The organism is Neisseria meningitidis (genome assembly GCF_022869645.1).
GTDB lineage: Bacteria > Pseudomonadota > Gammaproteobacteria > Burkholderiales > Neisseriaceae > Neisseria > Neisseria meningitidis.
On record NZ_CP064367.1, the window covers coordinates 1,316,933 to 1,372,042 of the forward strand.

At 49.6% G+C, this 55,110-nt stretch carries 63 protein-coding genes, 4 tRNA genes and 3 pseudogenes (2 of these 70 only partly in view); 61 read left to right on the forward strand and 9 right to left on the reverse strand.

The window, feature by feature from the left end; translation table 11 throughout:
- Together IUJ45_RS06695 and pyk are read right to left on the reverse strand one after the other, a co-directional pair.
- Positions 1–656: the 5' portion of an OmpP1/FadL family transporter gene (locus IUJ45_RS06695; protein ID WP_002236588.1), read on the reverse strand. It extends 739 nt beyond the left edge of the window; the window shows 656 of its 1,395 coding nt (coding positions 1–656); its start codon is at positions 654–656; the stop codon falls past the left edge of the window.
- Between the two features lie 309 nt (positions 657–965).
- Entirely contained in the window at positions 966–2,438 is a 1,473-nt protein-coding gene (gene pyk / locus IUJ45_RS06700) for a pyruvate kinase (protein WP_002215324.1), read from the reverse strand.
- Between the two features lie 259 nt (positions 2,439–2,697).
- Between pyk and IUJ45_RS06705 the strand changes: the two are divergent.
- Both IUJ45_RS06705 and IUJ45_RS06710 read left to right on the forward strand, forming a co-directional pair.
- Positions 2,698–3,369 (forward strand): annotated as a pseudogene (locus IUJ45_RS06705) (IS1595 family transposase).
- A gap of 53 nt (positions 3,370–3,422) precedes the next feature.
- On the forward strand, positions 3,423–3,974 hold the full coding sequence (locus tag IUJ45_RS06710; protein ID WP_002215327.1) for a hypothetical protein: 552 nt from the start codon (positions 3,423–3,425) through the stop codon (positions 3,972–3,974).
- A gap of 275 nt (positions 3,975–4,249) precedes the next feature.
- Here the strand turns inward: IUJ45_RS06710 and IUJ45_RS06715 are convergent.
- The 4 genes and pseudogenes from IUJ45_RS06715 to IUJ45_RS06730 form a co-directional block, all read right to left on the reverse strand.
- Positions 4,250–4,941 (reverse strand): annotated as a pseudogene (locus tag IUJ45_RS06715) (C39 family peptidase).
- A gap of 258 nt (positions 4,942–5,199) precedes the next feature.
- Entirely contained in the window at positions 5,200–6,015 is an 816-nt protein-coding gene (locus tag IUJ45_RS06720) for a hypothetical protein (protein ID WP_228372550.1), read from the reverse strand.
- 30 nt (positions 6,016–6,045) lie between these two features.
- Positions 6,046–6,204, reverse strand: coding sequence for a hypothetical protein (locus IUJ45_RS06725; RefSeq protein WP_002215333.1), 159 nt, complete (start codon positions 6,202–6,204; stop codon positions 6,046–6,048).
- Positions 6,201–7,043: a GNAT family N-acetyltransferase gene (locus IUJ45_RS06730; protein WP_002239426.1), complete on the reverse strand. Its 843-nt coding sequence runs from the start codon at positions 7,041–7,043 to the stop codon at positions 6,201–6,203. Before IUJ45_RS06730 ends, IUJ45_RS06725 begins: the two co-directional genes overlap by 4 nt.
- A 65-nt stretch (positions 7,044–7,108) precedes the next feature.
- Between IUJ45_RS06730 and IUJ45_RS06735 the strand changes: the two genes are divergently transcribed.
- From IUJ45_RS06735 to IUJ45_RS06750, 4 genes are all read left to right on the forward strand, one after another.
- A complete protein-coding gene (locus IUJ45_RS06735; protein WP_153309789.1) occupies positions 7,109–7,249 on the forward strand; it encodes a hypothetical protein in 141 nt (46 codons plus the stop codon).
- 29 nt (positions 7,250–7,278) lie between these two features.
- Positions 7,279–8,199, forward strand: a complete 921-nt coding sequence (pyrB, locus tag IUJ45_RS06740; RefSeq protein ID WP_002215336.1) for an aspartate carbamoyltransferase — start codon at positions 7,279–7,281, stop codon at positions 8,197–8,199.
- Positions 8,200–8,208: 9 nt separating this feature from the next.
- Positions 8,209–8,667 carry an aspartate carbamoyltransferase regulatory subunit gene (gene pyrI, locus IUJ45_RS06745; protein WP_002245782.1) on the forward strand — a complete coding sequence of 153 codons (459 nt, stop codon included), beginning with the start codon at positions 8,209–8,211 and terminating at the stop codon, positions 8,665–8,667.
- Positions 8,668–8,731: 64 nt separating this feature from the next.
- Positions 8,732–9,397, forward strand: a complete 666-nt coding sequence (locus IUJ45_RS06750; protein ID WP_002218543.1) for a hypothetical protein — start codon at positions 8,732–8,734, stop codon at positions 9,395–9,397.
- 62 nt (positions 9,398–9,459) lie between these two features.
- On the opposite strand, the gene IUJ45_RS06755 is transcribed toward IUJ45_RS06750, so the two are convergent.
- The gene (locus tag IUJ45_RS06755) at positions 9,460–10,677 is read right to left on the reverse strand and encodes a LysM peptidoglycan-binding domain-containing protein (protein WP_002221827.1); all 1,218 of its coding nucleotides are present in this window, start codon (positions 10,675–10,677) and stop codon (positions 9,460–9,462) included.
- Between the two features lie 183 nt (positions 10,678–10,860).
- Here IUJ45_RS06755 and def point away from each other — a divergent pair, with 183 nt between their 5' ends.
- From def to topA, 9 genes are all read left to right on the forward strand, one after another.
- A complete protein-coding gene (gene def / locus IUJ45_RS06760) occupies positions 10,861–11,364 on the forward strand; it encodes a peptide deformylase (RefSeq protein ID WP_002216218.1) in 504 nt (167 codons plus the stop codon).
- An 86-nt stretch (positions 11,365–11,450) separates the two neighbouring features.
- Positions 11,451–12,377: a methionyl-tRNA formyltransferase gene (fmt, locus tag IUJ45_RS06765; RefSeq protein WP_002245783.1), complete on the forward strand. Its 927-nt coding sequence runs from the start codon at positions 11,451–11,453 to the stop codon at positions 12,375–12,377.
- A 78-nt stretch (positions 12,378–12,455) separates the two neighbouring features.
- The gene (rsmB, locus tag IUJ45_RS06770; RefSeq protein ID WP_002245784.1) at positions 12,456–13,715 is read left to right on the forward strand and encodes a 16S rRNA (cytosine(967)-C(5))-methyltransferase RsmB; all 1,260 of its coding nucleotides are present in this window, start codon (positions 12,456–12,458) and stop codon (positions 13,713–13,715) included.
- A complete protein-coding gene (locus IUJ45_RS06775) occupies positions 13,681–14,280 on the forward strand; it encodes a DUF4390 domain-containing protein (protein WP_002216221.1) in 600 nt (199 codons plus the stop codon). The genes rsmB and IUJ45_RS06775 overlap by 35 nt, the downstream gene beginning before the upstream one ends.
- A complete protein-coding gene (locus IUJ45_RS06780) occupies positions 14,280–16,400 on the forward strand; it encodes a sensor histidine kinase (RefSeq protein ID WP_002245785.1) in 2,121 nt (706 codons plus the stop codon). Before IUJ45_RS06775 ends, IUJ45_RS06780 begins: the two co-directional genes overlap by 1 nt.
- Positions 16,393–17,670, forward strand: a complete 1,278-nt coding sequence (locus IUJ45_RS06785; RefSeq protein WP_002245786.1) for a sigma-54-dependent transcriptional regulator — start codon at positions 16,393–16,395, stop codon at positions 17,668–17,670. Before IUJ45_RS06780 ends, IUJ45_RS06785 begins: the two co-directional genes overlap by 8 nt.
- A gap of 90 nt (positions 17,671–17,760) precedes the next feature.
- On the forward strand, positions 17,761–18,948 hold the full coding sequence (gene dprA, locus IUJ45_RS06790; protein ID WP_002245787.1) for a DNA-processing protein DprA: 1,188 nt from the start codon (positions 17,761–17,763) through the stop codon (positions 18,946–18,948).
- Positions 18,949–18,973: 25 nt separating this feature from the next.
- Positions 18,974–19,435: a Smg family protein gene (locus tag IUJ45_RS06795; protein WP_002215351.1), complete on the forward strand. Its 462-nt coding sequence runs from the start codon at positions 18,974–18,976 to the stop codon at positions 19,433–19,435.
- Between the two features lie 71 nt (positions 19,436–19,506).
- Positions 19,507–21,813 (forward strand): type I DNA topoisomerase, encoded by a 2,307-nt coding sequence (gene topA / locus IUJ45_RS06800; RefSeq protein ID WP_002245788.1) that lies wholly within the window; start codon positions 19,507–19,509, stop codon positions 21,811–21,813.
- Positions 21,814–21,885: 72 nt separating this feature from the next.
- Here topA and IUJ45_RS06805 read toward each other — a convergent pair whose 3' ends face one another.
- Both IUJ45_RS06805 and IUJ45_RS06810 read right to left on the reverse strand, forming a co-directional pair.
- Positions 21,886–22,581: a hypothetical protein gene (locus tag IUJ45_RS06805; protein WP_002245789.1), complete on the reverse strand. Its 696-nt coding sequence runs from the start codon at positions 22,579–22,581 to the stop codon at positions 21,886–21,888.
- Between the two features lie 19 nt (positions 22,582–22,600).
- On the reverse strand, positions 22,601–23,152 hold the full coding sequence (locus IUJ45_RS06810) for a hypothetical protein (RefSeq protein ID WP_002230190.1): 552 nt from the start codon (positions 23,150–23,152) through the stop codon (positions 22,601–22,603).
- Between the two features lie 118 nt (positions 23,153–23,270).
- Here IUJ45_RS06810 and IUJ45_RS06815 point away from each other — a divergent pair, with 118 nt between their 5' ends.
- The 46 genes and pseudogenes from IUJ45_RS06815 to secY form a co-directional block, all read left to right on the forward strand.
- A complete protein-coding gene (locus IUJ45_RS06815) occupies positions 23,271–23,651 on the forward strand; it encodes a helix-turn-helix domain-containing protein (protein WP_002239423.1) in 381 nt (126 codons plus the stop codon).
- Positions 23,652–23,739: 88 nt separating this feature from the next.
- Positions 23,740–24,309, forward strand: a complete 570-nt coding sequence (gene rsmD, locus IUJ45_RS06820) for a 16S rRNA (guanine(966)-N(2))-methyltransferase RsmD (protein ID WP_002245790.1) — start codon at positions 23,740–23,742, stop codon at positions 24,307–24,309.
- A 122-nt stretch (positions 24,310–24,431) separates the two neighbouring features.
- Positions 24,432–24,683 (forward strand): YfhL family 4Fe-4S dicluster ferredoxin, encoded by a 252-nt coding sequence (locus tag IUJ45_RS06825; protein WP_002216231.1) that lies wholly within the window; start codon positions 24,432–24,434, stop codon positions 24,681–24,683.
- A gap of 96 nt (positions 24,684–24,779) precedes the next feature.
- Positions 24,780–24,863: transfer RNA gene (locus tag IUJ45_RS06830), tRNA-Tyr, on the forward strand.
- Positions 24,864–24,893: 30 nt separating this feature from the next.
- Positions 24,894–24,967 (forward strand) — tRNA-Gly (locus tag IUJ45_RS06835).
- 9 nt (positions 24,968–24,976) lie between these two features.
- A tRNA-Thr gene (locus IUJ45_RS06840) sits at positions 24,977–25,051 on the forward strand.
- A 48-nt stretch (positions 25,052–25,099) separates the two neighbouring features.
- A complete protein-coding gene (tuf, locus tag IUJ45_RS06845; RefSeq protein WP_002215366.1) occupies positions 25,100–26,284 on the forward strand; it encodes an elongation factor Tu in 1,185 nt (394 codons plus the stop codon).
- Positions 26,285–26,290: 6 nt separating this feature from the next.
- Positions 26,291–26,366 (forward strand) — tRNA-Trp (locus IUJ45_RS06850).
- Positions 26,367–26,480: 114 nt separating this feature from the next.
- Complete coding sequence (gene secE, locus IUJ45_RS06855) at positions 26,481–26,759, forward strand: preprotein translocase subunit SecE (RefSeq protein WP_002236599.1); 279 nt, start codon at positions 26,481–26,483, stop codon at positions 26,757–26,759.
- 1 nt (position 26,760) lies between these two features.
- Positions 26,761–27,297: a transcription termination/antitermination protein NusG gene (gene nusG / locus IUJ45_RS06860; RefSeq protein ID WP_002215369.1), complete on the forward strand. Its 537-nt coding sequence runs from the start codon at positions 26,761–26,763 to the stop codon at positions 27,295–27,297.
- A 100-nt stretch (positions 27,298–27,397) separates the two neighbouring features.
- Positions 27,398–27,832, forward strand: coding sequence for a 50S ribosomal protein L11 (gene rplK, locus IUJ45_RS06865; protein WP_002220151.1), 435 nt, complete (start codon positions 27,398–27,400; stop codon positions 27,830–27,832).
- Complete coding sequence (gene rplA / locus IUJ45_RS06870; protein WP_002218415.1) at positions 27,832–28,527, forward strand: 50S ribosomal protein L1; 696 nt, start codon at positions 27,832–27,834, stop codon at positions 28,525–28,527. Before rplK ends, rplA begins: the two co-directional genes overlap by 1 nt.
- Before the next feature lie 229 nt (positions 28,528–28,756).
- The gene (rplJ, locus tag IUJ45_RS06875) at positions 28,757–29,257 is read left to right on the forward strand and encodes a 50S ribosomal protein L10 (protein ID WP_002215373.1); all 501 of its coding nucleotides are present in this window, start codon (positions 28,757–28,759) and stop codon (positions 29,255–29,257) included.
- 57 nt (positions 29,258–29,314) lie between these two features.
- Positions 29,315–29,686 (forward strand): 50S ribosomal protein L7/L12, encoded by a 372-nt coding sequence (gene rplL / locus IUJ45_RS06880; RefSeq protein ID WP_002215374.1) that lies wholly within the window; start codon positions 29,315–29,317, stop codon positions 29,684–29,686.
- Between the two features lie 190 nt (positions 29,687–29,876).
- Positions 29,877–34,055, forward strand: a complete 4,179-nt coding sequence (rpoB, locus tag IUJ45_RS06885) for a DNA-directed RNA polymerase subunit beta (RefSeq protein ID WP_105182946.1) — start codon at positions 29,877–29,879, stop codon at positions 34,053–34,055.
- Positions 34,056–34,206: 151 nt separating this feature from the next.
- Positions 34,207–38,382 carry a DNA-directed RNA polymerase subunit beta' gene (gene rpoC / locus IUJ45_RS06890; RefSeq protein WP_010981051.1) on the forward strand — a complete coding sequence of 1,392 codons (4,176 nt, stop codon included), beginning with the start codon at positions 34,207–34,209 and terminating at the stop codon, positions 38,380–38,382.
- Positions 38,383–38,672: 290 nt separating this feature from the next.
- Positions 38,673–38,930: a hypothetical protein gene (locus tag IUJ45_RS06895; protein ID WP_002221845.1), complete on the forward strand. Its 258-nt coding sequence runs from the start codon at positions 38,673–38,675 to the stop codon at positions 38,928–38,930.
- Between the two features lie 5 nt (positions 38,931–38,935).
- Positions 38,936–39,076 (forward strand): annotated as a pseudogene (locus IUJ45_RS11225) (surface lipoprotein assembly modifier); the annotation flags it as partial.
- A 178-nt stretch (positions 39,077–39,254) separates the two neighbouring features.
- Positions 39,255–39,626, forward strand: coding sequence for a 30S ribosomal protein S12 (rpsL, locus tag IUJ45_RS06900; protein WP_002218431.1), 372 nt, complete (start codon positions 39,255–39,257; stop codon positions 39,624–39,626).
- 117 nt (positions 39,627–39,743) lie between these two features.
- Entirely contained in the window at positions 39,744–40,214 is a 471-nt protein-coding gene (gene rpsG, locus IUJ45_RS06905; protein WP_002215391.1) for a 30S ribosomal protein S7, read from the forward strand.
- An 18-nt stretch (positions 40,215–40,232) separates the two neighbouring features.
- Positions 40,233–42,338, forward strand: a complete 2,106-nt coding sequence (fusA, locus tag IUJ45_RS06910; protein ID WP_002215392.1) for an elongation factor G — start codon at positions 40,233–40,235, stop codon at positions 42,336–42,338.
- 87 nt (positions 42,339–42,425) lie between these two features.
- Positions 42,426–43,610, forward strand: a complete 1,185-nt coding sequence (gene tuf, locus IUJ45_RS06915; RefSeq protein WP_002215366.1) for an elongation factor Tu — start codon at positions 42,426–42,428, stop codon at positions 43,608–43,610.
- A gap of 17 nt (positions 43,611–43,627) precedes the next feature.
- Entirely contained in the window at positions 43,628–43,939 is a 312-nt protein-coding gene (rpsJ, locus tag IUJ45_RS06920; RefSeq protein ID WP_002215394.1) for a 30S ribosomal protein S10, read from the forward strand.
- Between the two features lie 290 nt (positions 43,940–44,229).
- Entirely contained in the window at positions 44,230–45,282 is a 1,053-nt protein-coding gene (locus tag IUJ45_RS06925; RefSeq protein ID WP_002236603.1) for a GTPase family protein, read from the forward strand.
- An 8-nt stretch (positions 45,283–45,290) separates the two neighbouring features.
- Entirely contained in the window at positions 45,291–45,974 is a 684-nt protein-coding gene (locus IUJ45_RS06930) for a GTPase family protein (protein WP_002236604.1), read from the forward strand.
- Between the two features lie 218 nt (positions 45,975–46,192).
- Complete coding sequence (gene rplC / locus IUJ45_RS06935) at positions 46,193–46,837, forward strand: 50S ribosomal protein L3 (protein WP_002215400.1); 645 nt, start codon at positions 46,193–46,195, stop codon at positions 46,835–46,837.
- On the forward strand, positions 46,837–47,457 hold the full coding sequence (gene rplD / locus IUJ45_RS06940) for a 50S ribosomal protein L4 (RefSeq protein ID WP_002215402.1): 621 nt from the start codon (positions 46,837–46,839) through the stop codon (positions 47,455–47,457). The genes rplC and rplD overlap by 1 nt, the downstream gene beginning before the upstream one ends.
- Positions 47,454–47,768 (forward strand): 50S ribosomal protein L23, encoded by a 315-nt coding sequence (gene rplW / locus IUJ45_RS06945; protein WP_002231529.1) that lies wholly within the window; start codon positions 47,454–47,456, stop codon positions 47,766–47,768. The genes rplD and rplW overlap by 4 nt, the downstream gene beginning before the upstream one ends.
- Before the next feature lie 5 nt (positions 47,769–47,773).
- Positions 47,774–48,607 carry a 50S ribosomal protein L2 gene (gene rplB, locus IUJ45_RS06950; protein ID WP_082308667.1) on the forward strand — a complete coding sequence of 278 codons (834 nt, stop codon included), beginning with the start codon at positions 47,774–47,776 and terminating at the stop codon, positions 48,605–48,607.
- A gap of 6 nt (positions 48,608–48,613) precedes the next feature.
- Positions 48,614–48,892, forward strand: coding sequence for a 30S ribosomal protein S19 (gene rpsS / locus IUJ45_RS06955; RefSeq protein WP_002215422.1), 279 nt, complete (start codon positions 48,614–48,616; stop codon positions 48,890–48,892).
- An 8-nt stretch (positions 48,893–48,900) separates the two neighbouring features.
- Complete coding sequence (rplV, locus tag IUJ45_RS06960; protein ID WP_002215424.1) at positions 48,901–49,230, forward strand: 50S ribosomal protein L22; 330 nt, start codon at positions 48,901–48,903, stop codon at positions 49,228–49,230.
- Between the two features lie 9 nt (positions 49,231–49,239).
- Positions 49,240–49,932, forward strand: a complete 693-nt coding sequence (gene rpsC / locus IUJ45_RS06965) for a 30S ribosomal protein S3 (protein WP_002215427.1) — start codon at positions 49,240–49,242, stop codon at positions 49,930–49,932.
- A complete protein-coding gene (rplP, locus tag IUJ45_RS06970; RefSeq protein ID WP_002215430.1) occupies positions 49,916–50,332 on the forward strand; it encodes a 50S ribosomal protein L16 in 417 nt (138 codons plus the stop codon). The genes rpsC and rplP overlap by 17 nt, the downstream gene beginning before the upstream one ends.
- Positions 50,332–50,523, forward strand: coding sequence for a 50S ribosomal protein L29 (gene rpmC / locus IUJ45_RS06975; protein WP_002215432.1), 192 nt, complete (start codon positions 50,332–50,334; stop codon positions 50,521–50,523). Before rplP ends, rpmC begins: the two co-directional genes overlap by 1 nt.
- Positions 50,523–50,786 (forward strand): 30S ribosomal protein S17, encoded by a 264-nt coding sequence (rpsQ, locus tag IUJ45_RS06980; RefSeq protein ID WP_002215433.1) that lies wholly within the window; start codon positions 50,523–50,525, stop codon positions 50,784–50,786. Before rpmC ends, rpsQ begins: the two co-directional genes overlap by 1 nt.
- A 221-nt stretch (positions 50,787–51,007) precedes the next feature.
- Entirely contained in the window at positions 51,008–51,376 is a 369-nt protein-coding gene (rplN, locus tag IUJ45_RS06985) for a 50S ribosomal protein L14 (RefSeq protein ID WP_002215434.1), read from the forward strand.
- A gap of 11 nt (positions 51,377–51,387) precedes the next feature.
- On the forward strand, positions 51,388–51,711 hold the full coding sequence (rplX, locus tag IUJ45_RS06990; protein WP_002215435.1) for a 50S ribosomal protein L24: 324 nt from the start codon (positions 51,388–51,390) through the stop codon (positions 51,709–51,711).
- A 9-nt stretch (positions 51,712–51,720) separates the two neighbouring features.
- Entirely contained in the window at positions 51,721–52,260 is a 540-nt protein-coding gene (rplE, locus tag IUJ45_RS06995) for a 50S ribosomal protein L5 (RefSeq protein WP_002235371.1), read from the forward strand.
- A gap of 2 nt (positions 52,261–52,262) precedes the next feature.
- Positions 52,263–52,568 carry a 30S ribosomal protein S14 gene (gene rpsN / locus IUJ45_RS07000; protein ID WP_002216244.1) on the forward strand — a complete coding sequence of 102 codons (306 nt, stop codon included), beginning with the start codon at positions 52,263–52,265 and terminating at the stop codon, positions 52,566–52,568.
- Between the two features lie 15 nt (positions 52,569–52,583).
- Positions 52,584–52,976, forward strand: a complete 393-nt coding sequence (gene rpsH, locus IUJ45_RS07005; RefSeq protein ID WP_002215438.1) for a 30S ribosomal protein S8 — start codon at positions 52,584–52,586, stop codon at positions 52,974–52,976.
- Between the two features lie 13 nt (positions 52,977–52,989).
- Complete coding sequence (gene rplF, locus IUJ45_RS07010; RefSeq protein WP_002215440.1) at positions 52,990–53,523, forward strand: 50S ribosomal protein L6; 534 nt, start codon at positions 52,990–52,992, stop codon at positions 53,521–53,523.
- A 13-nt stretch (positions 53,524–53,536) separates the two neighbouring features.
- Positions 53,537–53,890 carry a 50S ribosomal protein L18 gene (rplR, locus tag IUJ45_RS07015; RefSeq protein WP_002215441.1) on the forward strand — a complete coding sequence of 118 codons (354 nt, stop codon included), beginning with the start codon at positions 53,537–53,539 and terminating at the stop codon, positions 53,888–53,890.
- Between the two features lie 18 nt (positions 53,891–53,908).
- Complete coding sequence (gene rpsE, locus IUJ45_RS07020; protein ID WP_002215445.1) at positions 53,909–54,427, forward strand: 30S ribosomal protein S5; 519 nt, start codon at positions 53,909–53,911, stop codon at positions 54,425–54,427.
- The gene (rpmD, locus tag IUJ45_RS07025; RefSeq protein ID WP_002215447.1) at positions 54,420–54,605 is read left to right on the forward strand and encodes a 50S ribosomal protein L30; all 186 of its coding nucleotides are present in this window, start codon (positions 54,420–54,422) and stop codon (positions 54,603–54,605) included. Before rpsE ends, rpmD begins: the two co-directional genes overlap by 8 nt.
- A gap of 1 nt (position 54,606) precedes the next feature.
- Positions 54,607–55,041 carry a 50S ribosomal protein L15 gene (gene rplO, locus IUJ45_RS07030; protein WP_002215449.1) on the forward strand — a complete coding sequence of 145 codons (435 nt, stop codon included), beginning with the start codon at positions 54,607–54,609 and terminating at the stop codon, positions 55,039–55,041.
- A gap of 11 nt (positions 55,042–55,052) precedes the next feature.
- Positions 55,053–55,110 carry the 5' portion of a preprotein translocase subunit SecY gene (secY, locus tag IUJ45_RS07035; RefSeq protein ID WP_002215450.1) on the forward strand. The gene runs 1,253 nt beyond the window's last position, so only the first 58 of its 1,311 coding nucleotides appear in the window; its start codon is at positions 55,053–55,055; the stop codon falls past the right edge of the window.

Sequence of the window (55,110 nt, forward strand, 5' to 3'; positions counted from 1 at the left end):
TCGGCGTGTCCGTCGGCTTTGATTTGGGCGGCTTTAGTTGGATTGGGGGGTGTTTCTTTTAGTGCTTTCGCTTTTTCCATAATCCCCCAGTCGGCATATTTGCGCAGCTCGGCGGAAGTATGTTGGGCGATGATGCCTGCGCCGAAGGAATGGCGTTCGTTGAGTTTCCACGCGGCGACAGGTTCGACGGCGATGCTGGTCAGACCGAGTTTGTTGATGTTGTGGCGCAACACGGAATCTTTTTCGTATTCGGTGGCAGAACCGAAGGGGACGTACACGCCCAAGCCTACGGTCAGATTGTCGTTGACTTTGTATGCGCCGTAGATGTGGGGCGCGACCGTGGTTTTGGTGATTTTGCCGCTTTTCGAACCTTGGACGGGAAGCCCGGTAAAGTCGGTGGCGGAATCCGCCTCATAATGAATGCTGGGCAGCACGATGTTGGCGTTGACGGAAATCTGGCTGCTGTCGAGTTTGGTCAGGCCGGCAGGGTTGTAGAAGATGGTCGATGCGTCGGCGGCTTCTGCGGCGGCGGCATTTGCCGTGCTTTGCGCGTTGACCGACTGTGTGCCGAAGTGGTAGCCGGAGGCTTGTGCGGATGCGGCGGCAAAGGCAGTGCCGAGCAGTAGGACGGTTTTTTTCAGTGCGGAAGGGGTCATTTCGGTTTCCGTAAAAAGGCGGACGGTGGATAAATATAGTGGATTAACAAAAATCAGGACAAGGCGACGAAGCCGCAGACAGTACAGATAGTACGGCAAGGCAACGCCGTACTGGTTTAAATTTAATCCACTATAAAAAAGGCAGTCGGAAATGCCTTGTTTCGCTTTAGTATAGGTACTCGATTTTATCCGATGTTGCCGGATTTGCACAATTTTTTCAGAGTTTGCCCGAACCGCCGCGCCGCCGCAAAAAATGCCGTCTGAAGCCTCGGGCATCGACTTCAGACGGCATTTTCCACTCAGGGCGGATTATTTGACGCGCAGCACTTCCAGCGTATTGGTCGAACCGGATTCGCGCATTTGCGAGCCGCTGGTAATGATGTATTGGTCGCCGGAATGCAGGATGTTGTGTTCCACCAGCATGGTTTCGACTTCGTTTAACGCCGTGTCGTGGTCGGTGCTGGTTGCCAAAATCAGCGGGCGCACGCCCCGGTACATCGCCATACGGCGTTGGGCGGAAACGCTCGGGGTCAGCGCGAAAATCGGCAGGGTGATGTTGTGGCGGCTGATTTCAAAGGCGGTCGAACCGCTTTCGGTCAGGGCGACGATGGCTTTGGCGTGAACCGCGCGCGCCACGCTGACCGCACCGCCGGCAACCGCCAGGTTGGTGCTGACCGCTTCGGGATACTCGACCTGTTCGGCAACGCCGTTGAGCGAATCCTGCTCTTTTTCCGCAGCCGCGCAGATAATCGCCATTTGGCTGACGGTTTCAAACGGATACGCGCCGACGGCGGTTTCGGCGGAACACATCACCGCATCGGTGCCGTCCAATACCGCGTTTGCCACATCGCTGACTTCCGCGCGGGTCGGCACGGGGTTGGTAATCATCGATTCCATCATTTGCGTCGCCGTAATGCTGAAGCGGCGCAACTCGCGGGCGCGGCGGATCATCCGTTTTTGCAGGGCGGGGACGGCGGCGTGTCCGACTTCGACCGCCAAGTCGCCGCGTGCAACCATAATGCCGTCGCCGGCGAGGATGATTTCATCAAGGTTTTCAATCGCTTCTACGCGTTCGATTTTGGAAACCAAACCGGGGCGCACGGCCGTACTGCCTTTCATTTCTTCTTCGACTTTGGCGCGCGCGATGTGCAAATCTTCGGCGGATTTCACAAAGCTGATGGCGAGATAGTCGCAACCGATGGCAATCGCGGTTTTCAGGTCGCGGAAGTCTTTTTCGGTCAACGCGCCTGCGGACAGACCGCCGCCGCGTTTGTTGATGCCCTTGTTGCTTTTCAGGACGTGGCTGTTTTCCACCCTTGTGATAATCCTGCTGCCTTCGACGGATTCCACGGTCAGGGTCAGCAGGCCGTCGTCCAGCCACAAGACATCGCCTGCGGCAACGTCGTCGGGCAGGTCGCGGTAGTCCAAACCGACCGCCTCGCGCGTGCCTTCGCCTTCGAGCGCGGCATCCAGTACCAGCGTTTCGCCTTTGTTCAATTCGATGCCGCCGCCGGCGATTTTGCCCACGCGGATTTTCGGGCCCTGCAGGTCGGCAATGATGGCGATTTCCTGTCCGGTGCGTTTTGCCGCCTCGCGCACGATGCGGGCGTTTTCCTGATGGAATTCGGGCGTGCCGTGGCTGAAGTTGAAGCGGACGACGTTCAGACCGCCGACGCGGATCATGTCTTCCAACAGTTCGACGTTGTTGCTGCCCGGCCCAAGGGTGGCGACGATTTTAGTGTTGTGGCTGATGCGGGTCAGATCGCGGCTTGTCTGGTTCATATGAAAGTCCTTTTGGTCTCAATCGGGTGTTTTGCGGTATTTTGTTACAAAATTACAGAAATTTGGAACCGGTTTGATGTCCATTTGATGAACGCGGCGGAATATTCTGTAAAAATATGATTTAAATTAATAGTTTGATATTTTACCTGCAAACCGCCTTTTTTGGCGCAAAATTACACGGTTTTATGACTTAGGCTAAATTTATTTTGGGGCTGTCCTAGATAACTAGGGAAATTCAAATTAAGTTAGAATTATCCCTATGAGAAAAAGTCGTCTAAGCCGGTATAAACAAAATAAACTCATTGAGCTATTTGTCGCAGGTGTAACTGCAAGAACAGCAGCAGAGTTAGTAGGCATTAATAAAAATACCGCAGCCTATTATTTTCATCGTTTACGATTACTTATTTATCAAAACAGTCCGCATTTGGAAATGTTTGATGGCGAAGTAGAAGCAGATGAAAGTTATTTTGGCGGACAACGCAAAGGCAAACGCGGTCGCGGTGCTGCCGGTAAAGTCGCCGTATTCGGTCTTTTGAAGCGAAATGGTAAGGTTTATACGGTTACAGTACCGAATACTCAAACCGCTACTTTATTTCCTATTATCCGTGAACAAGTGAAACCTGACAGCATTGTTTATACGGATTGTTATCGTAGCTATGATGTATTAGATGTGAGCGAATTTAGCCATTTTAGCTTCGCTGAAACTTCGTTTTCGTATCAATCACAGCACACATTTTGCCGAACGACAAAACCATATTAATGGAATTGAGAACTTTTGGAACCAGGCAAAACGTCATTTACGCAAGTTTAACGGCATTCCCAAAGCGCATTTTGAGCTGTATTTAAAGGAGTGCGAATGGCGTTTTAACAACAGTGAGATAAAAGTTCTTGTTCCATTTTAAAACAATTAGTAAAACCGAGTTTATCCTAGTTATCTAGGACAGCCCCTTATTTTTTGTTCGGCGGCTTGCGTGGTCGGGTAAAATGAAAGTTTTGAACGGTTGGTCGGACAGGAAGATGTGGCGGGTTTTGAGTGCTTTGCCGATAGGCGTGGTGTTTTTTGATTTGATCTACGGTTTTGTGTTGAATGTGTTGCAGGGTTTGGATTTGCAGCGTGCCGTGCCGGATTCGGAAGGCGTGTTGGCGGTTACGCCCGATATTGCATTCAACAGTTTGCAGATTGTCGCCAACGGCGGTATGGCGGCGGTGGTCTGTTTCGGGTTGGCGGTTGTGTTTTTGCTCAACCGTTCGGTGCGGCGGCGGCAGGTGTTGGAAATCGGGGTGTTCCGGATGTTGGGGCTGGTGGCGGTATTGGCGTTCAGCGCGCCGTCGGTGTGGGAGTGGGCGAACGCGCTGCCGCTGCTGCTGAAGGGCGCGGACGTGGTCAATACGGGGAATGCGCGTTATGTGCTGACGGCTTTGTGTATGCCCTTTCCTGCGGTGTCGTGCGTCATCGGGCTGGTGGGGCGGTTCAGGCTTCAGACGGCATCGGGCAGGGCGGCAAAGTCAGGGGGTGCGGGCAAGGCGGACGGATAGGACGCATTTTTCAGCGGGTGCGTCGAGAAGCAGCCGATGTGTTTGGCAGCCGCAGCTTGGGGGGTGTAGTGCTAATGGCGGTTTCTTTGCTTTTATAGTGGATTAACAAAAACCAGTACGGCGTTGCCTCGCCTTAGCTCAAAGAGAACGATTCTCTAAGGTGCTGAAGCACCAAGTGAATCGGTTCCGTACTATTTGTACTGTCTGCGGCTTCGTCGCCTTGTCCTGATTTTTGTTAATCCACTATATAAAATAAATGGGCAAAAATCGGTTTATTATCGTTTTTGCCGCATTTGGATTTGTTCTACCGTAAAACGTGTTTGACGAACGGGATTCTTATTAAAAAACATCTGATTTCTAACAAAATCAGTATTTTTTGGCACGATGGCTAAAATTTTTCCTTCCATTTCGCCATCACGTGTTTTCCATGCGCTCAAGAATTGTGATTTGCTCATTGAGACGTGCCCCAGCGATGGATCAGCCAGCAAAACAGTTTCTCCGTTAATACCGTTCAATACCGAAAAATGGTTGTTTTTACGGTATTTTAAATACACAATTACAGGAATTTTTAGTTGTACCAACTGTTCAAATGGCAAAGCATAACCTTGTGCTTCAAAACCCAGTTCGGGCATTATGCGTTGCATATCATCAAAAGAAGCACGCATTTGGGTTTTATCCATTTTGTCCAAGATTTCCGCTTCAGAATAATGTCTGCCATAAAAATTATTCAGTAACGTGGCAATCGAAGCCGCGCCGCAAGAAAAATCCAAATCTTGTTTTACTATGCCGGAATCTCGCCGTGCTTTCCAACTCCGTACATGGATGTTTTGGTAAGAAGCGGGGGGTCAACAAACATGGGCCAAGCAAAAACTATATTTGGGGCGAAACCAATCAAAGCCGCATAATTTATCAATTTATAAAGATTTTTTATCATAATATGTATACGCGGAATAAACGCATGAAACATAAAAAAATAAAATCATATGCAATTTTATTGCATGAATAAATATGAATAAAATAGATAATGATGGGAGTAAATACGCCATGTATTTTGGAAGTTTAAATTTATTAATAATAAAATAATTTATCGTAGCGCAAATAAATCCCAAAATTGGAACGATTAGAAAAAAAATTAATACACCCATCATCATGCAAACTCTATATTAATAAATAGCTAACTAATTCTATTGTGGAAATTAGTTAGCTAACTAAAAGTTATTAATGATTATTTTCGAGAATTGACTGCATTGTTGGCAGCATTGGCACCAAAACCTAGTGCATGAATACCCGGTCTCCATGCCAAATTCCCAGCCAATCCGCCTCCGGCAGCAGCAGCCAGCCCTGTTGCCGCTACTCCTGTTGCCGCACCGATTCCTGCCGCAGTAGCCGCGCCTTGCGCAGTTCCTAATTTACCATGATTATACAAATTAGCACCATGATACCCCCATGCACCTAATGCACCGCCAAAAGCAGCGGCTGCAATAATGGGAACAAATTCACCTTGTGTTTCTTTCATTTCAGCCTGTGATAATTGAATTGCTTTCACATTTTGGCTGTCAAAAACTTGGCTGTCTAAATTTTGCGCCATTACAGGTGTAATCATCATAGCCATTACAGTTGCAATTTTCGTTGCGCTGGTTTGCACATAAATAGGATTAGCAAATTCGCTTTGATTGCGTTCAGTGTTGATGTAGCTAATACTGCTTTCTAGTTTGAATTTACCCTTGTCAGTCAATAATTCTTCCAAACTTAAAGGTAAGTCAGCATAAGCAATTTGGCTGGCAACAGTCAAAATAAAATCTATTAGACATTTGTGTTTTTGCATCATTTCGTTTGATTTTCTAGTTTTTGAGAATGATACAAAGTTTTTTACAAAGTAAAAAGTCACTCTGAAAAACATTTTTTCATTATAAATCAAAATATTGATAGAATAAATAGCGAGCATCGATTCACGGTGTACTTTAGTGCAAAGCGTACAACGCGAGCCTGAACCACCAGCCGCAACAGGAAAAGAAAGCCGATAGAGTGCAATGCTTGCCAACGTGCAAGCGAGCTTGCAAGAACGCTTGGCTCAACGAGAGCAGGCAAGACAGAAAGCAGAAAGCAGGATAGGAGCGGTAACGCAAAGGTCTCGGGCTTTGATTTCGCCGTAAACCTGAGTGCCGCCTTGTCCGGAAAGGGTGCAGGCGGCGAGTGCCGACAGGGTGCAGATGGGGAGGGGGGTTTTCATTTGGGGTCGCAACGGAAGTGGTATGCGCAGATTTCAAAACCGTTTTTGAAATACAGGCGGTGCGCGTCGGCACGGTCGTGGTTGACGTGGACGTTGAGGTGGATTTTGGTAACCCCTGTTTCCGCACCGATTTTGCGGACTTCTTCCAAAAGGCGCGAGGCGTAGCCTTTGCGGCGGCTTTGCGGCAGGGTAACGATGTCATCGATGTGGATGTGGCGGCCGCTGGCGAGGGTGCAGGCTTCGCGGAAGCCGCAGACGGCGACGGCATTGTGTTTGCCTTCTTCAAAAATACCCAGCAGGCGGTAGCCTTGGGGGCGTTGGACTTTGTTGATCTGTTCGGTAAAGCGGTTGATGTCGGTCAGGGCGGAACGCAAAACGCTCAAGGCTGCAAAGGCGGTGGCGGTGTCGTCCGCGCCGATTTCGCGCAAAACGTAGGATGCGCCCGAGGCGGTCTGTTCCTGTGCTTTCTCGGCGGCGTGTTTTTCTTCGATTGCCTGTGCCAGCATGACGTGTTCGTCGGCAGGGTTGTTTTGTCCGCCCTGTTCGCGTTCTTCGAGCAGGGCTTTGCAGTCGATGACGCGCAGGTCGTTGTCGGCGGCAAAGTCCATCAGGAAGCGGAACATTTGGGGGTTGTCGGTTTCCAGTTTTTTATCGACGGCGACGCAGCGGATGTTGTCCACCAGCATGGGGCGCACCCATTTCGAGTAGGAAAGCCTGTTGTCTTTGGTAAACGAGGACAGAATGCCGCACAGGCGTTCCGCCCAGTCGCTGGGACGGAAAATCTTGCCGGAACTCGTTGTGCCGTGGATGACGACTTCGTAGGGGTTGCAGACTAACATGGCGGCTTCCTGAAAAGAAATGTCTGGCGCGATTATACCTTATGCTTATGCGGGCGTGTTTGGATATGCCGTCTGAAAAGTACGGGATTCGTGCGGTAAAACTTTGCGGCGGCAAATGTGCGATAATACGCGCCGTATTGCCGCTTTTGCGAAGCTGTTCCGCAAACATACGGGCGGCGTGGACGTATAACCGGATACCCGCCTGACGCGGGTTTTTTACGGAAGGGGGGCAAAAATGCCTAATCCGCTTTACAGACAGCATATCATCTCCATTTCGGATTTGTCGCGCGAACAGTTGGAATGCCTGCTTCAGACGGCATTGAAGCTGAAGGCGCATCCGCGCGGCGACCTGTTGGAAGGCAAACTTATCGGTTCGTGCTTTTTCGAGCCGTCCACGCGCACGAGGCTGTCGTTTGAAACGGCGGTGCAGCGTTTGGGCGGCAAGGTCATCGGTTTCTCGGACGGCGCGAATACCAGTGCCAAAAAAGGCGAGACGCTTGCCGATACCGCCCGCATCATTTCCGGATATACTGATGCTATCATCCAACGCCACCCCAAAGACGGCGCGGCGCGCGTGGCAGCGGAGTTTTCGCGCGTCCCCGTTATCAACGCCGGCGACGGCACGAACCAGCACCCCAGTCAGACGCTGCTCGACCTGGTTACCATTTATGAAACACAGGGACGTTTGGACAAGCTCAAAATCGCCATGGCGGGCGACTTGAAATACGGACGTACCGTGCATTCGCTTTGTCAGGCGTTGAAACGCTGGAATTGTGAATTTGCCTTTGTTTCGCCGCCCAGCCTAGCCATGCCCGACTATATTACCGAAGAGTTGGACGAAGCCGGCTGCCGATACCGTATCCTCGGTAGTTTGGAAGAAGCGGCGGAATGGGCGGATATCCTGTATATGACCCGCGTCCAGCGCGAACGTTTCGACGAACAGGAATTTGCCAAAATCCAAGGCAAATTCAACCTCGAAGCGTCTATGCTCGCCCGCGCCAAACCGAACCTGCGCGTGCTGCACCCCCTGCCGCGCGTGGACGAAATCCATCCCGATGTCGATGCCACGCCGCACGCCTATTATTTCGAGCAGGCGACCAACGGCGTTTATGCGCGTATGGCGATATTGTCGCTGGTGTTGAACGAAGAAGTGTGAGGAACCGATATGGAAACCCCGAAACTCAGTGTCGAAGCCATTGAAAAAGGTACGGTTATCGACCATATTCCCGCCGGCAGGGGGCTGACCATCCTGCGCCAGTTCAAACTTTTGCACTACGGCAACGCGGTAACCGTGGGCTTCAACCTGCCCAGCAAAACCCAAGGCAGCAAAGACATCATCAAAATCAAAGGCGTGTGCTTGGACGACAAAGCCGCCGACCGCCTCGCCCTGTTCGCCCCCGAAGCGGTGGTCAACACCATCGACCATTTCAAGGTCGTGCAGAAGCGGCATTTGAACCTGCCCGATGAAATTGCCGAAGTGTTCCGTTGCCCGAACACCAATTGCGCCAGCCACGGCGAGCCGGTCAAAAGCCGGTTTTATGTTAAAAAACACAACGGGCAGACGCGGCTGAAATGCCACTACTGCGAAAAAACCTACAGCCGGGATTCGGTGGCGGAAGCCTGACGGATTCCCTTAAACCGAGTGGGCGGCATTTCGTCTGCCGCTTGTTTTGCCAATCTGAAATGGAATGATGATGCACGCTTCTGTCCAAAGCCGTTTCGCACCGATACTTTATGTTTTGATTTTCTTTGCCGGTTTTTTGACCGCGCAAATCTGGTTCAATCAGAAAGCCTATACTGAAGAGCTGCCTCCGCTTCTGTCCGCATTGTCCGCCGTCGCGCTGGTGTGGCTGGCGTGGGCGTTCGTGTCGGCGCGTTCAAAGGCTAAGGCGGAAAAGTTCTACCGCGAAAAAATGATACAGAACGAAAGCATACACCCCGTCCTGCACGCTTCTTTGCAACACTTGGAACACAAGCCGCAAATGCTCGCCCTGCTGGTCAAAAACCACGGCAAAGGGATGGCGGAACAGGTCAGGTTCAAGGCGGAAGTGCTGCCCGACGACGAAGACGCGCGCACGATTGCCGCCGAGTTGGCAAAAATGGATATGTTTGCATTGGGGACGGACGCGGTCGCCTCGGGCGAAACCTATGGACGCGTGTTCGCCGATATTTTCGAGTTGTCGGCGGCTTTGGAAGGGCGCGCGTTCAAAGGAATGTTGAAACTGACGGCGGAATATAAAAACATCTTCGGCGATGCCTGCCGTTCGGAAACGGCGTTGGAGTTGGGCGCGCTCAATCAGGCGTTGCAGGAGATTTCAAAAACATCGGAAAAGTCCAAACGGATATTTTATTGAAGATGGAAAAATGCCGTCTGAAACGGAAGGTGTTTCAGACGGCATTTTTGTCGGATGATTAATTATTCGGAGCGGTTGAAGCCAAACTTCACGCGGCTGCGGCCCTGATCCGGTATATTGTCCAAATCGCGTCCCGGATTGGCGGCGGTGTCGCCTACGGAAATATCGGAGATGTTTTCCAAAATGATGGCGGACGACAGGTGTTCGGAGGTGCGGTAAACCATTGCCAAGCCCACTTCTTCGGCAGGAGTGGAAATCAGCTCGACGGTATCCCTGCTTTTGAAATTGTTGGAGAGGTCGACCTGCATCGTTTTCTTGCGTTTGTAGAGGCTCAAAACCGTGCCTTTGTCCAAACCGTCCGCCTCGCCTTTGTCGATGGTGATGGTTTGAAACTGGCCGGCAATCCTTGTGCCTTCAAACACGGAAACGATTTTAGCCTGAACCGGGCGGGACGGTTCGTGCGGCATCATGTTGAAGCGGTCGGTGTCTTCCGGCATTTTCATCAGGTAGTCGCCCTGCTGTATTTCGGAAATGGCGGTTTCGACCACCAGCGGCTGTATCGAAGGGGTGCGCAGCGGGGTAATCAAAGGATGGGTGCGGGTATGGTATTCGTTGTCTTTCGGCCGTTCTCCAGCCTGTTTCGAGCGTTGTTCGAGGACAGAGTCGGTATAGTCGAGGGAGCGCACGATGCCGCTGAATGCGACTTCCTGCCCGAGGAATTTACCCGTATCCGGATCGGTGATGTTTTTATTGATTCGGTAGGTCAGGTAGCGGCCCGGCTCTTTCAGGCCTTTGGTGTAAACCCTGGTGCCTTTGGTGTACAGCAGCCTGCCTTCCGGGCCCGAGAGCAGGCGCGGCGCGGCAGCGGTTTCTTTGCGGGAAACGATTTGCGGGTGCCGCATAAAGATGCGGTAGAAGTTGACATCGATGGCGGGAATACCGTATCCGGACACTTCCTTATCCGGACTCATTTTGACGACGGGGATGCCGTCTGTCTGTTCCAAGCCGAGGCGCGGTTCGCCGTCAACGTGGCGCAACACCAATACCTGGTCCGGATAAATCAGGTCGGGATTGTGGATTTGATCCCGGTTCGCGTCCCACAGGCGGCCCCATTGCCACGGGCTGTACAGGTATTTGCCCGAAATGCCCCACAGGGTGTCGCCCTGTTTGACCGTGTAGCGTTCCGGCGCGTTCGGGCGCACCTCCAAATTTGCCGCCAAAGTTTGTGTTGAGAATGCCATACCTGCCGCGCAGAGCAGGGTTATAATACGACGTTGCATAACCGTTCCCCTTATCTGATAAATTTCGGTTTGTCTTGCTTGATTGGGTTGGAAAAAGCGGCGGCAGCCCCTCGGGATGTGCCGCGTGATAAAAAATGTTCCGCATTTTAACATCGAATTATCCGCACCATCACGGTAATTATGAAAAACAGGCGGCGTATCCGCCGAAGGAAAGAGAAAATTATGGCTTTATTGAATATCTTGCAATATCCCGACGAGCGTCTGCACACGGTGGCAAAGCCTGTCGAACAAGTTGACGAGCGCATCCGGAAGCTGATTGCCGATATGTTTGAAACGATGTACGAATCGCGCGGCATCGGGCTGGCGGCGACGCAGGTCGATGTGCACGAGCGCGTGGTCGTGATGGATTTGACCGAAGACCGCAGCGAACCGCGCGTGTTCATCAACCCCGTCATCGTTGAAAAAGACGGCGAAACCACTTACGAAGAGGGCTGCCTGTCCGTGCCGGGCATTTACGACACCGTAACCCGCGCCGAACGCGTCAAGGTCGAGGCTTTGAACGAAAAAGGCGAAAAGTTCACGCTGGAGGCGGACGGCTTGTTGGCGATTTGCGTGCAGCACGAGTTGGACCACCTGATGGGCATCGTGTTTGTCGAACGCCTTTCACAACTCAAGCAGGGGCGGATTAAGACCAAGCTGAAAAAACGTCAGAAACATACGATTTGACCCTTTTGCCGTGCCGTCTGAACGCTGCAAAGTTTTCAGACGGCACGGTCTTGTCCGACAACCTTACGCATACGCAGGAATATGCTATGAAAGTCATCTTTGCCGGCACGCCCGATTTTGCCGCCGCCGCCTTAAAAGCCGTTGCCGCCGCCGGTTTTGAAATTCCGCTGGTGCTGACCCAGCCCGACCGTCCGAAAGGGCGCGGTATGCAACTGACTGCCCCGCCCGTCAAACAAGCCGCGCTGGAACTCGGTTTGCGCGTCGAACAGCCCGAAAAGCTGCGCAACAACGCGGAAGCCCTGCAAATGCTCAAAGAGGTCGAGGCAGACGTAATGGTGGTTGCCGCCTACGGTTTGATTCTGCCGCAGGAAGTGTTGGATACGCCGAAACACGGCTGCCTCAACATCCACGCTTCGCTGTTACCCCGTTGGCGTGGCGCGGCGCCGATTCAACGCGCGATTGAAGCCGGCGATGCCGAGACAGGCGTGTGTATTATGCAGATGGACATCGGTTTGGACACCGGCGATGTGGTCAGCGAACACCGCTACGCCATCCAACCGACCGATACCGCCAACGAAGTCCACGACGCGCTGATGGAAATCGGTGCGGCGGCGGTTGTTGCCGATTTGCAACAGCTTCAAAGCAAAGGCCGTCTGAACGCGGTCAAACAGCCCGAAGAAGGTGTTACTTACGCGCAAAAATTGAGCAAAGAAGAGGCGCGTATCGATTGGAGCAAAAGCGCGGCGGTTATCGAACGCAAAATCCGCGCCTTCAACCCCGTGCCTGCCGCGTGGGTTGAGTATCAGGGCAAGCCGATGAAAATCCGGCGCGCCGAAGTGGTGGCGCAACAAGGCGCGGCAGGCGAAGTGTTGTCCTGTTCGGCGGACGGTTTGGTCGTTGCCTGCGGCGAAAACGCGCTGAAGATTACCGAATTGCAGCCTGCCGGCGGCAGGCGGATGAATATCGCGGCGTTTGCAGCAGGACGGCATATCGAAGCAGGGACGAAGCTGTAAATCCCTTCAGACGGCATTCCGATCCGCAAACGGGAATGCCGCCTGAAACCATCAGTCGAAGAAAGCGAATCACATAATATGAGTATGGCACTTGCCCAAAAACTTGCCGCCGACAGCATTGCGGCGGTTGCCGAAGGACGCAACCTTCAGGACGTGTTGGCGCAAATCCGCACCGCGCATCCCGACCTTACGGCGCAGGAAAACGGCGCGTTGCAGGACATCGCCTACGGCTGCCAGCGTTATTTGGGCAGTTTGAAACATATGCTCGCGCAGATGCTGAAAAAGCCGATTGGCAATCCGCAGCTCGAAAGTCTGCTTTTGGCGGCGTTGTACCAACTGCATTACACGCGCAACGCGCCGCATGCTGTGGTCAACGAAGCTGTTGAAAGCATCGCCAAAATTGGACGCGGGCAGTACCGTTCGTTTGCCAACGCGATTTTGCGCCGCTTTTTGCGCGAACGCGACAAGCTTGCGGCTTCCTGCAAAAAAGACGATGTGGCGAAACACAACCTGCCGCTGTGGTGGGTGGCTTACTTGAAAAACCATTATCCGAAACACTGGCACAACATCGCCGCCGCGCTGCAATCCCATCCGCCGATGACGTTGCGCGTCAACCGCCGACACGGCAACGCCGAAAGCTATTTGGAAAAACTGGCTGCGGAAGGCATTGCGGCAAAGGCGTTGGACGAATATGCGGTTACGTTGGAAGAAGCCGTGCCGGTGAACCGCCTGCCCGGTTTTTCAGACGGCATTGTTTCGGTACAGGACTTCGGCGCGCAGCAGGCGGCGTATCTCCTTAACCCGAAAGACGGCGAACGGATTTTGGACGCGTGCGCCGCGCCGGGCGGCAAGACGGGGCATATCTTGGAACTGGCGGATTGCCGCGTTACCGCCTTGGACATTGATGCAGGCCGTCTGAAGCGTGTGGAGGACAATATCGCCCGTTTGGGCTTTCAGACGGCATCGGCGGCGTGTGCCGATGCGCGGGATTTGGCGGCGTGGTATGATGGAAAGCCTTTCGACACAATCCTTGCCGACGTGCCATGCACCGCTTCCGGCGTGGCGCGGCGCAATCCCGACGTGAAATGGCTGCGCCGTCCGACCGACGCGCTCAAAACCGCCCGCCAGCAGGAAGCCCTGCTGGACGCACTTTGGCAGACGCTGAAACAGGGCGGCAGAATGCTGCTTGCCACCTGTTCCGTGTTCGTCGAAGAAAACGACGGGCAATTGCAAAAATTCCTCAACCGCCATGCCGATGCCGAACCGATCGAATCGCGGGTGCTTTTACCGAACAAACACCAAGATGGCTTTTATTACGCGCTTATTCAAAAGCATTAAACAATGGCTTGTGCTGCTGCCGATGCTTTCCGTTTTGCCGGACGCGGCGGCGGAGGGGATAGATGTGAGCCGCGCCGAAGCGAGGATAACCGACGGCGGGCAGCTTTCCATCAGCAGCCGCTTCCAAACCGAGCTGCCCGACCAGCTCCAACAGGCGTTGCGCCGGGGCGTGCCGCTCAACTTTACCTTAAGCTGGCAGCTTTCCGCCCCGATAATCGCTTCTTATCGGTTTAAATTGGGGCAACTGATTGGCGATGACGACAATATTGACTACAAACTGAGTTTCCATCCGCTGACCAACCGCTACCGCGTTACCGTCGGCGCGTTTTCGACAGACTACGACACCTTGGATGCGGCATTGCGCGCGACCGGCGCGGTTGCCAACTGGAAAGTCCTGAACAAAGGCGCGCTGTCCGGTGCGGAAGCAGGGGAAACCAAGGCGGAAATCCGCCTGACGCTGTCCACTTCAAAACTGCCCAAGCCTTTTCAAATCAATGCATTGACTTCTCAAAACTGGCATTTGGATTCGGGTTGGAAACCTCTAAACATCATCGGGAACAAATAATGCGCCGTTTTCTACCGATCGCAGCCATATGCGCCGTCGTCCTGTTGTACGGACTGACGGCGGCAACCGGCAGCACCAGTTCGCTGGCGGATTATTTCTGGTGGATTGTTGCGTTCAGCGCAATGCTGCTGCTGGTGTTGTCCGCCGTTTTGGCACGTTATGTCATATTGCTGTTGAAAGACAGGCGCGACGGCGTATTCGGTTCGCAGATTGCCAAACGCCTTTCCGGGATGTTTACGCTGGTTGCCGTACTGCCCGGCGTGTTTCTGTTCGGCGTTTCCGCACAGTTTATCAACGGCACGATTAATTCGTGGTTCGGCAACGATACCCACGAGGCGCTTGAACGCAGCCTCAATTTGAGCAAGTCCGCATTGAATCTGGCGGCAGACAACGCCCTTGGCAACGCCATCCCCGTGCAGATAGACCTCATCGGCGCGGCTTCCCTGCCCGGGGATATGGGCAGGGTGCTGGAACATTACGCCGGCAGCGGTTTTGCCCAGCTTGCCCTGTACAATGCCGCAAGCGGCAAAATCGAAAAAAGCATCAACCCGCACAAGCTCGATCAGCCGTTTCCAGGTAAGGCGCGTTGGGAAAAAATCCAACAGGCGGGTTCGGTCAGGGATTTGGAAAGCATAGGCGGCGTATTGTACGCGCAGGGCTGGCTGTCGGCAGGTACGCACAACGGGCGCGATTACGCCTTGTTTTTCCGTCAGCCGGTTCCCAAAGGCGTGGCAGAGGATGCCGTCTTAATCGAAAAGGCAAGGGCGAAATATGCTGAGTTGAGTTACAGCAAAAAAGGTTTGCAGACCTTTTTCCTGGCAACCCTGCTGATTGCCTCGCTGCTGTCGATTTTTCTTGCACTGGTCATGGCACTGTATTTCGCCCGCCGTTTCGTCGAACCCGTCCTATCGCTTGCCGAGGGGGCGAAGGCGGTGGCGCAAGGCGATTTCAGCCAGACGCGCCCCGTGTTGCGCAACGACGAGTTCGGACGCTTGACCAAGTTGTTCAACCACATGACCGAGCAGCTTTCCATCGCCAAAGAAGCAGACGAGCGCAACCGCCGGCGCGAGGAAGCCGCCAGACATTATCTCGAATGCGTGTTGGAGGGGCTGACCACGGGCGTGGTGGTGTTTGACGAACAAGGCTGTCTGAAAACCTTCAACAAAGCGGCGGAACAGATTTTGGGGATGCCGCTTACCCCCCTGTGGGGCAGCAGCCGGCACGGTTGGCACGGCGTTTCGGCGCAGCAGTCCCTGCTTGCCGAAGTGTTTGCCGCCATCGGCGCGGCGGCAGGTACGGACAAACCGGTCCATGTGAAATATGCCGCGCCGGACGATGCCAAAATCCTGCTGGGCAAGGCAACCGTCCTGCCCGAAGACAACGGCAACGGCGTGGTAATGGTGATTGACGACATCACCGTTTTGATACACGCGCAAAAAGAAGCCGCGTGGGGCGAAGTGGCAAAACGGCTGGCACACGAAATCCGCAATCCGCTCACGCCCATCCAGCTTTCTGCCGAACGGCTGGCGTGGAAATTGGGCGGGAAGCTGGACGAGCAGGACGCGCAAATCCTGACACGTTCGACCGACACCATCATCAAACAAGTGGCGGCATTAAAAGAAATGGTCGAGGCATTCCGCAATTACGCGCGTTCCCCTTCGCTCAAATTGGAAAATCAGGATTTGAACGCCTTAATCGGCGATGTGTTGGCATTGTACGAAGCTGGTCCGTGCCGGTTTGCGGCGGAACTTGCCGGCGAACCGCTGATGATGGCGGCGGATACGACCGCCATGCGGCAGGTGCTGCACAATATTTTCAAAAATGCCGCCGAAGCGGCGGAAGAAGCCGATGTGCCCGAAGTCAGGGTAAAATCGGAAGCGGGGCAGGACGGACGGATTGTCCTGACAGTTTGCGACAACGGCAAGGGGTTCGGCAGGGAAATGCTGCACAATGCCTTCGAGCCGTATGTAACGGACAAACCGGCTGGAACGGGATTGGGACTGCCCGTGGTGAAAAAAATCATTGAAGAACACGGCGGCCGCATCAGCCTGAGCAATCAGGATGCGGGCGGCGCGTGTGTCAGAATCATCTTGCCAAAAACGGTAGAAACTTATGCGTAGCAGCGATATTTTAATTGTAGACGACGAAATCGGCATCCGCGACCTGCTGTCGGAAATCCTGCAGGACGAAGGTTATTCGGTCGCATTGGCGGAAAACGCCGAAGAGGCGCGCAAGCTGCGCCATCAGGCGCGCCCCGCGATGGTGCTGCTGGATATTTGGATGCCTGATTGCGACGGCATCACCCTTTTGAAGGAGTGGGCGAAAAACGGGCAGCTCAATATGCCGGTGGTGATGATGAGCGGGCATGCCAGCATCGATACCGCCGTAGAAGCGACCAAAATCGGCGCGCTCGACTTTTTGGAAAAACCGATTTCCCTGCAAAAGCTGCTGTCTGCCGTCGAAAACGCGTTGAAGTACGGTGCGGCGCAAACCGAAACGGGGCCTGTATTCGACAAGCTGGGCAACAGTGCGGCGATTCAGGAAATGAACCGTGAGGTAGGGGCTGCGGTGAAATGTGCCTCTCCCGTACTTTTGACGGGCGAGGCGGGTTCGCCGTTTGAAACGGTGGCACGCTATTTCCATAAAAACGGTACGCCGTGGGTCAGCCCGGCAAGGGTCGAATATCTGATCGATATGCCGATGGAACTGTTGCAGAAGGCGGAGGGCGGCGTTTTGTATGTCGGCGACATCGCCCAGTACAGCCGCAACATCCAAGCCGGCATTGCCTTTATTGTCGGAAAGGCGGAACACCGCCGCGTCAGGGTGGTCGCATCGGGCAGCAGGGCGGCAGGTTCAGACGGCATTGCCTGCGAGGAAAAGCTGGCGGAACTGCTGTCGGAATCGGTCGTCCGTATTCCGCCCCTGCGTATGCAGCATGAAGACATTCCCTTCCTGATACAGGGGATTACCTGCAATGTGGCGGAAAGCCAAAAGATTGCGCCTGCCTCATTCAGTGAAGATGCGCTTGCCGCATTGACCCGTTATGAATGGCCGGGAAATTTTGACCAGTTGAGCAGTGTCGTTGCAACGCTGTTGTTGGAGGCGGACGGGCAGGAAATCGGTGCAGGGGCGGTTTCTTCCCTTTTGGGGCAGAATGTGCCTGCCGAGGGAGCGGAAGATATGGTGGGCGGGTTTAATTTCAACCTGCCCCTGCGCGAATTGAGGGAGGAGGTGGAGCGGCGTTATTTCGAGTACCACATCGCCCAAGAAGGTCAGAATATGAGCAAAGTGGCGCAGAAAGTCGGTTTGGAACGCACGCACCTTTACCGCAAACTCAAACAGCTCGGCATCGGCGTTTCGCGCCGGGCGGGGGAAAAAACCGAAGAATAAGCCCGGACGGCCGGTTTTCCGGTTGCGGGCTTTTGTTTTCAGACGGCATTTGGTGCAAATGCCGTCTGAAATCGTAAGGGGACGGATTTTATGACAGAGGACGAACGTTTCGCGTGGCTGCAATTGGCGTTTACGCCCTATATCGGCGCGGAAAGTTTCCTGCTGCTGATGCGCCGTTTCGGCAGCGCGCAAAATGCCCTGTCCGCACCGGCGGAACAGGTGGCGGCACTGATACGGCACAAACAGGCGCTTGAGGCTTGGCGCAATGCGGAAAAACGCGCTCTGGCGCGGCAGGCGGCAGAAGCGGCGTTGGAATGGGAAATGCGGGACGGATGCCGCCTGATGCTGCTTCAGGATGAAGATTTCCCCGAAATGCTGACGCAGGGGCTGACCGCGCCGCCGGTTTTGTTTTTGCGCGGCAACGTGCGGCTGCTGCACAAGCCTTCCGCCGCCATCGTCGGCAGCCGCCATGCCACGCCGCAGGCGATGCGGATTGCCAAAGATTTCGGCAAGTCGTTGGGCGGGCAAAATATCCCCGTTGTGTCGGGTATGGCTTCCGGTATCGATACTGCCGCCCATCAGGGCGCACTGGAGGCAGAAGGCGGCACCATCGCCGTGTGGGGGACGGGTATAGACCGCATTTACCCGCCGTCCAATAAAAACCTTGCCTATGAAATCGCCGAAAAAGGATTGATTGTCAGCGAGTTTCCCATCGGTACGCGCCCGTATGCCGGCAATTTTCCGCGCCGCAACCGCCTGATTGCCGCCCTGTCGCAAGTAACGCTGGTGGTTGAAGCCGCCTTGGAATCCGGTTCGCTGATTACCGCCGGCCTGGCGGCAGAAATGGGGCGCGAAGTGATGGCGGTACCCGGTTCGATAGACAATCCGCACAGCAAAGGCTGCCACAAACTGATTAAAGACGGCGCAAAATTGGTGGAATGCCTGGACGACATCCTGAACGAATGCCCGGGGCTATTGCAAAATACGGGTGCTTCATCATATTCTATAAATAAGGATACGCCCGACACGGGACGCCGCGCCGTTCAGACGGCATACGCCCCGCCGCCTGCCGCAAAAATGCCGTCTGAAGCGGCGGCAGGCGGCACAGCCGTCGGCGGCATACTGGATAAAATGGGTTTCGACCCCATCCATCCCGACGTGCTTGCCGGACAGTTGGCTATGCCTGCCGCAGATTTGTATGCCGCACTGTTGGAATTGGAATTGGACGGCAGCGTTGCCGCAATGCCCGGCGGCAGATACCAGCGTATCCGAACTTGAACGCACTTTATATTAAGGAACACGAATGACCGAAGTCATCGCCTACCTCATCGAACATTTCCAAGATTTCGATACCTGTCCGCCGCCCGAAGACTTGGGTATGCTGCTTGAAGAAGCGGGTTTCGATACGATGGAAATCGGCAACACCCTGATGATGATGGAAGTATTGCTCAACAGCTCCGAATTTTCCGCCGAACCCGCCGACAGCGGCGCATTGCGCGTGTACAGCAAAGAAGAAACCGACAACCTGCCGCAGGAAGTGATGGGGCTGATGCAGTATCTGATTGAAGAAAAAGCCGTCAGCTGCGAACAGCGGGAAATCATCATCCACGCGCTGATGCACATCCCCGGCGACGAAATTACCGTAGATACCGCCAAAGTGCTGACCCTGCTGCTTTTATGGGCAAACAAGAGCGAGCTGCCCGTGTTGGTCGGCGACGAGCTGATGAGCGCGCTTTTACTCGACAACAAACCCACGATGAACTGAAGCGGCTTCAGACGGCCCGCCCGAGGCCGTCTGAAACGCCGGCATCAAAACCACCATCCAGAGAACGACAAATGGCGAAAAACCTATTAATCGTCGAATCCCCGTCCAAAGCCAAAACCCTGAAAAAATATTTGGGCGGCGATTTTGAAATCCTTGCATCCTACGGACACGTCCGCGACCTCGTCCCCAAAAGCGGCGCGGTCGATCCCGACAACGGCTTTGCGATGAAATACCAACTCATCAGCCGCAACGGCAAACACGTCGATGCCATCGTCGCCGGTGCCAAAGAAGCTGAAAACATCTACCTCGCCACCGACCCGGATAGGGAAGGCGAAGCCATTTCCTGGCATCTTTTGGAAATCCTCAAATCCAAACGCGGCTTGAAAAACATCAAGCCGCAGCGTGTCGTGTTCCACGAAATCACCAAAAACGCCGTGCTCGATGCCGTCGCCAATCCGCGCGAAATCGAAATGGACTTGGTCGATGCGCAACAAGCCCGTCGCGCTTTGGACTATTTGGTCGGCTTTAACCTTTCGCCATTGTTATGGAAAAAAATCCGCCGCGGTTTGAGCGCGGGTCGTGTGCAAAGTCCCGCTTTGCGCCTGATTTGCGAACGCGAAAACGAAATCCGCGCGTTTGAAGCGCGGGAATATTGGACGGTGCATCTCGACAGCCACAAAGGCCGCAGCAAGTTCACCGCCAAACTCGCCCAATACAACGGCGCGAAACTCGAACAATTCGACCTGCCGAACGAAGCCGCGCAAGCCGACGTGTTGAAAGAACTCGAAGGCAAAGAGGCCGTCGTTACCGCCATTGAAAAGAAAAAGCGCAGCCGCAATCCCGCCGCGCCGTTCACCACTTCTACCATGCAGCAGGATGCTGTGCGCAAACTCGGCTTCACCACCGACCGCACCATGCGTACCGCCCAACAGCTTTATGAAGGTATAGACGTAGGGCAGGGCGCGATCGGTCTGATTACCTATATGCGTACCGACAGCGTGAATTTGGCGGATGAAGCGTTAACCGAAATCCGCCATTACATCGAAAACAAAATCGGCAAAGAATATCTGCCGAGTGCCGCCAAACAATACAAAACCAAATCCAAAAACGCCCAAGAAGCGCACGAAGCGATCCGCCCGACTTCCGTGTACCGCACGCCCGAAAGCGTCAAACCCTTCCTGAGCGCAGACCAGTTCAAACTCTATCAAATGATTTGGCAGCGCACCGTCGCCTGTCAGATGACGCCTGCCAAATTCGACCAAACCACCGTCGATATTACCGTCGGCAAAGGCGTATTCCGCGTAACCGGACAAGTGCAAACCTTCGCAGGCTTCCTTAGCGTTTACGAAGAAAGCAGCGACGACGAAGAGAGTGAAGACAGCAAAAAACTGCCCGAAATGAGCGAAGGCGACAAATTGCCCGTGGATAAACTTTACGGCGAACAACACTTTACCACTCCGCCGCCGCGCTACAACGAAGCGACGCTGGTTAAAGCCCTTGAAGAATACGGCATCGGCCGCCCTTCGACCTACGCCAGCATCATCTCCACGCTCAAAGACCGCGAATACGTTACCCTTGAGCAAAAACGCTTCATGCCCACCGACACAGGCGACATCGTCAACAAATTCCTGACCGAACACTTCGCCCAATACGTCGATTACCACTTCACCGCCAAACTCGAAGACCAGCTTGACGAAATTGCCGACGGCAAACGCCAATGGATTCCCGTGATGGACAAATTCTGGAAGCCGTTTATCAAGCAAGTGGAAGAAAAAGAGGGCATCGAACGCGCCAAATTTACCACGCAGGAACTCGACGAAACCTGCCCCAAATGCGGCGGACACAAACTGCAAATCAAGTTCGGCAAAATGGGTCGCTTCGTCGCCTGCGCCGGCTATCCCGAGTGCAGCTACACGCGCAATGTCAACGAAACCGCCGAAGAAGCTGCCGAACGCATCGCCAAAGCCGAAGCCGAACAGGCAGAACTCGACGGACGCGAGTGCCCGAAATGTGGCGGTCGCCTAGTGTACAAATACAGCCGCACCGGCAGCAAATTCATCGGCTGCGCCAACTATCCGAAATGCAAACACGTCGAGCCGCTGGAAAAACCGAAAGATACCGGCGTCCAGTGTCCGCAATGCAAAAAAGGCAACCTCGTCGAGCGCAAATCCCGCTACGGCAAACTGTTTTACAGTTGCAGCACCTATCCCGACTGCAACTACGCCACTTGGAACCCGCCCGTTGCCGAAGAATGCCCGAACTGCCATTGGCCGGTCTTGACCATCAAAACCACCAAACGCTGGGGCGTGGAAAAAGTTTGTCCGCAAAAAGAATGCGGCTGGAAAGAACAGATTGAACCGCCTGCACCGAAAGAGTGAGATTAGGTTGGTTTGAAAGAGAAAAGGTCGTCTGAAAAATTTTCAGACGACCTTTGCTTTTCTGTGATTGGTTTATTGGAATCCGCGTGTTGTTTTAAAGTCCGATAAAATCCGGTTCATTTCAGGCGCAAACAAGGCGATGTAATCGTAAGATAGACCGCGACTGGCACTGGGATGGGGAAAGCAGACGACTTCGCAATCTTCAAACGATTGGAATTTGACATTGAAACGTGTACCGTCAAATTCTTTTTGCACCGTCTCCAGCGGTTTGGTCTGCTTACCGACCAACTGCTCGAAGCGTGGCAGTACATTTTGGTTGTTCAGAAAATCCGCCAACCTGCTGCCCATGAAGAGGATGACTTTCGGACGCAGTTTTTCGATGTGGTAGAGAAAATTATCGATGTGCTCGGGTTGTGTGAACTTGTCGGGATTGTCGATAGTGTTGCCCTGTGTAGCAGCCCAGTTGGTTTGAACCAGGGATTTTTCAAATGCACCGCCCAATCCATTTTCGTCTAAGGGGTGTCCCCACATTTCAAACCAATTTTTTATCGTATTGTCGTAACGCCACTTTTTTGCCTGCTCTCCGAAATAGAGGGATTTGTTTGCAAATGTATGGTCGATTTTGTTTTCAGGGAGTTTGTATTCACCTGCTACATAAGCAGCCTCATCGGCTTTACTCCAACCCCATTCATAGCCACAAATCATTAAGCCATGTTTGTCGTTGTAGCCTTTGAACAGGCTGTTGCTCAAATTCAAATCCTTCATCATGAACTCTTCCTTTTAAAATTTAAGAGCGATTGACTTCAATGTTTTTAGATGGGGTGGAAAAATCCTTGTGTAGGCAACATAAATTCAATAAATTTCTTGATAATTCGAAACCTACTAATAGCGCACCTATAAAAGCTTTTTCATTACGTTCAGCATGACGGTCACGTCGTTCATATTTTTTACGCTTGCTGTTCCCTGTTATTACAGCTAAGCCAAGTGATATGGCGAGAATTGCCCAAACAATAGTACTTAATAACAATTTTCCCCATACTATCAATAGGGAAAGAAAAAACCTTTTAGTATTAGGTCGATAGATTATAATCCATGCCCATGAAAATGCAATAAGAGTTATACATAAGATACAAGCTGATAGGATTTCTTTATTTTTAATTAAATAACTTAGGGCGATGAGGATGACAGGTGTCAAGAAAACAATAGTTACATCCCGATAGCTATAAAAGAAAACTGCCCCATTTTGAATGTGGAAATGTGCACAGAATCCAATATAGCTAAGGATAATAGTTAATATAATAAAAAAAGACCACCAAGGGTGAAGAGATAGGAATTCCATGTTTTCCCTTTTTTTGTAAAAAGGAAAAAATCTTATCTAATAGTTAATTGCCTAACCAGCCAGAAGAAGTTTAAAATCTATCCCAATAATTCAACCATCTATACAGAAAGTTCAGCTTATGGAAACCCACGAAAAAATCCGCCTGATGCGCGAATTGAATAAATGGTCCCAGGAGGATATGGCGGAAAAGCTGGCGATGTCGGCAGGCGGGTATGCCAAAATCGAACGAGGCGAAACGCAGTTGAATATCCCGCGTTTGGAGCAGTTGGCGCAGATTTTCAAAATTGATATGTGGGACTTGCTCAAATCGGGCGGCGGCGGGATGGTGTTGCAGATTAACGATGTGGATACCAACAGCGGGGAATTTGCAATCTATACCGCTCAGGATGCATCGGTAAAGCTGGATTTGTTAAAAATGGAATTAAAACACTGTAAAGAAATGTTGGAACACAAAGACAAAGAAATCGAGCTGCTCCGCAAGCTGACCGAAACCGTTTAAACAGATATGCCGTCTGAAAAAAGTTTTCAGACGGCATATTCTTTGACAGGTCTTGTATAATACCGTTTGAACTTACAGGTTTTTGATTATGGCGGCAGGCAAACATACCAAACACAGTAACCGGGTACGCATTATCGGCGGGCAATGCCGGGGCAGGAAATTAAGTTTCACATCCGCCGACGGACTGCGTCCGACACCCGACAGCGTGCGTGAAAAGCTGTTTAACTGGCTGGGACAGGATTTGACGGGTAAAACGGTTTTGGATCTCTTCGGAGGCAGCGGCGCACTCGGTATAGAAGCCGCTTCGCGCAACGCCAAACGCGTGCTGATTTCGGATAACAACCGCCAAACCGCGCAGACCTTGCAGAAAAACAGTCGCGAACTGGGTTTGGGGCAGGTGCAAATCGTCTGTTCAGACGGCATCGCATATTTGAAGACCGTATCCGAACAGTTTGATGTTGTCTTTCTCGACCCGCCGTTTGCATGGCAGGACTGGCAAATCCTGTTTGATGCCTTGAAGCCGTGCCTGAACCCCCGGTCATTCGTCTATCTCGAGGCGGGTACGCTGCCGGATATTCCCGATTGGCTGACGGAATATAGAGAGGGGAAATCGGGGCAGAGTACATTTGAATTAAGGGTTTTCCAAGTGGCTGAATAATATGCGCTTTGATAATCATTTCCGAGTTGTAAACATTCGTTTGCAACCGTCCGGTTCAAAAAAACCTTGTGCTATAATCCGCGCCCGCCCGGTTTTGATAATTTAGTGGAAAAGGAAAAGAAATGTCGCTTTTTATTACCGACGAGTGCATCAACTGCGACGTATGCGAACCCGAATGCCCCAATGATGCCATTTCCCAAGGCGAGGAAATTTACGAAATCAACCCCAACCTCTGCACGCAGTGCGTCGGACACTACGATGAGCCGCAGTGCCAGCAGGTTTGCCCGGTGGACTGCATCCTGATTGACGAAGAATATCCCGAAACCCATGACGAGTTGATGGCGAAATACGAAAAGATTATCCAGTTTAAATAAATTCTTTTTAAAACATCAAATTATGTCTGTTTTGAAATAAAATCAAAAAAAAACTTGACGGAAAAGCAAGCCGCTAATAAACTAACGTTCTCTTTTGGAGGGGTTCCCGAGCGGTCAAAGGGGGCAGACTGTAAATCTGTTGCGAAAGCTTCGAAGGTTCGAATCCTTCTCCCTCCACCAAAATTCTTACTTGGGGCAGTAGCGAGTAATGCGGGTGTAGCTCAATGGTAGAGCAGAAGCCTTCCAAGCTTACGGTGAGGGTTCGATTCCCTTCACCCGCTCCAAACAATTAGGCCCATGTAGCTCAGGGGTAGAGCACTCCCTTGGTAAGGGAGAGGCCGGCAGTTCAAATCTGCCCATGGGCACCATCTCTCGATTATTCATTTCTTTAAGGCTTAGATATATAGGATATTGCCATGGCTAAGGAAAAATTCGAACGTAGCAAACCGCACGTAAACGTTGGCACCATCGGTCACGTTGACCATGGTAAAACCACCCTGACTGCCGCTTTGACTACTATTTTGGCTAAAAAATTCGGCGGTGCTGCAAAAGCTTACGACCAAATCGACAACGCACCCGAAGAAAAAGCACGCGGTATTACCATTAACACCTCGCACGTGGAATACGAAACCGAAACCCGCCACTACGCACACGTAGACTGTCCGGGGCACGCCGACTACGTTAAAAACATGATTACCGGCGCCGCACAAATGGACGGTGCAATCCTGGTATGTTCCGCAGCCGACGGTCCTATGCCGCAAACCCGCGAACACATCCTGCTGGCCCGTCAAGTAGGCGTACCTTACATCATCGTGTTCATGAACAAATGCGACATGGTCGACGATGCCGAGCTGTTGGAACTGGTTGAAATGGAAATCCGCGACCTGCTGTCCAGCTACGACTTCCCCGGCGACGACTGCCCGATCGTACAAGGTTCCGCACTGAAAGCCTTGGAAGGCGATGCCGCTTACGAAGAAAAAATCTTCGAATTGGCTGCTGCATTGGACAGCTACATCCCGACTCCCGAGCGTGCCGTGGACAAACCTTTCTTGTTGCCTATCGAAGACGTATTCTCTATTTCCGGTCGTGGTACAGTAGTAACCGGTCGTGTAGAGCGCGGTATCATCCACGTCGGTGACGAGATCGAAATCGTCGGTCTGAAAGAAACTCAAAAAACCACTTGTACCGGTGTTGAAATGTTCCGCAAACTGCTGGACGAAGGTCAAGCAGGCGACAACGTAGGCGTATTGCTGCGCGGTACCAAACGTGAAGACGTAGAGCGTGGTCAAGTATTGGCTAAACCGGGTACAATCACTCCTCACACCAAGTTCAAAGCAGAAGTATACGTACTGAGCAAAGAAGAGGGCGGCCGCCATACCCCGTTCTTCGCCAACTACCGTCCCCAATTCTACTTCCGTACCACCGACGTAACCGGCGCGGTTACTTTGGAAGAAGGTGTGGAAATGGTAATGCCGGGCGAGAACGTAACCATCACCGTAGAACTGATTGCGCCTATCGCTATGGAAGAAGGTTTGCGCTTTGCGATTCGCGAAGGCGGTCGTACCGTGGGTGCCGGCGTGGTTTCTTCTGTTATCGCTTAAGTTTAGAGGCCAATAGCTCAATTGGTAGAGTATCGGTCTCCAAAACCGAGGGTTGGGGGTTCGAGACCCTCTTGGCCTGCCAAATAAAAAATTAACCGGCCTTGTGTCGGTTAATTTTTTTGTATTTGTTATTTAGTAAACTCTCTTGCCATTTACATGGATTGAGAATAGACAGATGCTATGATGGATAAATAATATGACAGAACATACGCCTGAAAAAAAGAACGTTAAAGTGGATCAACTGGTTGTTCAAGATAAAGAATCTGCATCTAATTCCGGTAAGGAAGGGTTTTTTGCATATTTCTCAAATTCTTGGTTCGAATTCAAAAAGGTGGTTTGGCCTAAGCGTGAAGATGCTGTCAGAATGACTGTATTTGTTATAGTGTTTGTTGCTGTGCTTTCTATATTTATCTATGCGGCAGATACAGCAATTTCGTGGTTATTTTTTGATGTATTGCTGAGAAGGGAAGGTTGAGATGTCGAAAAAATGGTATGTTGTACAGGCGTATTCGGGGTTTGAGAAGAATGTCCAACGAATATTGGAAGAGCGCATTGCCCGTGAGGAGATGGGAGATTATTTCGGACAAATTCTGGTGCCTGTAGAGAAAGTTGTTGATATCCGCAATGGTCGTAAGACTATTAGTGAAAGAAAGTCATATCCTGGTTATGTGCTAGTTGAGATGGAAATGACAGATGACTCTTGGCATCTTGTAAAAAGCACCCCCCGTGTTTCCGGTTTTATTGGAGGGAGGGCTAATAGACCTACGCCGATTAGTCAGAGAGAGGCTGAAATTATTTTACAGCAGGTTCAGACCGGCATAGAGAAGCCGAAACCAAAAGTTGAATTTGAGGTCGGTCAACAGGTTCGTGTAAATGAAGGGCCGTTTGCGGATTTTAACGGGGTGGTTGAGGAGGTCAATTATGAACGGAATAAGTTACGCGTGTCTGTTCAGATATTTGGTAGAGAAACACCCGTTGAGCTGGAGTTCAGCCAGGTTGAAAAGATTAACTGATTTTTATACTTGAAAAAAAAGCAATAAGAGGATAGAATCAAAAATTAACTTGGGGAGCGGAAATGGTTCCGCGTCTTACCCGTTTTTAGGAGTTCGTTAAGTGGCAAAGAAAATTATCGGCTATATTAAACTGCAAATTCCTGCAGGTAAAGCCAATCCATCTCCTCCGGTTGGTCCTGCTTTGGGTCAGCGCGGTTTGAATATTATGGAATTTTGTAAGGCATTTAATGCTGCAACCCAAGGTATGGAGCCTGGCTTACCGATTCCGGTTGTGATTACTGCATTTGCAGATAAATCATTCACATTTGTGATGAAAACCCCGCCAGCTTCTATCTTGTTGAAAAAGGCTGCCGGTTTGCAAAAAGGTAGTTCTAATCCTCTGACCAACAAAGTGGGTAAATTGACCCGTGCCCAGTTGGAAGAAATTGCTAAAACTAAAGAGCCTGATTTGACTGCTGCTGACTTGGATGCGGCTGTCCGTACTATAGCAGGTTCTGCTCGCTCAATGGGCTTGGATGTGGAGGGTGTTGTATAATGGCTAAAGTATCTAAACGCTTGAAAGCTCTTCGCTCTTCTGTGGAAGCCAATAAATTATATGCAATTGATGAAGCAATTGCTTTGGTAAAAAAAGCAGCGACTGCTAAATTTGACGAGTCTGTTGACGTATCTTTCAACTTGGGCGTTGATCCGCGTAAATCTGACCAAGTTATCCGTGGTTCAGTCGTTCTGCCTAAAGGCACCGGTAAGATAACTCGCGTAGCTGTATTTACTCAAGGTGCAAATGCAGAAGCTGCTAAAGAAGCTGGTGCAGATATCGTCGGTTTCGAAGATTTGGCTGCTGAAATCAAAGCAGGCAATCTGAACTTTGATGTCGTTATTGCTTCTCCCGATGCAATGCGTATTGTTGGTCAGTTGGGTACTATTTTGGGTCCTCGAGGCTTGATGCCAAACCCTAAAGTAGGTACTGTTACTCCTAACGTTGCTGAAGCAGTAAAAAATGCAAAAGCAGGTCAAGTACAATACCGTACAGATAAAGCAGGTATCGTTCATGCAACGATTGGTCGTGCTTCTTTCGCTGAAGCTGACTTGAAAGAGAACTTTGATGCGTTGCTGGATGCTATCGTTAAAGCCAAGCCTGCTGCCGCTAAAGGTCAGTATCTGAAAAAAGTTGCTGTGTCTAGCACCATGGGTTTGGGTATTCGCGTTGATACATCAAGCGTAAATAACTAATCTTAAGGAATTTTCAAGCAGTTTGGTTTTCTGGGCTGCTTGAATTTGGGCTACTTAAAATTAAGTAGATGTCCAAGACCGTAGGGATCGTAAGATTTAATCGTAACTGCCCTACGCAGACGGTAGTCCTGAAACACATTGCAAGATTGCTTGTAAGATGTCTTTTTAGGTTACCGCGCTGGTGGGATATCGTTTTGGTATCCTGTTTATAAACAGTGGGAGGTAGACCTTGAGTCTCAATATTGAAACCAAGAAAGTGGCGGTCGAGGAAATTAGCGCGGCAATTGCTAATGCTCAAACCCTCGTAGTCGCTGAATATCGCGGTATCAGTGTTTCCAGTATGACTGAGCTTCGTGCGAATGCACGTAAAGAAGGCGTTTATTTGCGCGTTCTGAAAAATACTTTGGCTCGTCGTGCAGTGCAAGGTACTTCATTTGCAGAATTGGCCGATCAAATGGTTGGTCCGTTGGTTTACGCTGCTTCTGAAGATGCTGTTGCTGCTGCTAAAGTGTTGCACCAATTCGCGAAAAAAGATGACAAAATTGTCGTTAAAGCCGGTTCTTACAATGGCGAAGTAATGAATGCTGCTCAGGTTGCTGAGTTGGCTTCTATTCCGAGCCGCGAAGAGCTGTTGTCCAAACTGTTGTTCGTTATGCAAGCTCCTGTATCGGGCTTTGCGCGCGGTTTGGCTGCTTTGGCAGAGAAAAAAGCCGGCGAAGAAGCCGCTTAATCGATTTTGTTTCTGTTAATCAATTATTTTTTAATACAATATTTGGAGTAAAATAGCATGGCTATTACTAAAGAAGACATTTTGGAAGCAGTTGGTTCTTTGACCGTAATGGAATTGAACGACTTGGTTAAAGCTTTTGAAGAAAAATTCGGTGTTTCTGCTGCTGCTGTTGCAGTTGCAGGTCCTGCTGGTGCCGGTGCTGCCGATGCTGAAGAAAAAACCGAATTTGATGTCGTTTTGGCTTCTGCCGGTGATCAAAAAGTCGGCGTGATTAAAGTTGTCCGTGCAATTACCGGTTTGGGTCTGAAAGAAGCTAAAGACATCGTTGACGGTGCACCTAAAACCATTAAAGAGGGTGTTTCTAAAGCTGAAGCCGAAGACATCCAAAAACAACTGGAAGAAGCCGGCGCTAAAGTCGAAATCAAATAATTTGATGCTTCTTATGAAGGCTGGCAGTTTTCTGCCAGCCTTATTTTGCTTCTTAAAATAAGCATTAAGTATTGTTTACATTTATTTGCATAGTTTTTATCAAATCATTGCAAATAAATGTAAACATCAGATTGATGCGTGCCGTTGCTTTCAGACGGCCTATTATTGAAAATTACTTTTCGGAGTGTATATGAGCTATTCGTTTACCGAGAAAAAACGTATCCGTAAGAGTTTTGCAAAGCGGGAAAATGTTTTGGAAGTTCCTTTCTTGCTGGCAACCCAAATTGATTCTTATGCGAAGTTTTTGCAGCTGGAAAATGCTTTTGACAAACGTACCGATGACGGTCTGCAGGCGGCATTTAATTCTATTTTCCCGATTGTGAGCCATAACGGTTATGCGCGATTGGAGTTTGTGCATTACACATTGGGCGAGCCTTTGTTCGATATTCCCGAATGTCAGTTGCGCGGAATCACTTATGCAGCCCCCTTGCGCGCGCGTATCCGTTTGGTGATTTTGGATAAGGAAGCATCTAAACCGACGGTAAAAGAAGTTCGTGAAAACGAAGTGTATATGGGCGAAATTCCGTTGATGACCCCGAGCGGTTCTTTTGTGATTAACGGCACAGAGCGTGTGATTGTTTCCCAGTTGCACCGTTCGCCCGGCGTGTTTTTCGAGCATGACAAAGGTAAGACGCACTCTTCCGGCAAATTGTTATTCTCCGCCCGCATCATTCCCTACCGTGGTTCATGGTTGGATTTTGAATTTGATCCGAAAGATTTGCTGTATTTCCGTATCGACCGCCGCCGTAAAATGCCGGTAACGATTTTGTTGAAGGCTTTGGGCTACAACAATGAGCAAATCTTGGATATTTTCTACGACAAAGAAACGTTCTATTTGTCTTCAAACGGTGTTCAAACCGATTTGGTCGCAGGCCGTCTGAAAGGCGAAACTGCCAAGGTCGATATCTTGGATAAAGAAGGCAATGTATTGGTTGCCAAAGGTAAGCGCATTACTGCGAAAAATATCCGTGATATTACCAATGCAGGCCTGACCCGTTTGGATGTAGAACCAGAAAGCCTGCTGGGCAAAGCATTGGCTGCCGACCTGATTGATTCGGAAACCGGCGAGGTATTGGCTTCTGCCAATGATGAAATTACAGAAGAGTTGTTGGCCAAATTTGATATCAACGGCGTAAAAGAAATTACGACCCTTTACATCAATGAGTTGGATCAGGGTGCTTATATCTCCAATACCTTGCGTACGGATGAGACTGCCGGCCGGCAGGCGGCGCGTGTTGCGATTTACCGTATGATGCGTCCGGGCGAACCGCCCACTGAAGAGGCGGTCGAGCAATTGTTTAACCGCTTGTTCTTCAGTGAAGACAGCTACGATTTGTCCCGCGTAGGCCGTATGAAATTTAATACGCGCACATACGAACAAAAACTGTCCGAAGCCCAACAAAACTCTTGGTACGGCCGCCTGCTGAACGAAACGTTTGCCGGTGCTGCCGACAAAGGCGGTTATGTCCTGAGCGTCGAAGATATTGTCGCCTCGATTGCGACTTTGGTCGAGTTGTGTAACGGCCATGGCGAAGTGGACGATATCGATCACTTGGGCAACCGCCGAGTACGTTCGGTAGGCGAGCTGACTGAAAACCAATTCCGTAGCGGTTTGGCCCGTGTGGAACGTGCCGTAAAAGAACGTTTGAATCAGGCGGAATCAGAAAACTTGATGCCGCACGATTTGATTAATGCAAAACCTGTTTCTGCTGCTATTAAAGAATTCTTCGGCTCCAGCCAATTGAGTCAGTTTATGGATCAGACCAATCCCTTGTCTGAAGTAACCCATAAACGCCGCGTATCCGCATTGGGTCCGGGCGGTTTGACCCGCGAACGTGCAGGATTTGAGGTGCGGGACGTGCATCCGACCCACTACGGCCGCGTATGTCCGATTGAAACGCCTGAAGGTCCGAACATCGGTTTGATCAACTCACTGTCCGTTTATGCGCGCACCAATGATTACGGTTTCTTGGAAACGCCTTACCGCCGCGTTATCGACGGCAAAGTAACCGAGGAAATCGATTACTTGTCTGCCATCGAAGAAGGCCGCTATGTGATTGCACAGGCGAATGCCGATTTGGATTCAGATGGCAATCTGATTGGCGATTTGGTTACCTGTCGTGAAAAAGGCGAAACCATTATGGCAACGCCCGACCGCGTCCAATATATGGACGTGGCAACCGGCCAGGTGGTATCCGTTGCGGCATCCCTGATTCCGTTCTTGGAACACGATGACGCGAACCGCGCATTGATGGGTGCCAACATGCAACGTCAGGCAGTGCCTTGCCTGCGTCCTGAAAAACCGATGGTCGGTACCGGTATCGAGCGTTCCGTTGCCGTTGACTCTGCCACTGCGATCGTTGCCCGCCGAGGCGGTGTGGTTGAGTATGTCGATGCCAACCGCGTCGTCGTTCGTGTTCATGATGATGAAGCGACTGCTGGCGAAGTGGGTGTCGATATTTACAACTTGGTTAAATTCACCCGTTCCAACCAATCTACCAACATCAACCAACGTCCGGCCGTCAAAGCCGGCGATGTGTTGCAACGCGGCGACTTGGTGGCCGACGGTGCGTCTACCGACTTGGGCGAATTGGCTTTGGGTCAAAACATGACCATCGCCTTCATGCCATGGAACGGTTACAACTATGAAGACTCGATTCTGATTTCAGAAAAAGTGGCTGCGGATGATCGTTACACTTCGATTCACATTGAGGAATTGAATGTCGTTGCCCGCGATACCAAGCTGGGTGCGGAAGACATTACCCGCGATATTCCGAACTTGTCCGAGCGTATGCAAAACCGCTTGGACGAATCCGGTATCGTTTACATCGGTGCAGAAGTAGAAGCCGGCGATGTGTTGGTAGGCAAAGTAACGCCTAAAGGCGAAACCCAGCTGACGCCGGAAGAAAAACTGTTGCGCGCCATCTTCGGCGAAAAAGCGTCTGACGTAAAAGATACTTCATTGCGTATGCCTACCGGTATGAGCGGTACGGTTATCGACGTTCAAGTCTTCACTCGTGAAGGTATTCAACGCGACAAACGCGCCCAATCCATTATCGATTCCGAGTTGAAACGCTACCGTTTGGATTTGAACGACCAATTGCGTATTTTCGACAACGACGCATTCGACCGTATCGAACGTATGATTGTGGGTCAAAAAGCCAATGGTGGTCCGATGAAGCTGGCTAAAGGCAGCGAAATTACTACCGAATATTTGGCGGGTCTGCCGAGCAGGCACGATTGGTTCGATATCCGTCTGACCGATGAAGATTTGGCCAAGCAGTTGGAACTGATTAAAGTGAGCCTGCAACAAAAACGCGAAGAAGCGGACGAGTTATACGAAATCAAGAAGAAAAAACTGACCCAAGGCGACGAATTGCAACCCGGCGTACAAAAAATGGTGAAAGTTTTTATCGCCATCAAACGCCGTCTGCAAGCCGGCGACAAAATGGCGGGCCGCCACGGTAACAAAGGCGTGGTATCGCGCATTCTGCCAGTGGAAGACATGCCTTACATGGCGGACGGCCGTCCGGTAGACATCGTACTGAACCCATTGGGCGTACCTTCCCGTATGAACATCGGTCAGATTTTGGAAGTTCACTTGGGTTGGGCAGCAAAAGGTATCGGCGAGCGTATCGACCGTATGCTGAAAGAGCAACGCAAAGCAGGCGAGTTGCGCGAGTTCTTGAACAGACTCTACAACGGCAGCGGTAAGAAAGAAGATTTGGATGCCCTGACTGATGAAGAAATCATCGAACTGGCCTCCAACCTGCGCAAAGGTGCATCTTTCGCCTCTCCTGTATTCGACGGTGCGAAAGAGTCTGAAATCCGCGAAATGCTGAACTTGGCTTATCCGAGCGACGATCCTGAGGTTGAAAAACTGGGCTTCAACGACAGTAAAACCCAAATCACGCTGTATGACGGCCGTTCAGGCGAAGCATTTGACCGCAAGGTTACAGTAGGTGTGATGCACTATCTGAAACTGCACCACTTGGTTGACGAAAAAATGCACGCCCGTTCTACCGGTCCGTACAGTCTGGTTACCCAGCAGCCTTTGGGCGGTAAAGCCCAGTTCGGCGGCCAACGTTTCGGCGAGATGGAGGTTTGGGCATTGGAAGCATACGGCGCGGCATACACGCTGCAAGAGATGTTGACTGTGAAGTCTGACGACGTGAACGGTCGTACCAAAATGTACGAAAACATCGTCAAAGGCGAACACAAAATCGATGCCGGTATGCCCGAGTCCTTCAACGTATTGGTCAAAGAGATTCGCTCACTGGGCTTGGATATCGATTTGGAACGCTACTGATACGGGTTTCAGACGGCATAAGGGGAGCTGTTCTGCAGGTATGCGGGGCAGCCGACAATGTTTAAAAACGAAATGCCGTCTGAAAACACTGTACCTCTATCCATATCGAAAATCCGCCATGCGGTAAAAATACTTCCTTCAAGGAGCAAAAATGAATTTGTTGAACTTATTTAATCCGTTGCAAACTGCCGGCATGGAAGAAGAGTTTGATGCCATCAAAATCGGTATTGCCTCTCCCGAAACCATCCGCTCATGGTCTTATGGCGAAGTCAAAAAACCTGAAACCATCAACTACCGTACGTTCAAACCTGAGCGTGACGGTTTGTTCTGTGCCAAAATCTTTGGCCCGGTCAAAGACTACGAATGCTTGTGCGGAAAATACAAACGCTTGAAATTTAAAGGTGTAACTTGTGAAAAATGCGGCGTGGAAGTAACCCTGTCCAAAGTGCGCCGCGAACGCATGGGCCATATCGAATTGGCTGCGCCCGTCGCACATATTTGGTTCTTAAAATCCCTGCCTTCCCGCTTGGGTATGGTGTTAGACATGACTTTGCGCGATATCGAACGCGTATTGTACTTTGAAGCATTTGTGGTAACCGATCCCGGTATGACTCCGCTGCAACGCCGCCAATTGCTGACTGAAGACGATTACTACAACAAGCTGGACGAATACGGCGACGATTTCGATGCCAAAATGGGTGCGGAAGGTATCCGCGAATTGCTGCGTACCCTGAATGTAGCGGGCGAAATCGAAATCCTGCGCCAAGAGTTGGAATCGACCGGTTCCGACACCAAAATCAAAAAAATCGCCAAACGCTTGAAAGTATTGGAAGCTTTCCATCGTTCCGGTATGAAACTGGAATGGATGATTATGGATGTGCTGCCGGTATTGCCGCCTGATTTGCGTCCGTTGGTTCCATTGGATGGTGGTCGTTTTGCCACTTCCGATTTGAACGATTTGTACCGCCGCGTTATTAACCGTAACAACCGTCTGAAACGTCTGTTGGAACTGCATGCTCCTGACATCATCGTCCGCAACGAAAAACGTATGTTGCAAGAAGCAGTTGACTCGCTGTTGGATAACGGCCGTCGCGGTAAAGCCATGACCGGCGCCAACAAACGCCCGCTGAAATCATTGGCAGACATGATTAAAGGTAAGGGTGGCCGCTTCCGTCAAAACCTGCTGGGCAAACGTGTGGACTACTCCGGCCGTTCCGTGATTACCGTAGGCCCGTACCTGCGTCTGCACCAATGCGGTTTGCCGAAAAAAATGGCTTTGGAACTGTTCAAACCGTTCATTTTCCACAAATTGGAAAAACAAGGTTTGGCCTCTACCGTTAAAGCAGCGAAAAAATTGGTAGAGCAAGAAGTACCGGAAGTATGGGACATCTTGGAAGAAGTCATCCGCGAACATCCGATTATGCTGAACCGTGCGCCGACCCTGCACCGTTTGGGTATTCAAGCGTTCGAACCTATCTTGATTGAAGGTAAAGCGATTCAGTTGCACCCATTGGTGTGTGCTGCGTTCAACGCCGACTTTGACGGCGACCAAATGGCGGTACACGTTCCATTGAGCTTGGAAGCACAAATGGAAGCACGCACGCTGATGCTGGCTTCAAACAACGTATTGTCTCCTGCCAACGGCGAACCGATTATCGTACCTTCCCAAGACATCGTATTGGGCCTGTACTACATGACCCGCGACCGTATCAATGCCAAAGGCGAGGGCAGCCTGTTTGCCGATGTGAAAGAAGTGCATCGCGCATACCATACCAAACAGGTTGAACTGGGTACGAAAATTACCGTACGTCTGCGCGAATGGGTGAAAAACGAAGCAGGTGAGTTTGAGCCTGTCGTTAACCGTTACGAAACAACCGTCGGCCGTGCATTGTTGAGCGAAATCCTGCCGAAAGGCCTGCCGTTTGAATATGTCAACAAAGCGTTGAAGAAAAAAGAAATTTCTAAACTGATTAACGCATCGTTCCGCCTGTGCGGCTTGCGCGATACGGTTATCTTTGCTGACCACCTGATGTACACCGGTTTCGGATTTGCGGCAAAAGGCGGTATTTCCATTGCCGTTGACGATATGGAAATTCCAAAAGAAAAAGCGGCCTTGCTGGCTGAAGCCAATGCCGAGGTTAAAGAAATCGAAGACCAATACCGTCAAGGTTTGGTTACCAACGGCGAACGCTACAACAAGGTGGTCGATATTTGGGGTCGTGCCGGCGATAAGATTGCTAAAGCGATGATGGACAACTTGTCCAAACAAAAAGTTATCGACCGTGACGGCAACGAAGTCGATCAAGAGTCATTCAACTCCATTTATATGATGGCGGACTCCGGTGCCCGTGGTTCTGCAGCTCAGATTAAACAGTTGTCCGGTATGCGTGGCTTGATGGCAAAACCTGACGGCTCGATTATTGAAACGCCGATTACCTCAAACTTCCGTGAAGGTCTGACCGTATTGCAATACTTTATTGCGACCCACGGTGCGCGTAAGGGTTTGGCGGATACCGCATTGAAAACCGCGAACTCCGGTTACCTGACTCGTCGTCTGGTAGACGTAACTCAAGATTTGGTCGTTGTTGAAGACGATTGCGGTACTTCAGACGGCTTTGTCATGAAGGCAGTGGTACAAGGCGGTGATGTGATTGAAGCATTGCGCGATCGTATTTTGGGTCGTGTTACCGCGTCTGACGTTGTCGATCCGTCAAGTGGCGAAACCTTGGTTGAAGCCGGTACGTTGCTGACTGAAAAACTGGTGGATATGATCGACCAATCCGGTGTCGATGAAGTCAAAGTCCGTACGCCGATTACTTGTAAAACCCGTCACGGCCTGTGTGCACACTGTTACGGTCGTGACTTGGCACGCGGCAAACTGGTTAACGCCGGTGAGGCAGTCGGTGTGATTGCTGCACAATCCATTGGCGAACCGGGTACCCAGTTGACCATGCGTACGTTCCACATCGGTGGTGCGGCATCCCGTGCGGCAGCAGCCAGCCAAGTGGAAGCCAAATCCAACGGTACGGCACGATTCAGCAGCCAGATGCGCTACGTTGCCAACAACAAAGGCGAGTTGGTTGTCATCGGCCGTTCTTGTGAAGTCGTGATTCACGACGATATCGGCCGTGAACGCGAACGCCACAAAGTACCTTACGGTGCCATCCTGCTGGTACAAGACGGTATGGCCATTAAAGCCGGTCAAACCTTGGCAACCTGGGATCCGCATACCCGTCCGATGATTACCGAACACGCAGGTATGGTGAAATTCGAAAACGTGGAAGAGGGCGTTACCGTTGCCAAACAAACCGATGATGTAACCGGTTTGTCCACTTTGGTGGTGATTGACGGTAAACGTCGTTCCTCTAGTGCTTCCAAACTGCTGCGTCCGACTGTGAAACTCTTGGACGAAAACGGCGTGGAAATCTGTATTCCCGGTACGTCCACTCCGGTTTCGATGGCATTCCCCGTTGGTGCGGTGATTACCGTACGCGAAGGTCAGGAAATCGGTAAAGGCGACGTATTGGCGCGTATCCCGCAAGCCTCTTCCAAAACCCGCGACATTACCGGTGGTCTGCCGCGCGTTGCCGAATTGTTTGAAGCACGCGTGCCGAAAGATGCCGGTATGTTGGCGGAAATTACCGGTACCGTTTCCTTCGGCAAAGAGACCAAAGGCAAGCAACGTCTGATTGTTACTGACGTGGACGGTGTAGCATACGAGACCTTGATTTCCAAAGAGAAACAAATTCTGGTACACGACGGTCAAGTGGTAAACCGCGGTGAAACCATCGTGGACGGAGCTGTTGATCCGCATGATATTCTGCGTTTGCAAGGTATCGAAGCACTGGCACGCTACATTGTCCAAGAGGTGCAAGAGGTTTACCGTCTGCAAGGTGTGAAGATTTCTGATAAACACATCGAAGTCATCATCCGTCAAATGTTGCGCCGTGTGAACATTGCGGATGCCGGCGAAACCGGGTTCATTACCGGAGAGCAGGTCGAACGCGGCGATGTGATGGCGGCCAATGAAAAAGCTTTGGAAGAAGGCAAAGAGCCGGCACGTTACGAAAACGTATTGCTGGGTATTACCAAAGCCTCCCTGTCCACCGACAGTTTCATTTCTGCCGCATCGTTCCAAGAAACGACCCGTGTTCTGACCGAAGCCGCGATTATGGGCAAACAAGACGAACTGCGCGGTTTAAAAGAGAACGTCATCGTCGGCCGCCTGATTCCTGCCGGTACCGGTTTGACTTATCACCGCAGCCGTCATCAGCAATGGCAAGGGGTAGAGCAGGAGACTGCTGAAACCCAAGTAACGGATGAATAATCTTCGGCGCGTTTATTCAATACAAAACCGCAAGCTTTAAGCTTGCGGTTTTTCTTTGTCCGATTAAGGCAAAAACAAGCGTTTTCGTCATTTTGAGGCGTGTGGATTATTCCTTAGGTATTTTCGGGCCGGAGACCAACGAGGTGGCGGGTGTCGTCGGTACGTCCGGAGACCAAAATAACTTTGCCAAGGATGTTGGTTTCGGCGGTCAAAAAAGTAGCGTCTTAATGTTTTCCATTTAAACAAATGTCGTCTGAAACTTCAGACGGCATTTCCTTTAAAAAATAAATATGAAACCCAGAAATCTCTTTTTTGCAGGCTGCCTGCTGACTTCGGCGACGTTTGCCGAGGATATCGGCGTACCTGTCGAACTGATTAACGTCGGTAATCGGATTGCGATGCCGTCTGAAGGGGAAAGCCTCGCCCTCCTGCCGTTTGCCGAGGATGTACCGCCGGTTCGCGATGCAATGCCGTCTGAAGTTCCTAAAAGCGCGGCAGGCGGCGATGTTCGGGGTGACCGGATGGGAATGCCGATTAACATCGGATGAGCGCGGCTTTATGGCATAAAAAACTGTCGTGGAAAGGATTTACACCCCAAATAAATTTCCGTTACAACAAGATCAACAGCAATATGCCCGCCTTTTATTCGCGCAGCAGCAAGGAATGGTTTGTCAGTATAGAAAAAACGTATTGACAGTATTTTCTCCAGCCGTCCGACTGATTGTGAGGGATGTCGGTAAATATTTATCGGCAAACAAGAAAATCATCTTTCTTCTTGTCGTTATGCTTGACTGTATACTTGCAATAAAAATATAATTCCACTCTTGCCGACATGGTGTCGGCAAGTATTTAACTCAACAGGACGAGAAAATATGCCAACTATCAACCAATTGGTACGCAAAGGCCGTCAAAAGCCCGTGTACGTAAACAAAGTGCCCGCACTGGAAGCCTGCCCGCAAAAACGCGGCGTGTGCACCCGTGTATACACGACTACCCCTAAAAAACCTAACTCTGCATTGCGTAAAGTATGTAAAGTCCGCCTGACCAACGGTTTTGAAGTCATTTCATACATCGGCGGCGAAGGCCACAACCTGCAAGAGCACAGTGTCGTATTGATTCGCGGCGGTCGTGTAAAAGACTTGCCAGGTGTGCGTTACCACACTGTACGCGGTTCTTTGGATACTGCAGGTGTTAAAGACCGTAAACAAGCCCGTTCCAAATACGGTGCTAAGCGTCCTAAATAATTACTGGGACTTAAATAGGCACGTCGGCCGCCTAAGCTGAACAACGGCCGAGTAAGTGAATACTCAATTGGGTATTCATGGGAATAGACCCGACTGAATAGATTAAAGGAAATTAAAATGCCAAGACGTAGAGAAGTCCCCAAGCGCGACGTACTGCCAGATCCTAAATTCGGCAGCGTCGAGTTGACCAAATTCATGAACGTATTGATGATTGACGGTAAAAAATCCGTTGCCGAGCGTATCGTTTACGGTGCGTTGGAACAGATTGAGAAAAAAACCGGCAAAGTAGCAATCGAAGTATTTAACGAAGCCATTGCAAACGCCAAACCTATCGTGGAAGTGAAAAGCCGCCGTGTAGGTGGTGCAAACTACCAAGTTCCTGTTGAAGTTCGTCCTTCACGCCGTTTGGCTTTGGCAATGCGCTGGGTTCGCGATGCGGCCCGCAAACGTGGTGAGAAATCCATGGACCTGCGTTTGGCAGGCGAATTGATTGATGCGTCCGAAGGCCGTGGCGGTGCGTTGAAAAAACGTGAAGAAGTACACCGTATGGCTGAAGCCAACAAAGCATTCTCTCACTTCCGTTTCTAATTTTGAAAGGCTAATAAAATGGCTCGTAAGACCCCGATCAGCCTGTACCGTAACATCGGTATTTCCGCCCATATCGATGCGGGTAAAACCACGACGACAGAACGTATTTTGTTCTATACCGGTTTGACCCACAAGCTGGGCGAAGTGCATGACGGTGCGGCTACTACCGACTACATGGAACAAGAGCAAGAGCGCGGTATTACCATTACCTCCGCTGCCGTTACTTCCTACTGGTCCGGTATGGCGAAACAATTCCCCGAGCACCGCTTCAACATCATCGACACCCCGGGACACGTTGACTTTACCGTAGAGGTAGAGCGTTCTATGCGTGTATTGGACGGCGCGGTAATGGTTTACTGCGCGGTGGGCGGTGTTCAACCCCAATCTGAAACCGTATGGCGGCAAGCCAACAAATACCAAGTGCCGCGCTTGGCGTTTGTCAATAAAATGGACCGTCAGGGTGCCAACTTCTTCCGCGTTGTCGAGCAAATGAAAACCCGTTTGCGCGCAAACCCTGTACCTATCGTCATTCCGGTTGGTGCGGAAGACAACTTCAGCGGTGTGGTTGATTTGTTGAAAATGAAATCCATCATTTGGAATGAAGCCGATAAAGGTACAACCTTTACCTATGGCGATATTCCTGCCGAATTGGTCGAAACTGCCGAAGAATGGCGTCAAAATATGATTGAAGCCGCAGCCGAAGCCAGCGAAGAACTGATGGACAAATACTTAGGCGGCGACGAGCTGACCGAAGAAGAAATCGTAGGCGCGTTGCGTCAACGTACTTTGGCAGGCGAAATTCAGCCTATGCTGTGTGGTTCTGCATTTAAAAACAAAGGTGTTCAACGTATGTTGGACGCAGTTGTAGAATTGCTGCCAGCTCCTACCGATATTCCTCCGGTTCAAGGTGTCAACCCGAATACCGAGGAAGCCGACAGCCGTCAAGCCAGCGATGAAGAGAAATTCTCTGCATTGGCGTTCAAAATGTTGAACGACAAATACGTCGGTCAGCTGACCTTTATCCGCGTTTACTCAGGCGTAGTAAAATCCGGCGATACCGTATTGAACTCCGTAAAAGGCACTCGCGAACGTATCGGTCGTTTGGTACAAATGACTGCCGCAGACCGTACTGAAATCGAAGAAGTACGCGCCGGCGACATCGCAGCCGCTATTGGTCTGAAAGACGTTACTACCGGTGAAACCTTGTGTGCGGAAAGCGCGCCGATTATCTTGGAACGTATGGAATTCCCCGAGCCGGTAATCCATATTGCCGTTGAGCCGAAAACCAAAGCCGACCAAGAGAAAATGGGTATCGCCCTGAACCGCTTGGCTAAAGAAGACCCTTCTTTCCGTGTCCGTACAGACGAAGAATCCGGTCAAACCATTATTTCCGGTATGGGTGAGCTGCACTTGGAAATTATTGTTGACCGTATGAAACGCGAATTCGGTGTGGAAGCAAATATCGGTGCGCCTCAAGTGGCTTACCGTGAAACTATCCGCAAAGCCGTTAAAGCCGAATACAAACATGCAAAACAATCCGGTGGTAAAGGTCAATACGGTCACGTTGTGATTGAAATGGAACCTATGGAACCGGGTGGTGAAGGTTACGAGTTTATCGATGAAATTAAAGGTGGTGTGATTCCTCGCGAATTTATTCCGTCTGTCGATAAAGGTATCCGCGATACGTTGCCTAACGGTATCGTTGCCGGCTATCCTGTAGTTGACGTACGTATCCGTCTGGTATTCGGTTCTTACCATGATGTCGACTCTTCCCAATTGGCATTTGAATTGGCTGCTTCTCAAGCGTTTAAAGAAGGTATGCGTCAAGCATCTCCCGCCCTGCTTGAGCCGATTATGGCAGTTGAAGTGGAAACCCCGGAAGAATACATGGGCGACGTAATGGGCGACTTGAACCGCCGTCGCGGTGTTGTATTGGGTATGGATGATGACGGTATCGGCGGTAAAAAAGTCCGTGCCGAAGTACCTCTGGCAGAAATGTTCGGTTATTCGACCGACCTGCGTTCTGCAACCCAAGGCCGCGCTACTTACTCTATGGAGTTCAAGAAATATTCTGAAGCTCCTGCCCACATAGCTGCTGCTGTAACTGAAGCCCGTAAAGGCTAATCAGGCAAATAGGCCGTCCGAAAGGCTGAAATGATTTTTCAGACGGCATTGTTCTTTAATCGATCTTTAATGTAAAGGAATTAGCTCATGGCTAAGGAAAAATTCGAACGTAGCAAACCGCACGTAAACGTTGGCACCATCGGTCACGTTGACCATGGTAAAACCACCCTGACTGCCGCTTTGACTACTATTTTGGCTAAAAAATTCGGCGGTGCTGCAAAAGCTTACGACCAAATCGACAACGCACCCGAAGAAAAAGCACGCGGTATTACCATTAACACCTCGCACGTGGAATACGAAACCGAAACCCGCCACTACGCACACGTAGACTGTCCGGGGCACGCCGACTACGTTAAAAACATGATTACCGGCGCCGCACAAATGGACGGTGCAATCCTGGTATGTTCCGCAGCCGACGGTCCTATGCCGCAAACCCGCGAACACATCCTGCTGGCCCGTCAAGTAGGCGTACCTTACATCATCGTGTTCATGAACAAATGCGACATGGTCGACGATGCCGAGCTGTTGGAACTGGTTGAAATGGAAATCCGCGACCTGCTGTCCAGCTACGACTTCCCCGGCGACGACTGCCCGATCGTACAAGGTTCCGCACTGAAAGCCTTGGAAGGCGATGCCGCTTACGAAGAAAAAATCTTCGAATTGGCTGCTGCATTGGACAGCTACATCCCGACTCCCGAGCGTGCCGTGGACAAACCTTTCTTGTTGCCTATCGAAGACGTATTCTCTATTTCCGGTCGTGGTACAGTAGTAACCGGTCGTGTAGAGCGCGGTATCATCCACGTCGGTGACGAGATCGAAATCGTCGGTCTGAAAGAAACTCAAAAAACCACTTGTACCGGTGTTGAAATGTTCCGCAAACTGCTGGACGAAGGTCAAGCAGGCGACAACGTAGGCGTATTGCTGCGCGGTACCAAACGTGAAGACGTAGAGCGTGGTCAAGTATTGGCTAAACCGGGTACAATCACTCCTCACACCAAGTTCAAAGCAGAAGTATACGTACTGAGCAAAGAAGAGGGCGGCCGCCATACCCCGTTCTTCGCCAACTACCGTCCCCAATTCTACTTCCGTACCACCGACGTAACCGGCGCGGTTACTTTGGAAGAAGGTGTGGAAATGGTAATGCCGGGCGAGAACGTAACCATCACCGTAGAACTGATTGCGCCTATCGCTATGGAAGAAGGTTTGCGCTTTGCGATTCGCGAAGGCGGCCGTACCGTGGGTGCCGGCGTGGTTTCTTCTGTTATCGCTTAATTGAAGGATATTGATAAATGGCAAACCAAAAAATCCGTATCCGCCTGAAAGCTTATGATTACGCCCTGATTGACCGTTCTGCACAAGAAATCGTTGAAACTGCAAAACGTACCGGTGCAGTTGTAAAAGGCCCGATTCCTTTGCCGACCAAAATCGAACGTTTCAACATTCTGCGTTCTCCGCACGTGAACAAAACTTCCCGTGAACAATTGGAAATCCGCACCCACTTGCGCCTGATGGACATCGTGGATTGGACCGACAAAACTACCGATGCGCTGATGAAGCTGGATTTGCCGGCCGGTGTTGATGTAGAAATCAAAGTCCAATAATTAGGGCTGTTGAAAATCCCCAAGCAATTAATGCTTGGGGATTTTTTATGTTATGCCGTCTGAAAATATGCGGCGGCAAACAGATTTAAGGCAAAACAACAAAATCAAAAAACAGTGCGGTCGGCGAAATCGGCTTATTTTGTGCCTCAAGAATTTTCAGACGGCATTTTTTAGTGAACAAAACAGGATATTTTTTATCCATAGCCTTCCGAAGGCTTGCCCCCCCCCGAAGAAAGGTAGAATCGGGCTTGGTTTGGGCAGAAGCATCCATCTGATTCTAAGGATGGATGATGTTTTATTCTCAAGTAAATAAAGGAAAGATGATGAGCTTACTTAATGTCTTTAAAGATATTTTAAACAACAAAGAATTGAATTCGGAAGAACGGCATGATTTGGAGCGGGCGGTTAAGATCTTGCAGGATACGCATGTCAATATTTTGATTACCGGAGCCACCGGTTGCGGAAAATCATCCACCATCAATGCCTTGTTCAGCATAGATCAGGCAACGGGAAAGAGTGATGGACTAGTAAAGGAAGTCGCAAAAGTAGGCGTGGGTGTAGATCCTGAAACTATGGATATTGCCAAATATGAATTGGAGAATATGACGATTTGGGATAGTCCGGGCTTGGGCGACGGAGAGAAGGCAGACCAAAAGCACCGGCGCAATATCATCAATAAGCTGCTGGAGAAAGACAGTAACGGCAATGCCGTCATCGACTTGGTTTTGGTGCTGCTTGACGGCGGCTCCAGAGACTTGGGGACATCATACGAACTGATTAACAATGTAATCATCAATACATTGAAGAAGAGTGGGGAAGGCCGTACAGACCGGTTGCTGGTTGCGATTAATCAGTGTGATATGGCGATGAAGGGGCGGAATTGGGATGCGGAAGCCGGCCGTCCGAACGCCGCCTTGGAAAACTTTTTGGAGGAGAAAGTGTGTTCGACACGCAAGCGCATTCAGGAAGCTACCGGCGTTACGGTCAATCCGATTTATTTTTCAGCAGGCTTTAAGAGTGAGGATGAGGAGCAGCGTCCCTATAACATAACCCGCCTGTTGCGTTACATCATTACGGCTATGCCGTCTGAAAAACGGGTGATTGTGGCAGAGAAGATTAATGTGGAAGAAATCGAACGAGATACCAGCCGCCGCAAACAGGAGGAGCGGCAAGAAATCGACAGTAGTATCGGCAGTGCGCTGGAGAAAATATTGGGGGCTGCGGGAGGCGTGGTTAAAGATGTTGTTTCAACGATAGCAAGCGGTGTCGGGACGCTGATCGGCGGTGCTGCAAAAGCGATTGGAGGGGCGATTAGCACGGTTGCTTCTTTTTTTGGCTGGTAGGAGCGCATATGCATCGTTACCGTATTTCTGAAATCGGGCAAAAAGTCACAGCAGCCGGTTTCCGTCATTTGGATGTCTTGCTTGTCGGTGCGACAGGTGTCGGCAAGTCCTCAACCTTAAATGCCTTGTTTGGCGAACAAAAAGCCAAGGTAGGCACAGGCGTGGATCCCGAAACGCAATTGGTCGAAAGCTATATGCTGAACGATGTGTTGCGGTTTTGGGACAGCGCAGGTTTGGGCGATGGGAAAGAAGCCGACCGCGCCCATCGGCAAAAACTGATTGATGTCCTGTCTAAAACCTATACTCATTCGGATGGGCAGTGGGGCTGGATAGATTTGGTGTTCGTTATCCTTGACGGCAGCTCCCGCGATTTGGGTACGGCCTATGATTTGTTGAGGGATGTTATCCTTAAAATGATTGATCCGGATAGGGTTATTGTTGCAATCAATCAGGCGGATATGGCGATGAAAGGACGTTATTGGGATAAGGTGCTGCATCAGCCGCAGCCGAATTTGCAACAGTTTCTAGACGAGAAGGCCGAATCGGTACAAAAAAGGATTCTGGAAGCAACCGGTTTGCAGATTTCCAAACCCGTTTACTATTCGGCATACGAAAACTACCATCTCAAAGAAATAATGGATGCAGTCATCAACCATATCCCGGTTTGTCGGAGAAAGATGCATACGCCGTGATGGTCGGATACCGACTCCTTTAAAAGCATCCGACCCTATGCCGTCTGAAGATTCAAAACGCTTCAGACGGCATATTGAAGATATTTTTGATATTTTTGTTGATATTTCTTTGACTTGTCAGATATAATGTCTGACTTGGTACATTCGTACCAAGTTTAACTTTGTCTGAAAGACAGGCCAATCGTAGCCTGTCCCTTTACTTTAAAAGGAAAATAATCATGACTTTAGGTCTGGTTGGACGCAAAGTTGGTATGACCCGCGTGTTCGACGAACAGGGTGTTTCTGTTCCGGTAACCGTTTTGGATATGTCTGCCAACCGCGTTACACAAGTAAAATCCAAAGATACTGACGGCTATACTGCCGTTCAAGTTACCTTTGGTCAGAAAAAAGCCAATCGTGTCAACAAAGCCGAAGCCGGGCACTTTGCAAAAGCAGGTGTTGAAGCCGGTCGCGGTTTGATTGAGTTTGCTTTGACTGAAGAAAAACTGGCTGAATTGAAAGCTGGTGACGAAATCACCGTTTCTATGTTTGAAGTCGGTCAACTGGTCGATGTAACCGGTACCTCTAAAGGTAAAGGTTTCTCCGGCACGATCAAACGTCATAACTTCGGTGCCCAACGTACTTCCCACGGTAACTCCCGTTCTCACCGTGTTCCAGGCTCTATCGGTATGGCGCAAGACCCGGGTCGCGTGTTCCCCGGTAAACGCATGGCCGGCCAATACGGCAACACCAAAGCAACTGTTCAAAAATTGGAAGTTGTCCGTGTTGATGCAGAACGCCAACTGCTGTTGGTTAAGGGTGCTGTTCCGGGTGCGGTCAACAGCGATGTTGTAGTTCGTCCCAGCGTGAAAGTAGGTGCGTAATGGAATTGAAAGTAATTGACGCTAAAGGACAAGTTTCAGGCAGCCTGTCTGTTTCTGATGCTTTGTTCGCCCGCGAATACAATGAAGCGTTGGTTCATCAGCTGGTAAATGCCTACTTGGCAAACGCCCGCTCTGGTAACCGTGCTCAAAAAACCCGTGCCGAAGTAAAACACTCAACCAAAAAACCATGGCGTCAAAAAGGTACCGGCCGCGCCCGTTCCGGTATGACTTCATCTCCGCTGTGGCGTAAAGGTGGTCGCGCGTTCCCGAACAAACCCGACGAAAACTTCACTCAAAAAGTAAACCGCAAAATGTACCGTGCCGGTATGGCGACTATTCTGTCCCAATTGACTCGTGACGAGCGTTTGTTTGCGATTGAGGCGTTGACTGCTGAAACTCCTAAAACCAAAGTTTTTGCTGAACAAGTGAAAAATCTGGGTCTGGAGCAAGTGTTGTTTGTAACCAAACAGCTCGACGAGAATGTTTACTTGGCTTCACGCAACTTGCCAAACGTGTTGGTTTTGGAAGCTCAACAAGTTGATCCTTACAGCTTGCTGCGTTACAAAAAAGTAATCATCACTAAAGATGCAGTTGCACAATTAGAGGAGCAATGGGTATGAATCAACAACGTTTGACTCAAGTGATTTTGGCACCTATCGTTTCTGAAAAAAGCAACGTATTGGCTGAAAAACGCAACCAAATGACGTTTAAAGTCTTGGCAAATGCAACCAAACCTGAAATCAAAGCTGCTGTTGAGCTGCTGTTTGGTGTTCAAGTTGCTTCTGTAACTACCGTTACAACTAAAGGCAAAACTAAGCGTTTTGGTCGTACTTTGGGCCGCCGCAGCGATGTTAAAAAAGCTTATGTAAGCTTGGCTGCCGGTCAAGAGTTGGATTTGGAAGCCGCTGCTGCAGCTGCAGATAAGGAATAAACAAAATGGCAATCGTTAAAATGAAGCCGACCTCTGCAGGCCGTCGCGGCATGGTTCGCGTGGTAACAGAAGGTTTGCACAAAGGTGCACCTTATGCGCCCTTGCTTGAAAAGAAAAATTCTACTGCCGGCCGTAACAATAATGGTCATATCACCACCCGTCACAAAGGCGGCGGTCATAAACACCATTACCGTGTTGTAGACTTTAAACGTAACAAAGACGGCATTCCTGCCAAAGTAGAGCGTATCGAATACGATCCTAACCGTACTGCCTTCATCGCACTGTTGTGCTATGCAGACGGCGAGCGTCGTTACATCATTGCTCCTCGCGGTATTCAAGCCGGTGCTGTATTGGTTTCCGGTGCTGAAGCTGCCATCAAAGTAGGCAACACCCTGCCGATTCGCAACATTCCCGTTGGTACGACTATCCACTGTATCGAAATGAAACCCGGTAAAGGTGCTCAAATCGCACGTTCTGCCGGTGCTTCTGCGGTATTGCTGGCTAAAGAAGGCGCGTCCGCTCAAGTCCGTCTGCGCTCTGGCGAAGTCCGTAAAATCAACGTAAATTGCCGTGCGACCATTGGTGAAGTTGGTAACGAAGAGCAAAGCCTGAAAAAAATCGGTAAAGCCGGTGCCAACCGTTGGCGCGGTATTCGTCCGACCGTACGCGGTGTTGTCATGAATCCTGTCGATCACCCGCATGGTGGTGGTGAAGGCCGTACGGGCGAGGCCCGCGAACCGGTCAGCCCATGGGGTACTCCTGCTAAAGGCTACCGCACTCGTAATAACAAACGCACGGATAACATGATTGTTCGTCGCCGTTACTCAAATAAAGGTTAATTTAGTATGGCTCGTTCATTGAAAAAAGGCCCATATGTAGACCTGCATTTGCTGAAAAAAGTAGATGCTGCTCGCGCAAGCAACGACAAACGCCCGATTAAAACCTGGTCTCGTCGTTCTACCATTCTGCCTGATTTTATCGGTCTGACCATTGCTGTGCACAACGGCCGCACCCATGTGCCTGTGTTTATCAGCGACAATATGGTTGGTCATAAATTAGGCGAATTCTCATTGACCCGTACCTTTAAAGGCCACTTGGCCGATAAAAAGGCTAAAAAGAAATAAGGTGAATCATGAGAGTAAATGCACAACATAAAAATGCCCGTATCTCTGCTCAAAAGGCTCGTTTGGTAGCTGATTTGATTCGTGGTAAAGACGTTGCCCAAGCTTTGAATATTTTGGCTTTCAGTCCTAAAAAAGGTGCCGAGCTGATTAAAAAAGTATTGGAGTCAGCTATTGCTAATGCCGAGCACAATAACGGTGCGGACATTGATGAACTGAAAGTGGTAACTATCTTTGTTGACAAAGGCCCAAGCTTGAAACGTTTTCAAGCTCGCGCCAAAGGTCGTGGTAACCGCATCGAAAAACAAACTTGTCATATCAATGTGACAGTGGGTAACTAAGGAAAAGCTATGGGACAAAAGATTAACCCTACAGGCTTTCGCCTGGCGGTAACTAAAGACTGGGCTTCAAAATGGTTTGCTAAAAGCACCGACTTTTCTACTGTTTTGAAGCAGGATATCGATGTTCGCAATTATTTGCGTCAAAAATTGGCCAATGCTTCGGTTGGTCGAGTGGTTATTGAACGCCCTGCAAAATCTGCACGCATTACCATTCACTCCGCTCGTCCGGGTGTGGTTATAGGTAAAAAAGGTGAGGATATCGAGGTTTTGAAACGTGACTTGCAAGTCTTGATGGGTGTACCTGTTCATGTAAATATTGAAGAGATTCGCCGTCCTGAGTTGGATGCTCAAATTATTGCTGACGGTATTGCCCAGCAGTTGGAAAAGCGCGTTCAATTCCGTCGTGCTATGAAACGAGCAATGCAAAATGCAATGCGTTCTGGTGCTAAAGGCATTAAGATTATGACTTCAGGCCGTCTGAATGGTGCGGATATTGCCCGTAGCGAATGGTATCGTGAAGGTCGCGTGCCACTGCATACTTTACGTGCAAATGTAGATTATGCAACCAGCGAAGCGCACACCACATATGGTGTATTGGGTCTGAAAGTTTGGGTTTATACGGAAGGCAATATTAAATCTTCCAAACCTGAACATGAGAGTAAACAAAGAAAGGCAGGTAGACGTAATGCTGCAGCCAACTAGACTGAAATACCGTAAGCAACAAAAGGGTCGCAATACTGGCATCGCTACTCGCGGTAATAAGGTAAGTTTCGGTGAGTTCGGCTTGAAAGCCGTAGGTCGTGGTCGTTTGACTGCCCGTCAAATCGAAGCTGCTCGTCGTGCAATGACCCGTCATATCAAACGTGGTGGTCGTATTTGGATTCGTGTATTCCCTGATAAACCGATTACTGAAAAGCCTATTCAAGTTCGTATGGGTGGCGGTAAAGGTAACGTGGAATATTACATTGCCGAAATTAAACCAGGTAAAGTGTTGTATGAAATGGATGGCGTTCCAGAGGAACTGGCTCGTGAAGCATTCGAGTTGGCTGCTGCCAAATTGCCTATTCCTACAACCTTTGTAGTAAGACAGGTGGGTCAATAATGAAAGCAAATGAATTGAAAGACAAATCCGTTGAGCAGTTGAATGCAGATTTGTTGGACTTGTTGAAAGCTCAGTTTGGCTTACGTATGCAAAACGCTACCGGTCAATTAGGCAAACCAAGTGAATTGAAACGTGTACGTCGCGATATTGCTCGTATTAAAACCGTTTTAACTGAAAAAGGTGCTAAGTAATGAGCGAAACTAAAAATGTTCGTACTTTGCAAGGCAAAGTAGTAAGCGACAAAATGGATAAAACCGTAACAGTATTGGTTGAGCGTAAAGTAAAACATCCGCTGTATGGTAAGATTATTCGGTTATCTACTAAAATCCATGCCCATGATGAAAATAATCAATATGGAATTGGTGATGTGGTTGTTATATCGGAATCCCGTCCATTGTCAAAAACTAAATCTTGGGTTGTCAGTGAGCTGGTTGAGAAAGCACGTTCTATTTAAGAATTAAAGCAACGTGCTTGGAATGGGAAACGAAGTATTGCAGCAAATTTAATTTGCGTGTAAACTTCGTTTCCTGTCTTTCAGTTTCTTCTGGAAGTTTCTTCCCTTTCGGGGTCCAAGACTGGTTTACTTGAACCGCAAGGTTTCATTTAATAAGCAGCGGCTTTGCTGTAAGTTATCTGAAAGTGGTAAATTAAGTTGGTTAATTTAAAGGTAATAACATGATTCAAATGCAGACCATCTTAGATGTGGCTGATAACTCTGGTGCGCGTCGCGTAATGTGTATCAAGGTATTGGGCGGATCTAAGCGTCGCTACGCTTCTGTTGGCGATATTATTAAAGTGGCAGTTAAAGATGCGGCTCCGCGTGGCCGTGTCAAAAAAGGCGATGTATATAATGCGGTAGTTGTTCGTACTGCTAAGGGTGTACGTCGTCCTGATGGTGCGTTAATTAAATTCGATAACAATGCCGCCGTGTTACTGAATAATAAACTTGAACCTTTGGGTACTCGTATCTTTGGTCCGGTAACCCGTGAATTGCGTACTGAGCGATTTATGAAAATCGTTTCATTGGCACCTGAAGTATTATAAGGAATGGCACGATGAATAAAATCATTAAAGGCGATAGGGTTGTAGTAATTGCTGGTAAGGATAAAGGTAAGCAGGGTCAAGTAGTTCGAGTGTTGGGTGATAAAGTTGTTGTTGAGGGCGTTAATGTTGTAAAACGCCATCAAAAACCTAATCCAATGCGTGGCATTGAGGGCGGTATTATTACTAAAGAAATGCCTTTGGATATTTCTAATATCGCAATCCTGAATCCGGAAACTAATAAAGCGGACCGTGTTGGTATTAAGCTGATTGAAAATGAAGGCAAAGTTAAACGCGTTCGTTTCTTCAAATCAAATGGCTCTATCATTGGGGCATAAGGAGATAACATGGCTCGGTTGAGAGAGTTTTATAAAGAGACAGTTGTTCCTGAATTGGTTAAACAATTTGGTTACAAATCAGTAATGGAAGTCCCGCGTATTGAAAAAATCACCTTGAATATGGGTGTGGGTGAGGCTATTGCTGATAAAAAAGTTATGGAACATGCTGTTTCCGATTTAGAGAAAATTGCCGGTCAAAAACCGGTTGTTACTGTTGCCCGTAAATCTATCGCAGGTTTTAAAATCCGTGATAACTATCCGGTTGGTTGCAAAGTAACATTGCGTCGTGATCAAATGTTTGAATTCTTGGATCGTTTGATTACTATTGCATTACCTCGCGTACGTGACTTCCGTGGTGTGAGCGGTAAATCATTTGATGGCCGTGGCAATTACAATATGGGTGTTCGTGAGCAAATTATTTTTCCGGAAATTGAATACGATAAAATTGATGCTTTGCGTGGTTTGAATATTACTATTACTACTACAGCAAAAACCGATGAGGAAGCGAAAGCTTTATTGTCATTGTTTAAATTTCCGTTCAAAGGATAATCATGGCTAAGAAAGCACTTATTAATCGTGATCTGAAACGTCAAGCTTTGGCTAAAAAATATGCGGCTAAACGCGCGGCAATTAAAGCGGTAATCAATGATTCGAATGCAACTGAGGAAGAGCGTTTTGAGGCTCGTTTGAGGTTTCAATCCATTCCTCGTAATGCGGCACCTGTGCGTCAACGTCGTCGTTGTGCTTTGACAGGTCGCCCTCGTGGTACTTTCCGTAAATTTGGTTTGGGTCGTATTAAAATCCGTGAAATCGCCATGCGTGGCGAAATTCCGGGTGTTGTTAAAGCCAGCTGGTAATAGGAGTAATTAAGAATGAGTATGCATGATCCTATTTCCGATATGTTGACTCGTATCCGCAATGCGCAACGTGCTAATAAAGCAGCGGTTGCAATGCCTTCTTCAAAATTAAAGTGTGCTATTGCAAAGGTATTGAAAGAAGAAGGATATATTGAGGACTTCGCAGTTTCATCTGACGTAAAGTCTATATTGGAAATTCAATTAAAATACTATGCAGGTCGTCCTGTAATTGAACAAATCAAGCGTGTATCTCGCCCTGGTTTGCGTATTTATAAAGCGTCTAGTGAGATTCCAAGTGTTATGAATGGCTTGGGTATTGCTATTGTTAGTACTTCTAAAGGTGTAATGACTGATCGTAAAGCACGTTCTCAAGGTGTTGGTGGTGAGTTGTTATGCATTGTAGCCTAGTGGAGGAAAAGAAATGTCACGTGTCGCAAAAAACCCAGTGACTGTTCCCGCTGGTGTAGAAGTAAAATTTGGAACAGAGGCATTAGTTATTAAGGGTAAGAACGGTGAATTGTCTTTTCCTTTGCATTCTGATGTAGCCATTGAATTTAATGATGGCAAATTGACTTTTGTTGCGAATAACAGCAGTAAACAAGCAAATGCAATGTCTGGTACTGCTCGCGCATTAGTCAGCAATATGGTTAAAGGTGTTTCAGAAGGTTTTGAGAAAAGATTGCAATTGATAGGTGTGGGTTATCGTGCTCAAGCACAAGGTAAAATCTTGAATCTGTCTTTGGGTTTTTCTCATCCGATCGTATATGAAATGCCTGAAGGTGTCTCCGTTCAAACTCCTAGCCAAACAGAGATTGTTTTAACCGGCTCGGATAAACAAGTTGTTGGTCAAGTTGCTGCTGAGATTCGTGCGTTCCGTGCTCCTGAGCCTTATAAGGGTAAAGGTGTTCGCTATGTAGGCGAAGTAGTGGTAATGAAAGAAGCCAAGAAAAAATAATTGAGGTTCACTAATGGATAAACATACAACCCGACTCCGTCGTGCACGCAAAACCCGTGCTCGTATTGCGGACTTGAAAATGGTAAGATTATGTGTGTTCCGAAGCAATAATCATATTTATGCTCAAGTAATTAGTGCTGAAGGTGATAAAGTATTGGCTCAAGCCTCTACATTGGAAGCTGAGGTGCGCGGTAGTCTGAAATCTGGAAGCAATGTTGAAGCAGCTGCAATAGTTGGTAAACGTATCGCTGAGAAGGCTAAAGCAGCAGGTGTAGAAAAGGTTGCTTTTGATCGTTCAGGTTTCCAATATCACGGTCGTGTGAAGGCTTTGGCTGAAGCTGCTCGTGAAAATGGTTTAAGCTTCTAAATATTTGGAGACTTTCAGATGGCAAAACATGAAATTGAAGAACGCGGTGACGGTCTGATTGAAAAGATGGTCGCAGTTAACCGTGTAACCAAAGTAGTTAAAGGTGGTCGCATTATGGCTTTCTCTGCGCTAACTGTTGTTGGTGATGGAGATGGTCGTATTGGTATGGGTAAAGGTAAGTCAAAAGAAGTGCCTGTTGCAGTCCAAAAGGCGATGGATCAAGCACGACGCTCTATGATTAAGGTACCATTAAAAAATGGTACGATTCATCATGAGGTTATTGGTCGACATGGTGCTACTAAAGTATTTATGCAGCCTGCTAAAGAGGGTAGTGGCGTAAAAGCCGGTGGACCTATGCGTTTGGTTTTTGATGCTATGGGCATTCATAATATCTCCGCCAAAGTGCACGGATCTACTAACCCATATAATATCGTACGTGCAACATTAGATGGTTTGTCTAAGTTGCATACTCCTGCTGATATCGCAGCCAAACGTGGCTTGACAGTGGAAGACATTTTGGGAGTTAACCATGGCTGAACAAAAAAAGATTAGGGTTACATTGGTTAAAAGCCTGATTGGTACAATTGAATCTCATCGTGCATGTGCACGCGGTTTAGGTTTGCGTCGTCGCGAGCATACGGTAGAGGTTTTAGATACCCCTGAAAACCGTGGTATGATTAATAAAATCAGCTACTTGTTGAAAGTGGAGTCTTGATATGTTTTTGAATACAATTCAACCTGCTGTTGGTGCTACGCATGCTGGTCGTCGTGTTGGACGCGGTATTGGTAGTGGTCTTGGCAAAACGGGTGGTCGTGGTCATAAAGGTCAAAAGAGCCGGTCTGGTGGGTTTCATAAGGTGGGTTTCGAGGGTGGTCAAATGCCCTTGCAACGACGCCTCCCTAAAAGAGGTTTTAAATCTTTAACAGCATCAGCTAATGCACAGCTTCGTTTAAGTGAACTGGAATCAATTGCTGTTAATGAGATTGATATTTTGGTCTTAAAGCAAGCGGGTCTGATTGCATCTACAGTCTCTAATGTTAAAGTTATTGCTTCTGGTGAAATTTCTAAGGCAGTTGCTTTGAAGGGTATTAAAGTTACCAAAGGTGCGAGAGCTGCTATCGAGGCTGTTGGTGGTAAGATTGAAATGTAAGGTTTAATATTGTGGCTAATCAACAAACGTCATCAGGTTCATCCAAATTTGGAGATCTTAAGAAACGTC

Coding starts and splice junctions, on each gene's coding strand:
- pyrI (WP_002245782.1), top strand. CDS start 8,209: ATGGAAACCCCGAAACTCAGTGTCGAAGCCATTGAAAAAGGTACGGTT.
- rplN (WP_002215434.1), top strand. CDS start 51,008: ATGATTCAAATGCAGACCATCTTAGATGTGGCTGATAACTCTGGTGCG.
- dprA (WP_002245787.1), top strand. CDS start 17,761: ATGACAGAGGACGAACGTTTCGCGTGGCTGCAATTGGCGTTTACGCCC.
- IUJ45_RS06710 (WP_002215327.1), top strand. CDS start 3,423: ATGAAAGTTTTGAACGGTTGGTCGGACAGGAAGATGTGGCGGGTTTTG.
- IUJ45_RS06750 (WP_002218543.1), top strand. CDS start 8,732: ATGATGATGCACGCTTCTGTCCAAAGCCGTTTCGCACCGATACTTTAT.
- rpsS (WP_002215422.1), top strand. CDS start 48,614: ATGGCTCGTTCATTGAAAAAAGGCCCATATGTAGACCTGCATTTGCTG.
- fmt (WP_002245783.1), top strand. CDS start 11,451: ATGAAAGTCATCTTTGCCGGCACGCCCGATTTTGCCGCCGCCGCCTTA.
- IUJ45_RS06815 (WP_002239423.1), top strand. CDS start 23,271: ATGGAAACCCACGAAAAAATCCGCCTGATGCGCGAATTGAATAAATGG.
- rplV (WP_002215424.1), top strand. CDS start 48,901: ATGAGAGTAAATGCACAACATAAAAATGCCCGTATCTCTGCTCAAAAG.
- topA (WP_002245788.1), top strand. CDS start 19,507: ATGGCGAAAAACCTATTAATCGTCGAATCCCCGTCCAAAGCCAAAACC.
- rplA (WP_002218415.1), top strand. CDS start 27,832: ATGGCTAAAGTATCTAAACGCTTGAAAGCTCTTCGCTCTTCTGTGGAA.
- rpsL (WP_002218431.1), top strand. CDS start 39,255: ATGCCAACTATCAACCAATTGGTACGCAAAGGCCGTCAAAAGCCCGTG.
- rpsG (WP_002215391.1), top strand. CDS start 39,744: ATGCCAAGACGTAGAGAAGTCCCCAAGCGCGACGTACTGCCAGATCCT.
- rplX (WP_002215435.1), top strand. CDS start 51,388: ATGAATAAAATCATTAAAGGCGATAGGGTTGTAGTAATTGCTGGTAAG.
- rpoC (WP_010981051.1), top strand. CDS start 34,207: ATGAATTTGTTGAACTTATTTAATCCGTTGCAAACTGCCGGCATGGAA.
- IUJ45_RS06755 (WP_002221827.1), bottom strand. CDS start 10,677: ATGCAACGTCGTATTATAACCCTGCTCTGCGCGGCAGGTATGGCATTC.
- rpsE (WP_002215445.1), top strand. CDS start 53,909: ATGGCAAAACATGAAATTGAAGAACGCGGTGACGGTCTGATTGAAAAG.
- IUJ45_RS06925 (WP_002236603.1), top strand. CDS start 44,230: ATGTTTTATTCTCAAGTAAATAAAGGAAAGATGATGAGCTTACTTAAT.
- IUJ45_RS06785 (WP_002245786.1), top strand. CDS start 16,393: ATGCGTAGCAGCGATATTTTAATTGTAGACGACGAAATCGGCATCCGC.
- secE (WP_002236599.1), top strand. CDS start 26,481: ATGACAGAACATACGCCTGAAAAAAAGAACGTTAAAGTGGATCAACTG.
- rplB (WP_082308667.1), top strand. CDS start 47,774: ATGGCAATCGTTAAAATGAAGCCGACCTCTGCAGGCCGTCGCGGCATG.
- def (WP_002216218.1), top strand. CDS start 10,861: ATGGCTTTATTGAATATCTTGCAATATCCCGACGAGCGTCTGCACACG.
- rpoB (WP_105182946.1), top strand. CDS start 29,877: ATGAGCTATTCGTTTACCGAGAAAAAACGTATCCGTAAGAGTTTTGCA.
- rplD (WP_002215402.1), top strand. CDS start 46,837: ATGGAATTGAAAGTAATTGACGCTAAAGGACAAGTTTCAGGCAGCCTG.
- rpmD (WP_002215447.1), top strand. CDS start 54,420: ATGGCTGAACAAAAAAAGATTAGGGTTACATTGGTTAAAAGCCTGATT.
- rplF (WP_002215440.1), top strand. CDS start 52,990: ATGTCACGTGTCGCAAAAAACCCAGTGACTGTTCCCGCTGGTGTAGAA.
- rplR (WP_002215441.1), top strand. CDS start 53,537: ATGGATAAACATACAACCCGACTCCGTCGTGCACGCAAAACCCGTGCT.
- IUJ45_RS06775 (WP_002216221.1), top strand. CDS start 13,681: ATGGCTTTTATTACGCGCTTATTCAAAAGCATTAAACAATGGCTTGTG.
- IUJ45_RS06810 (WP_002230190.1), bottom strand. CDS start 23,152: ATGGAATTCCTATCTCTTCACCCTTGGTGGTCTTTTTTTATTATATTA.
- IUJ45_RS06825 (WP_002216231.1), top strand. CDS start 24,432: ATGTCGCTTTTTATTACCGACGAGTGCATCAACTGCGACGTATGCGAA.
- rpsJ (WP_002215394.1), top strand. CDS start 43,628: ATGGCAAACCAAAAAATCCGTATCCGCCTGAAAGCTTATGATTACGCC.
- rpsC (WP_002215427.1), top strand. CDS start 49,240: ATGGGACAAAAGATTAACCCTACAGGCTTTCGCCTGGCGGTAACTAAA.
- IUJ45_RS06805 (WP_002245789.1), bottom strand. CDS start 22,581: ATGATGAAGGATTTGAATTTGAGCAACAGCCTGTTCAAAGGCTACAAC.
- rplL (WP_002215374.1), top strand. CDS start 29,315: ATGGCTATTACTAAAGAAGACATTTTGGAAGCAGTTGGTTCTTTGACC.
- IUJ45_RS06735 (WP_153309789.1), top strand. CDS start 7,109: ATGCCGTCTGAAAAGTACGGGATTCGTGCGGTAAAACTTTGCGGCGGC.
- IUJ45_RS06795 (WP_002215351.1), top strand. CDS start 18,974: ATGACCGAAGTCATCGCCTACCTCATCGAACATTTCCAAGATTTCGAT.
- rpsN (WP_002216244.1), top strand. CDS start 52,263: ATGGCTAAGAAAGCACTTATTAATCGTGATCTGAAACGTCAAGCTTTG.
- rsmD (WP_002245790.1), top strand. CDS start 23,740: ATGGCGGCAGGCAAACATACCAAACACAGTAACCGGGTACGCATTATC.
- rpsH (WP_002215438.1), top strand. CDS start 52,584: ATGAGTATGCATGATCCTATTTCCGATATGTTGACTCGTATCCGCAAT.
- fusA (WP_002215392.1), top strand. CDS start 40,233: ATGGCTCGTAAGACCCCGATCAGCCTGTACCGTAACATCGGTATTTCC.
- rplC (WP_002215400.1), top strand. CDS start 46,193: ATGACTTTAGGTCTGGTTGGACGCAAAGTTGGTATGACCCGCGTGTTC.
- IUJ45_RS06730 (WP_002239426.1), bottom strand. CDS start 7,043: ATGTTAGTCTGCAACCCCTACGAAGTCGTCATCCACGGCACAACGAGT.
- IUJ45_RS06895 (WP_002221845.1), top strand. CDS start 38,673: ATGAAACCCAGAAATCTCTTTTTTGCAGGCTGCCTGCTGACTTCGGCG.
- rplW (WP_002231529.1), top strand. CDS start 47,454: ATGAATCAACAACGTTTGACTCAAGTGATTTTGGCACCTATCGTTTCT.
- nusG (WP_002215369.1), top strand. CDS start 26,761: ATGTCGAAAAAATGGTATGTTGTACAGGCGTATTCGGGGTTTGAGAAG.
- IUJ45_RS06780 (WP_002245785.1), top strand. CDS start 14,280: ATGCGCCGTTTTCTACCGATCGCAGCCATATGCGCCGTCGTCCTGTTG.
- tuf (WP_002215366.1), top strand. CDS start 25,100: ATGGCTAAGGAAAAATTCGAACGTAGCAAACCGCACGTAAACGTTGGC.
- rplP (WP_002215430.1), top strand. CDS start 49,916: ATGCTGCAGCCAACTAGACTGAAATACCGTAAGCAACAAAAGGGTCGC.
- IUJ45_RS06930 (WP_002236604.1), top strand. CDS start 45,291: ATGCATCGTTACCGTATTTCTGAAATCGGGCAAAAAGTCACAGCAGCC.
- tuf (WP_002215366.1), top strand. CDS start 42,426: ATGGCTAAGGAAAAATTCGAACGTAGCAAACCGCACGTAAACGTTGGC.
- rplE (WP_002235371.1), top strand. CDS start 51,721: ATGGCTCGGTTGAGAGAGTTTTATAAAGAGACAGTTGTTCCTGAATTG.
- rplO (WP_002215449.1), top strand. CDS start 54,607: ATGTTTTTGAATACAATTCAACCTGCTGTTGGTGCTACGCATGCTGGT.
- pyk (WP_002215324.1), bottom strand. CDS start 2,438: ATGAACCAGACAAGCCGCGATCTGACCCGCATCAGCCACAACACTAAA.
- pyrB (WP_002215336.1), top strand. CDS start 7,279: ATGCCTAATCCGCTTTACAGACAGCATATCATCTCCATTTCGGATTTG.
- rpmC (WP_002215432.1), top strand. CDS start 50,332: ATGAAAGCAAATGAATTGAAAGACAAATCCGTTGAGCAGTTGAATGCA.
- rpsQ (WP_002215433.1), top strand. CDS start 50,523: ATGAGCGAAACTAAAAATGTTCGTACTTTGCAAGGCAAAGTAGTAAGC.
- IUJ45_RS06725 (WP_002215333.1), bottom strand. CDS start 6,204: ATGAAAACCCCCCTCCCCATCTGCACCCTGTCGGCACTCGCCGCCTGC.
- rsmB (WP_002245784.1), top strand. CDS start 12,456: ATGAGTATGGCACTTGCCCAAAAACTTGCCGCCGACAGCATTGCGGCG.